This is a genomic window from Eubacterium ramulus (assembly GCF_003122485.1).
GTDB classification, from domain to species: Bacteria; Bacillota; Clostridia; order Lachnospirales; family Lachnospiraceae; genus Eubacterium_I; species Eubacterium_I ramulus_A.
Window position 1 is genome coordinate 1 of the sequence record NZ_JRFU01000012.1, and the last position, 52,273, is coordinate 52,273.

Consider the following 52,273-nt stretch of genomic DNA (forward strand, 5'->3'; position numbering starts at 1 on the left):
GTGGCTCTCGCCACACCGGACTGGCGGCTCTGCCGCACCGTAATATTCACGGAGCAGAGTGCAGTCATTTAGTTAGTATTCATCAGGAATAGCTATTCCGTGTTCTGTAAGAAGTGCTTGTAAACGGTCAATATATTCTCTTAAGTGCTGGATTTCTATCCAATTATCATGACACAGTTCATCGGCTTCCTCTAATTCGTGGCGGATTATTTCATAATCCATAAACTTGATGCATTTATGGTCTTTGCTGAAGGCACAATAGTCAGTCATGGACAGCTCCTTTCCGGGAAGCGTTAATGCCATGGCGTTCCCTCATGGATACACGGCCATCAATCATCACCTCATAGGAATTATGAATGATCCGGTCGATGATTGCTTCGCAAATAGTGGCATCACATTCATTTCCAATGCGGTTGTACCAGCCTTTTGGTTCAAACTGTGTACAGAAAATCACAGAGCCTTTCACACTACGGGCTTCGATGATCTCAAGAAGTTCCCGTGTCTGTTCCGTAGATATTGGACTTAGCAGGAATTCATCCAGGATTAAAAGATCAATCTTCTGATATGCTTTGATCACCTTTTTCAGCGTGCCGTCCCCATGTGCAACAGCCAGTTCATTCAATAGATCCGGCAGACGTACATAACGTACCTTGATAAAGTTCCTGCAGGCTGCGATCCCGAGCGCACAGGCGATGTATGTTTTGCCATTCCCGGAGGCTCCTTTTAAAATGATATGGTGGTCATCGGATATATATCGGCAGGTGGAGAATTCCAGCATCTGTCCTTTATCCAGATTTCGGTCAGGATGATACTCGATATCTTCCATGCACGCATTGGGATAACGGAATTCAGCATTGCGGATAAGCTTTTGCAGTTTTGTGCTTTTTCGCTTATCCCATTCTTTATCAACCAGCATACCGAAGCGATCTTCAAAGGATAATCCCTGATAGGTCTCAGGATCCCTGCACTGGCATTCAAAAGCATCTGACATTGCAGATAATCGCAGATCATGCAGCTTATCTATGGTTGACTGACGGATCATGAACGGTCACCTCCTTCGTAATAGGAGGCACCTCTGGTAATGCCATACTTGGAACTTTCTTTATTAAAAGCGCTGGAAGCAGCTTTCTCTACTGCCACTTTGTCCTGACCATTTTTCAAAATGGTGCTGATATTTTTCAAACTTGGGCTTGGCGTGTAACTAAGTGCCTTAACACAGGCGTTTTCCAAACGTTCCGTACCATAGCGGTCCGCAAGTTTCATCAACGATGTACAGGATTTGTAACCCTGTTGTTCTACCTTATGCATATATAAAAAATGTTTTACTACAATAAGGGTGGAACAGCCAACATTCTTTCCCCAGTCCAGAAAACTGTCGGTGTTGTATTCCAGAAACTTTCTGTGATTTTCAGGCATATGTTCTGGTACATAAATCGGTTCCGGAGAGTACAGCTTACGCACATGCGATGCAATACGGTTGTTATGGTAAAAAACTTCAATACTGTTTTCAGTGACACGGATATCGACCTTCTTACCGATAAATTCATACGGGACAGAATACTTGCAATCTCCGATTTTTATGAGATAATCGGGTTGTATGGTGGCAGTTGACCAGACAGCCGTTTCATACGGGGAAGCAGGTAATGGCATGAGGAAGTCCTTTTCTTCTTCAATAAATGCAGATAACCTGCTTCCTTTCTTTTTCTGGAAAGGTTTCGCATTGAATTCTTCAAGTTTTTCATGGATGGCTTTATTAAGCTCATCAAAAGTGAAGAACTTCCGGTTTCTTAAGGCTGCAAGGATCCATATTTCAAGAACTTTTACAGTACCTTCCGCATTCGGTTTATCCTTCGGCTTTACCGGCCGGGCAGGAATAATTGCAGTTCCATAGTACTCTGCCATTTCATGGTAGGATCGGTTAAGTATAAGCTCTGTCCGTGTGTTTTTGATCACACCTGTTTTAAGATTATCTGGTACAAGAATACGTGTTACGCCACCAAAGAATGAATAAGCATGGATATGAGCTTCTATCCAGTGGTTGGATTTCATATCCGGGAATGCTTCCGCATATCCATACAAACTGCATGGAAGAACGGCAACAAATATATATGCAGGTATGTCACTGCAACTGGCAGCATCATAAACTTTAAGCGTATCGCCTACCCAGTCTACCTCCATTGTTTCTCCAGGTTTGCGCTTGATTCTGAGAGTTGCCTTCTTTGATGCAGCATAGGCATGATATTTGTCATTGAACTGTGAATGCTGATATGGAATCGTATGCTCAGCTTCACATTTTGCACAGTATTCTGCCCATAAAAGTGAGAGTGTTACACCGGGCTTGGCCAGTTCATTGTAAACATACTCGTAATCAGGGAGTCTTCTTCCCTCATTATTGCCCCTGCCTGGATAAAACAGATGCCCAATATCTCTGTTAGTCAGAGTTTCTGGAATAGGCCATTCCAGAGAATGTGTTTCAGCAAGCTTAAGCACCTCTGAAACTGTGTTGCGTGAACAGCATAAGCTGTTAGCAATGGCTACATTGCTGAACTTCAGACTATGCAGTCTGATGATTTCACGATAATCAGTCATGGTTATCGACCTCCTGTAATGAATTTACACAATTTTATGTGCATAGATTCATTATAGGCGATTGCACTATAGAGCGGAAATACCTGCTCTGAAATATCGGATTTAGGTGCTCTGAATTTCTGGAAAAGATGCACTACTTAAATGGAATATACATCTGGCAAAATCTCATAATGCCGTTTAAAGCTTTCCCCTTCCGGTAACGAATATTTGTTTTCCACAAATCCATCAAATGCGGTAAAAATCAAAAGATTCGCAACTAAATCGATATTAACGAATCTGGAACGTTCTCCAATAATATCCGAATGTATAATAGATACTGTCGATTTTAAAGAAGTGTCATCATCATAGCATACCGGCCTGATTTCTATTGAACGCAAACGCAAATTCGATGACTCTATCATATCTACAATTGAATTTATGTACTGTTGATCCATAATTTAATTCTAACCTCCCAGATGTATGCTAGCATCATTTTAACACATGGCAAAAGAAGTAAATATCTTTTTTAGTTTTATTCTGCAATAATTTAGGAGCTGACAGCTTTTCTATAAATCTTCCAGATAAACATCTATCTCTAATTTCACATTAACATATCATCACTGATAAATGAGAGTTTTTCATTTTTATCAAACTTGCTCATACTTTCTCATTTTTTCGTGTCAATCCAATCATATTATACTGATACTCTGGCACTTTCCAGTGCCAGAGTATTCATTTTTAATCCCTTTTAAAAATATCCCTTGTATATACTTTATCCTGTACATCATCCAAACAGCTATCATATCTATTTGCAATGATTGCCTGACTCTGCTCCTTAAATTTATCCAGATTGTTCACAACCTTGCTTCCGAAGAAAGTGCTTCCATCTTCCAATGTTGGCTCATAAATAATAACTGATGCCCCTTTAGCTTTAATTCTCTTCATAACTCCCTGTATAGAGGACTGGCGGAAATTATCTGAATTTGATTTCATAGTAAGACGATATACACCAATCACAACATCTTTTTCCATAGAAGCATCATAAGTATTTTCATCTCCATAAGCATAATATCCTGCTTTCTGTAATACACGATCTGCTATGAAATCTTTCCTTGTTCTATTAGACTCAACGATTGCAGACATCATGTTCTGCGGAACATCCTCATAATTAGCCAAGAGCTGCTTGGTATCTTTTGGTAAACAATAACCACCATATCCAAATGACGGATTATTATAATGCGAACCGATTCTAGGATCAAGACACACACCGTTAATAATCTGCTGTGTGTTCAGTCCTTTCATTTCTGCATAAGTATCAAGCTCATTAAAATATGAAACTCTAAGAGCCAGATATGTATTAGCAAATAATTTGACTGCCTCTGCTTCTGTAAATCCCATAATCAATGTATCAATATTTTCTTTAATTGCACCTTCCTGTAACAATCCGGCAAACGTGTTCGCAGCTTTTACCAATCTGGCATTTTCAACATCTGTTCCCACAATAATTCTGGACGGATACAGATTATCATATAATGCTTTTGACTCTCGTAAAAATTCCGGACTGAAGATAATATTATCACAGTGAAATTTCTCTCTAATGCTTGCAGTATACCCTACCGGAATTGTAGATTTAATTACCATAATTGCATCTGGATTATATTCAACAACCAGCTTAATGACCGCTTCTACTGCTGATGTATCAAAGAAATTCTTCTTACTGTCATAATTGGTCGGAGCTGCAATTACAACAAAATCTGCATCTTTATACGCTGCTTCTGCATCCAATGTAGCTGTCAGATTCAGTTCTTTTTCCTTCAAATACTTTTCAATATACTCATCCTGGATTGGACTGATTCTTTTATTAATCTTCTCAACTTTCTCTGGAATAATATCTACTGCCATTACCTCATGATTTTGAGATAATAATGTGGCAATAGAAAGTCCTACATATCCTGTTCCTGCTACTGCTATTTTCATTATATTTCCCCCATTTACTGATAATTTTCTTTGGTTTGTAACTTATTTAAAAAATACATATTAACTTGATTGATTGGCGTTTCAGCGTCATGATAATAACCATCATTTAGCACATACAATACATCATCAACAATCGTAATCCCTTCAATTGCATATGAATCTTTCAATACATATAATGGTTTAACTTTACTTGTTTTTAAGTCAACTGTATAAATATAGCTATCTCCATGATAGTCTACACCTGCTGAAAAATATATCAAATCATTTTTTTCGTCTAAAAACAATTGATCTTGTCCTTTTATATGTATTTTAATTGTTTTTTGTACTACGCCATCATATGAACAATTATATAAATAATTATTTGTCAAAATCCAAAGCGTGTTACTCCTACTATCATTTGTAATGCCAGATGGTTCTTTTATATCAAAACTTCCTAATTCATTTCCTTTTTCGTCTATATGGCGAACTTTGTTTTCTCCATAAGAACATAACCAGATAGTTCCATCTGTTGACTTAGTAACTCCTTGTATATCTCTCATATTCTCAAATTTTAAATAACAAGGTATATCTCCTTTAATAGCCGAAAAATCCTTTTCAACTATTTCGACAGAAGCCTGGAAAGTTTTATCATTAGGCTTATATTTACCTGCATTCCCTATAAAAAAACACTCTTCTTCTTTATCCCAATAAAGCCCTGTACATGTAAATCCTACATTAGTTTTTTCTTTGTCCGGCAATTTTAATATTTTATTTGCATATATTTTGTCACATTTCTCTTGTTCAATTTTTACTCTAATACGTGGTAAAATTATATATCCTACTGTAAAAAATATTATGAGAAAAAATAACATAAAAATTAATCGTTTTTTCTTCTTCATACTTTCTTTCCTTTTCTCAGTTCTGGTATCCATTTTTTCCTTGTTGCAACCAACAATACAAACATCATTAAAGCCAACAAATATCTAGCAACTGCATTTTTATATACAGCAACCATAGACAACGCCACAATACTCGTACCTATAAGTATTGTCATTTGCATTTTTGTATTAAAATAATTTTTCATTTGTATCTCATTATCAATACATTCTTTTCTTGCTAATACAAAATATAAAATCATGACTATTAAATAGCTTACTAATGACGTATATCCACCAGCAACATATCCAAAAATCGGAATAAAAATAGCATTTAAAATTATATTACACACTGCTGCAAATACTGACGCAAACAAAATAAATTTCGTCTTTTTATAGTAGAACAAGATATTTACATATTGTTGATATATATACATAACAATAACACTAATTGCTAATGGTGGCATAACCCATATTGCCTCTAAATATTTTTTCCCTCCTAAAATCAAAATTATTTCTGGAGCCATCACAATTTCCGCAATAGCGCAAAAAGCAACTATAATTGTCCCGACTGTTATCAATTTACTTTTATCTTTCGACGAATCCTTTAACTTTAATTCCTTAAACAGCCATGCCTGTAAAGATAAATTCAACGCACCACTTATAACAAAGATGACCATAGCTGCACTATATGACACACTATATAAAGCAGCATCTTCATAACCATCAATTTTTTGTATCATTAAACGATCCGAATGATTTAATAATATCATTGATAAGTAATATGGCATCAATGGCAAATTATATTTCAATGCATCTATTGCATAGTCTTTTTTCCATAATGTGGATGTATCTTTATAATTTGATATAAAAAACGGAATTGCAACCCCTAACTGGATTACTGTCCTTGTAGCTATAACATAAAATATAGGATTATCTAAATTAAGGAAAACAGTTAATGCACCAACGATAGGTCCGATAAGACCATATACAATTATTGCAAATAACATTTTCTTATATTGGTTATCAACTCTTTGTCTTGATGACCACAATCCAAAACTGATAGTTCCTATAAAAGAACATATCATCAGTATACTTAACGGAGTACTTATTCCAGTAATATAATTAATACCCTTGTGAAACATTAAATACATTAATGTCCAAATCACAATCAATACAATACTCAATGATTGCATAGTTGCTGTATATGTTGTCCTATTTTCATCGTCCCTTACTAATCCTGCAACATAACCATTGCTGTATATTCTCAATGTTATAATAATCTCAAATATTTCTAGCCAGGACATAAATATACTATATATTCCATATTCCTCCGTAGCTAAGTAATGCGTCAGTATAATCATTACCAACCAAGGCGCAATTTTTTGTATTATATTTCCCACTGCATACCAAGACGCAGCTTTCATTTCTACTGACATATCTCTATATTTTTTTATGATTTTTTTAAGAAAAAGTTTCATATTTAACTCACTTCTATTGACTGATAAATCTTGCTATTTCCAAAAAAGAAAATAGCAATAAAAATAGTTGATAAATAATGAATCCATATACTCGATCCTGTCATTCCGATGCCTATATAACATAGCAACATAAAATACATAAATTTTTTACACTTTAAAGGTGCAATATACTTTATCGTTCTTGCACGAATCAATGTAATTCCAAGAATAATGATAGTTCCCCATATTCCGAAAAATATCAAAAATTGCAAAACAACATTATGTGCATAATAATATTCACCCGACGTAATATATAGCGGAATTCCAAATCCTCCTGGCAAACCGACTCTACCTCTTATATACTCTACACATGCCGTATAAATATAATCTCTGTTGGTCAAGTATATCTCATTGCTTTTTATTTGATTTATCAACAAAGTAACACTTCGAGATTGCATTCCATATTGTGCTAGTTTTTGGCTTACCCAATATAAAATATCTATTAAATTGTTTAGCAAAATATATGCCGATACTACCAGTCCTACAATAATTATTAGTTTCTTCCATAACTTTATTTTACCTGAATATACATATGCAAATAAAATCATGCACGCTGATATTACTGCAGACATACGTCCACCCAAAACAGCAGTTACAAGAATATTAATGGCAACATTAATATATAACCATTTTCTTTTTTCAATTCCCTGAAGCACCATGTAAGAACCAATAAATACATTTGGTACACATATACTTGTAAATATTGAATAATGCACTAGCCCTTGTTTAAGTAAGACAACTGCAACTAATACCAACGGTAAATTTAATTTAGAAAATTTCCACCATTTTTCAACAAATATTCTTAAATCAAATATATTATTTGAAACACACAAACATGGAACTGCTATGCCAACCAACGCTTGTATACCTTCTATAAATACATAATATCGATAAGGCACTACTATATAATTAATGATTATCGCAGAACAAAAAACAAACAAAAATGTAAGCACACGTTTATTCATGCTCATTGTCGTTCCTATTGCTATTATCGCAAGCATCATATAAATTAGATATTCATATAACGATGAAATTTTAAAAGTGTTTTCTAAAATATTCGCAAAGTATGGAACATAAATATATATCACCAATATAATTGCAAGTATTCTACTTTTCTGTTTTATATTTCTTTGTCCATTTCTCATATCGCACCTTATTTCTTGCGTTTTCTTATAACTTTATTATATATTTCTTTCCAGTCATATAATGCCGTTTTGAAAAATATAAACGGATACTTTCTTTCATAACTATTCTTTTTCTTTTCATCCCATACTTCATTGTTATCAGCTAATTTTTGTGAAAATGCATCTTTAACTTCTTTCGACAACCATTCTCTACCATCTTCACATACTCTGTTACGAATGTCAGCGTATGTTGGTGTTTCTAATTCTGGAACTACTCCCAAGGTTAAAAATGCATGACCATTATAACAATATGGCTGTCTGCAATGTTTTCCCACTGGATTAAAGATTATTGGTTGTTCAGGATTTTTAAATATATTTTGATTACTAAGCTGTCCATAACATGGCTTAGCAGCCCCAGTTCCTAAATCAACGTACAAAGTCCAAGCTCCCGCATAACAAAAATCATCTATTTTTTTCTGAAAAATATCCAATTTGAAATCAAACATTGTAGAATCAAATTTTCTCCAAACAGACTCATACTCTTTTCTTGACATAGATGTCAAAAGATCTTTTTTCTCAGTCAAATCATTTCGTCCTACTGTAATTTGACATGCTGCTCCTAGTTCTGATTTACAAAGATTTATAATTTCATCAATATCATCAATCAATCCATCATAAGGCATTAACTCAACAGTAAACGAACATCCCTTTTCCCACATCTTTTTCACATTTGAAAAGTATCTATCTATCCATCCTTTTTTCTTTAACTCTGCATAGTGGAAAGAGAATTTGAACTCCAAATGCTCTAACAAATTTCTTGGAAACTCAGCAATTTCATCAAATCGACTTGTCAATGTTCCATTTGTTACAACCTCTAAAAAATGTCCTTGTAATAATAATTGGTAAATATATTGAGGCATTTCTTTCGGAATAAGAGTTTCTCCTCCTCCCGTTAGATTTATAATACAAGTGCCTCCTAACCTCTCTTTTGAAAGACATTTGCCAACATGCTCTGGAGTATATAAAAATTTGGCTGCTCCTTTTTCATTTTCTTTCAATGCTGAAATATAACAATATTCACATTTAAGATTACAATTCTTAATTGGTACATTGATAACTAACAATCTTTTAATTTCCATACTTAATCCTTTCGTATTACGTCTGCCATTTTTTCAAAATAGTTTAGCAATTTTTCTCTATCATATTTTTTATGTTTCCATATAGTTGTTCTCTTTAATTTTTCAAGCACTTCACTTAACGAATCAGCTCTTACAATCATATTTGTATCATCAAGCCAATCTGCCACTCCAAAAACTTTACCAGTTTTATTATTTAAAACAATGCATGGAGTCCCATTTAATACAGAAAACAGCATTGCATGTAAACGGTCTGTTATAGTAATTTCCGCATTTTCAAAAGTTTCCCACGACTTTTGTAACTCGCTTATTCGCTTTCTTAAAACAACTGGCGATTTTATAACAGTACTAACTTTTCTAATATTATAATTTTGTTTTATTTTTTCATAAAAATCATCAATATTTTCTTGCTCAGATTCGCAATCCTCTCGAATACATACATTTATCACATTCTCATGTCCAGTACATTTTTCCTTTGTTACTATATTTTTCCCATACAAAACCATATCTGGCACTAAATATACATCTGAGTTTCCTGTAAATTCAAATTTTTGTTTTATAAAATTGTAAGACTTTCTTTCTCTTACAAATATATGTAAATTACTATGTTTTTTTAATATTTCATTTGTTATTCTGTATTCCTTCTCTCCCAGTTCGTCTGAAGTATAATATACTGTTTGTGGAAGAATAATAATCTTATTATTTGGGTAGTTCTGCACAATCTCACGTATAACACATTCATTATGTATCCATAAATTCCCCATCCATCCACCACCCGAAATTACAACTAAATCTTCAGGTGTTACTGCATTTTTTATTATTTTTTTTTGTGTATGATACATAGGCATCAATATTTCAAAATATTCATAGTCCGGGAAAAAATCTTCAAAAAAATATTGTTCTTGGATTGCGATTGCATGATCCCCCAAATTACCATGCATAGGTGTTCCAACCAAAAAAATCTTTTTATTTTTATTTGATTTTAATTTTTTTATTGCCGAACGCCATCCAGGATAAGCTACTGACAGTTTAATTTGTTCTTTTAAAATATTCATTATATCCCTCAAAAAAGTATTTAAAATTATTTTCTTTTTTTAACATCAAATCTCTAAGTAAAACTAATAAACAAATAAATATATTAAAATTCTTTCCATAAATTGCCCCTTTAGCAATAATTTGTTTGTTGCTACTACCATTTTCTTTCTTTTTATGATAAACCGTTACCTCTGGTATATAAAAGATTGTATTTTTTTCATAATTACTTAAAAGGAAATCCACTTCTTCTCCACATACAAATTCGCTCCCCAAACCTAAACGTTCATCAAATTTTTTATTCATCACTAAATCTTTCTTAAATGCAACTTCAATAGACGATTTTGACATGAGCTGTAATTTGTTTCTTACATACTCTTCGTTGGAAGTATAATTTTTATATGGAATATTTTTTTCCGGATCAAAAATCTGTGATAATACAATTTTAGCACATTGTCTTTTTTTAAATGCATTTACAATAATTTCAAATGCATTTGCAGGATACCAACAATCATCATCAGATAATACTACTATCTCGCCTGATGCCTGCTCTAATCCTCTATTTCTAGCTCGTGATAATCCTTTTACACTCATTTCAATTTGCTTTATATCCAAATTACTATATTTACAAATTATATCTTTTACAATTTCATGATTATCCTGCGTTACAAATATAATTTCAAAGTCTTTATATGACTGTTTTTCCAGTGTTTCTAATAATCGTCTAATTGCCCTTTCTCTTGTTCCTAACGTAGGAACTAATACTGATATTTTCATATTTATTTCCTTACTTAATTTTTAGCAATTTAATCACACACCAATATGCTATATGAAAAACACTTCTGGCTATGCTCAGATGTTCTATATCTCTATATAAAATCCAATGATATTTAATTACCTTAAATTTATTACTTGAAATAGAATTTTGTCTTATGCGGTATTTCATAAGTACCGATCTCATACCATAAATGTATTTTTCTTTTTTTAACATTTGAAGCCACAAAGCATCATCGTTTCGTTTTCTAATATTAGGGACTTCAAATTTCCCCATCTTTTCTACGTTGTACATAACCGTAGAATTTCCTACCGGGCAATCTAAAAGCACTCGATTATAATCAGCCTTTGGTACTGTCTTTATAATTTTATTTAACGATTTTCCATTTTCATCAATTTGTTCATACGCTGTACAAGAAAATGCAACATCATACTTTTTCATAAATACTAATTGCTTTTTCAATTTTTCTTCTGGCCAAATATCATCAGAATCTAAAAAAGCCATATATTCCCCATTTGCCAATTCCATTGCTTTTGTTCTTGCAACAGCAGCTCCAGAATTATTTTCTAAACAAAAATATTTTATTCTACTATCTTCTTTTATATATTTATCGACAATTTCTTTTGTATTGTCTGTCGAACAATCATCAACAATAATCATTTCCCATTGCTGATAAGTTTGTTTCTGAACAGATTCAATTGTTTCCCTTATAAACTTCGCACAATTATATGTTGGCGTAATAACTGATACTAATCCTTTTTCCATACACACTCCCTACCTAATCACTGCAAAAACTGTTTTTATCATTGTTCCTATATCATGTATAAAACTAAATTTCCTAATACTTTCAAGATTGTATTTCATCTTCTCCGGAAGAACTTTTTCTACATATACTTTGTCCACATCGTCTGCTTTATCCAATAACTCCGCTTCATCTTTATATTTTATACTCGCCTCAGATGTAACTCCCGCCGGTAATAACAACGTAGCAAACATTTCCGGTGTATACTTCTTTACATAATGTGTACTTTCCGGTCTGGTTCCTACAAGCGTCATATCGCCTAAAATAATATTTATTAACTGCGGCAATTCATCCAAACGATATTTACGAAGTTTTTCGCCTACCCTCGTAACTCTACTGTCATTGGATACGGTAACCTGGGTGCCGATTTTATCTGCATTAGCAACCATTGTTCGGAATTTAAATATCTTGAATTTTCTTCCGTATTGTGTAACACGCTCCTGACGATAAAACACTCCTCCTTTAGAATCTCTTACAATCATAATTGAGATAGTAATTAATACAGGAGAAAATGTTACGAGCATAACAGATGCAGCAAATACATCAAATCCTCTTTTTAAAGCCAAACTAATTTTTTTCTTTTTTAAACTGTCATAATATGGACGAACTTCCTCCGTCTGCATAAATTTTGGTAATTTCTCCCATTCTCGTAACATCTGTATCTCCCATTTCTGCTATTATATTTAAATATATTCTTTCACAATTCTACTAAACTGCTTGATCACATATTCCACTTCTTCATCTGTAAGTTTTGTGTGAAGCGGTAAAGTAATCTCATTTTCAAATCTCTTATATGCATTAGGATAATCTTTAATATCAAATCCCATATTTTTGTATGCAGTCATCATTGGCAACGGCTTATAATGCACATTGCAGGCAACACCCACTTCTGCCATTTTCACAATAATCTCATGCCTCTGCTCCAACGTAATTCCCGGAACTCTTGTTATATACAAATGACCTGATGACTGATGGTTTTCCGTATAGTGATTTAATACCTCTATTCCGATTGGCTTAAATGCTGAATCATATTTCCCTATAATTTCTTTTCGACGTTCAAGCAAGCCTTTATATCTCTTCATCTGTGCCAGTCCGATTCCAGCTACAACATCAGTCATATTACATTTAAACCAAGGTCCAATGATGTCATACTCCCATGCTCCAAGCTGCGTTTTCGCAAGTGCATCTTTTGACTGACCATGAAGTGATAATAACTGATACTGATGATAAATTTCTTCGTTATCAATTCCCTCAATATCTTTCCAAACAGCAGCACCACCTTCTGCAGTTGTAAAATTCTTAACTGCATGGAAACTGAAATTTGAAAAATCTGCAATACTTCCAACTGGTTTCTCTTTCCAGGTTGCACCAAAAGCATGTGCTGCATCCGCCATAACAATCACTCTGCCGATGCTTTCCTGTATTTTATTTACCGGATGGAATAAGCCTTTCTTACGTTCTACAATAGAAAAAATCCTATCATAATCACATGGTACTCCACCGAGATCTACCGGAATAATTACTTTTGTTTTTTCAGTAATCGCATTCTCCAACTGCTCATAATCCATTTCAAGAGAATCTCTCTGCGTATCAATTAAAATAAGTTTTGCCCCTACATGGCATACTACAGACGCACTTGCAGTATATGTATACGCACATGTAATGACTTCATCGCCCTCTTTAATTCCTAATAAACGCAAGGTCATTTCTGCACATGCTGTCTGTGAATTAAGACAAACAGCACGATTTACTCCACATAAATCTGCAACCTCTCGCTCTAATTCTTTTGTCTTAGGCCCAGTTGTAATCCATCCGGATCTTAATGCTTCTGAAACCTGTTCAATTTCTTTTTCTGTTATATCTGGCGGTGAAAATGGAATCTTCATAATATCGTTTCCTCCTTTTATCTGACTGATTATTTTAGGAAAAACCTGGCTCAACACCCGTCCTTCCTACATCTTCTTTTACCCAATCTGCATTCAGATCATTTTTGACTATTTCATTCTTTTTTAAATAAAAAACAATTTTGCTATCCCTTGCCTCAATAGCACTAACAATCATTTCAGCATCCAATAGATTCTCTGGGAATTGCATCAATATTTGCATATTCCTGTTCGCCCTCTTCTGTTGTCAAAATAATGGAACCTTTGATTTTGTCTAATATTGATTTTGTTTCGTAATGCATATGCGTCCTTCCCGTATTTTTATAAAAAAACAATCTTGTTATATTTTATATAGCTACTGCTTCTTCCCTTTCAGGATCGCTCTTTTTTTGATGTACAACAAATTCAGCAACTCGATTAACTTCTTCCGGCTTTTTAAATGTTGGTACAGCTTTTCTTAATACTTCTCTTGCCTGTGAATCATCTCCTGTTTCACAAACTTCTCTAAGCATATTCAAACGAGTATTAATTTCTTCCGGACTTAATGCTGAATCACGCTCAATAAATATCATGCTGTTACTTGTTTTATCTAATTCTTCTGTTTTAACCAACAATTCTTCATACAACTTTTCCCCCGGTCTTAATCCGGTTTCCACAATTTCAATTCCCTGTACACCAGACAATCGAATCATATTCTCTGCCAAATCCATTATTTTTACAGGCTGTCCCATATCCAATACGAAAAGCTCTCCATTATTTGCCATAGCTCCACTTTGAAGTACAAGCTGTGATGCTTCTGGAATTGTCATAAAATATCGAATAATACGTTTATCTGTAACTGTAACTGGTCCACCATTTGCGATCTGACGTTTAAATAACGGAATAACTGATCCAGCACTTCCAAGTACATTTCCAAAACGTGTTGCACTATATTTTACAGTTCCATGCGTACTTGCGCTCTGCACGATCATTTCACACATGCGCTTTGTCGCACCCATAACATTGGTGGGATTTACAGCTTTATCTGTAGATACCATCATGAAACGTTCTGCATGATATTCTTCACAAAGTTCAACCAGATTTCTTGTACCGAACACGTTATTATAAATAGCCTCAACACAGTTATGTTCCATCAACGGAACGTGCTTATGAGCTGCCGCATTGATAATAATTTGTGGATGATATCGATCAAAGACTTTTTCCAATGCTTTTCTATGTGTAATTGAACAAATTTCTATTTGAAGATCCAAAGCATTTCCATAAGCGATCTTCAATTCCTGCTGAACATCATAAGCTCCATTCTCATAAATATCTAAGATAATGATTTTCTTCGGTTCCATCTTTGCAAGCTGTCTGCACAATTCAGAACCAATAGAGCCTCCTCCACCAGTAATTAACACTACTTTATCTTTGTAATAAGCATTCGTTCTCTCATCCGAAACAACCAAAGGTTCTCTAAATAACAATTCTTCAATATCAAACTCTCGAAGATGCCGTTTTCCTCCTGCTGTACGCATTGTCGGATAATCATAGACCTTCAACTTATAGCCAAATTTCTTATAATATTCATAAAGTAATTTTTTCTTTTGAGCATCCATTGTCGGAATTGCAAAAACAATTTCCTGTATTTCTAACTCTCTCAATTTTTCAAAAGTCGCTTCATTTTCTGATAAAACAGGAATTCCATGAATTACTCGTCCCACTTTTTCACTGTTAATATCAATAAAACTTCTTGGTATATATGTAGTTTCGGAATTACTTAATAATTCTTCTGCTAACCCAACACCAATTCGTCCTGCACCAATAATTGCAATCTTTATTTTTTGTACATCATTCTGACTTTCTGCATCTAAACCAGAAAATAAATGCAATAATATAGAAAGGATTTGCCCTCCTTTCGTTTCCTGATTTGCACATTTATATGCATAGCGATACATCATGCGAAGTGCTAATGCTCCAAGTAAATTCAAGCTTGCTAACGAAAGCATTCTTGCAAAAGTAATTTTTTGAACTGGAAGAATCAACTCCAGACACAGATAAATGCAAAATGCAATCACATCTGTAAAGAACAATCTGACATAACATTGGATTCCACCATATCGCCAAATCTGACTGTAGATTTTTCCAATAAAGCGTCCTCCGAAAATACATACAAAAGACAGGCATACCTGCTGAAGTATCCCTGTCGGTGATAATTTGTCCATGCCGCCATAAAGAACTAATAAGATTATGGAAACAATCGCAAAAATTAAGACATCATACACAGCTAACATCCACCGTATATTTGTCTTCTTTTCCTTTTTCAACTCATTCTCATTTGTACTACTCATTACTACTCTCCCTATTTTTCTTCATGTACAATTTCAACTTTTTGTTTTTATCTCCAACCCCATACAAAGTTCCATCTCCCCTTTTGCATAAGGCAGACTGATCCGCGCCAGCCGTTTATGTCGATCTATTTTTCTGATCCGTGACTCATAACCAACCAATGGTCCCTGTGTCACATATGTTTTTCCCTCTGCGATATACCCGGTGGACATTTTCATATGATGAGATTCATCAGACAAACGGCGCAGTAATTCTTCTTCCTGCGTATCTACAGGCGTGACAATACCGCCGGTTGCCAGTATTTTGGATGCCAGCTCATTTCGATTCATTTCTTTCTCAAGTTGTTCACCATTGCTGCTTTCTATGAAGAAATAATCCGGAAAGGAAAGAGAACGTTCCAGATGCCATTCACCCTGATAACGTTTCATTCGGTCGTATGTAAAAGTAAAGACACAAGCCGCTGCCTGTTCAGATAATGTTTTTTTACAAAGCTCCATCAGATTTTGCATGTTCTGATGCGGGCAATACACTACATACCAGATAATGATCCCTCCTTTTTTCGTAGAATACATAAATCTACGAAATAAAGTATATGCCCAATAACTAAAAAATGCAAGGAATAAAACATATCTCAGCATAATGCTCAAAAAGTCGACAATCTCTGTAATGCTTATTGTAACATTTTGTTTTGTTTATTTTCTTACATATGAGTAATTATATTTCCTTATTGTATATATTCTTTTCTATACATACAGCATTTCATGCTATAGTTTAGCAAAAAGGAGAAATCATTTATGAAAAAATCAGAAAAATTCTTTTCGACATTGCTAGAGGAATGGTTAGAGCAGACAAAGGAACCGGTAAAGCATTCAACATATTGCAAATATGAACAGATTACACGTTTACATCTCAAACCGTATTTTAAAAGCATCGACTGTGCCTTAATTTCACAGGAAATCATCCGGGCTTTTTACGAATCATTAAACCAGGATCCATCTAATGAAAAAAAACTGTCTACCACATCGCTTCGCTGTGTGTATATGATTTTGAATCGTACGCTCGGCTATGGATATGAACATGGTTATTTACAACTACGTCTGAAATTGTCTCCAAAATTATCACGCGACCGTCATCTGGTTCGCGTTTTTTCCAAGGAAAATCAATCTTTACTGGAACAGTATTTATTTGATCATCCGTCTCTGTATGCCTGCGCAATCTTACTGGCCTTGTATTCTGGAATCCGTATTGGTGAGTTGTGTGCCCTGAGATATGATGATCTGAATCTCGCCGATGGCTATTTAAAAATCGTCCGAACGGTGCAAAGATCCGTTGTTATTTCCCAACAAAAAGCAAATCATAAAAAGACGGAATTAGTGATATCAGAGCCCAAAAGCAAAAATGCATACCGATTGATTCCACTTCCAAATTTCATAATTGTTTTTTTAAAAGAGCATTTGCTTTTTTCTGAATCACATCCGTATCTCTTTTCAAAATCTGGAATTACGCCATTAGATCCACGAACGCTACAATATTTTTATAAAAATACTCTGGAGAAGATACAAGTGCCATATTTAAATTTTCATTGCCTGCGGCATACTTTCGCAACCCGATGCATTACTTTGGGATGGGATATTCGAACTCTCAGTGAAATTTTGGGACATGCGGATATCAAGATCACAATGGAATATTATTTCCATTCTTCTATGGAGTACAAGAAAATACAGATGCAGAAATTCAAGCCGTTGATTCAGTGTGCAGGATAAAAAGTTATATATCAGATCAAACAGGGTGGTCAGTAACGTTTTCAGGCGTTACTGATTTTTTTTTGTGTGATAATTTCGCAGATTTATGTATTCTATGAAATTATTTTTACCAGATACTCATGGCATTATTCACAAAAATGAGCCATTTTGGCTTCTACGTTCCTTGGATTTTCCCTCTTTTTTCTTTCAAACCAGTAAATACAAGGCTTTCCATAGTTTTCCCAAATAGTGCAACTTGCTTCCAAGATAGATGCAAAAACTTTACAAGAATGGCTGTCCTCAAAACGGTAAACCAATACTCTTATCTTCGACAAAAATAATCCCCGTAGAGAAATGCTTTTACAAGCAATTTCCTACAGGGATATTTTTATTAATCAAAATAATTAATCTGCATTGCAGCACGTACATCCTTCAATGTAGCAGCTGCCTTCTTCTCAGCAACTTCTGTACCTTTTTTCAGGATATCATATACATCCGGAATACGCTGCTCCCACATTTTACGTCTCTCACGGATCGGTGCCAGTTCTTCCTGAAGTACGTTATTCAGGAATTTCTTTACTTTTACATCGCCAAGACCACCGCGGGTATAGTGTGCTTTCAGCTCGTCCAGATTCTGATAATCCGGCAGGTACTCTGCGAAATGTTCCGGTTTACTGAATGCATCCAGATAAATAAATACCGGATTTCCATCAACACGTCCCGGATCTTCTACTCTCAGATGGTTCGGATCTGTGAACATGGACATTACTTTTTTCTTAATCTCATCCGGTTCATCGGACAGATAAATGCAGTTTCCAAGAGATTTACTCATTTTTGCCTTACCATCGATACCCGGCAGACGTAAACAGGCCTGATTGGTCGGAAGTACGATCTCCGGCTCTGTCAGTGTCTCACCATATACGCTGTTGAATTTATGAACGATTTCTTTACACTGTTCGATCATCGGCATCTGATCCTCGCCAGCCGGAACGGTTGTGGCACGGAAAGCAGTAATGTCTGCTGCCTGACTGATCGGATAACAGAAGAAGCCAACCGGAATACTGGATTCAAAGTTTTTCTGCTGAATCTCAGCTTTTACAGTAGGGTTTCTCTGAACTCTGGATACGGTAACCAGATTCATGTAATAGAATGTCAGCTCGGTCAGTTCCGGTACCATAGACTGGATAAAGATCGTTGCTTTCTCCGGATCAATACCACATGCCAGATAATCCAGTGCAACCTGGATGATGTTCTGACGAACTTTCTCCGGATGCTCTGCGTTATCTGTCAGAGCCTGTGCATCTGCTATCATAATATAAACTTCGTCGTACAGTCCAGAATTCTGTAGACGAACTCTTTCTTTTAATGATCCCACGTAATGTCCGACATGAAGACGGCCTGTCGGGCGATCACCTGTCAAAATAATTTTACTCATGTTTCTGCTACTCCTTTACATACCTAGTATTATATGCCACCAGAGCTTTATCGTCAACCAAAGGAGACGTTTATTTCTCCAGTAAATGCCGATATTTTGCCTTCCTTTCCCCGGCTATCCTTTTTGTACCAATATCCATCTTTTTTATATTTTATCTGGGTTCCCTCACTGGTTCCTTCCTGCATTACGATATATTGACTTTCAATATTCTCACAAAACATATTAATCCCTCACTAACACATCTTTGCTTGTCAACTGTTCTCCCGGAAATCGGAACCATATATAATCGTTATAACTTACTCCATGTGTTTTTCGAACTATTTCATATGGATTGTATTCTTTTAATCCCAGATTTTCCAAAATCTCATTGATATCCGCACGTCCCTTTTCCCAACAACGCATTTCAAAAATCTTTCCAAGCTGATATCGCGTCATTTTTTTCTCTGCAAAAAGCTGTTTTCCCGGATTTTCCGTATATTTTGATACTGTAACATTCTTTCCTCTTACATATACACGTGCTGTAATATCATCTTTCCAGTATACTTCAAACGAAAAATTATCCAAAATAGAATCCTGCTTTTTCCTTTTTATATAGCATTTTATCATCTGCTCCAGGCTCTCAATATCTAATTTCAAATTTTTCACTTTTTCTGACAAATCAGAAATCTGCATCTGCTTTTTTTCTTCGTCTACAATACTTCCCGGTTTTACCGCTCCCAGATACTTACTGACCACTTTCCCATTTTCACGATGTTGGGAATAATAGTATAAATCCCCATTGATTTTTTTTATTATAATGTTACTTTTCCTCTCTTGCAGCTGCTCTAGTTTTTTTTGATATTCTGTCAAACGTGCTTCTGCTTCTCTTTTTTGATGAATCAAATCTGTGTATATCATGTTTATATCTTTCATAATCTATCACCCTTTTTATTTTAACATACATATTTATATTTTAAAATATATGTTGGTTATTTTTTCTGTTTTTTATTAAGGAATTGAAACACATCTCTCAAACTGTATGTTACCTTTTCCATTCCTCATATGTTATAATATAGGTGGGTAATTACATCAGATAGAAGATAAAATAATTCCATCTGATATGGTCTCTGGAGAGGGACACGAAACAATACTACTACACCATGGGAAGAAGGTATTTATATGAAGAAAACGATCATTACCATCAGTCGTGAATTTGGCAGCGGCGGTCATTTCATTGGGGAAGAAGTGGCAAAACGCATGAATATTCCTTACTATGACAAGGATATTATTTTCCAGATTGCAGAAAAAACCGGCTATTCAGAGTCTTTCATCCAGGAACAATCCGAATATGCTCCATCGAAGAATCTGTTTGCCTATGCGTTTGTAGGACGCGACCGCACCGGAAGTTCTCTGTCTGATCAGGTTTATGTCGCTCAGACACAGGTAATCAGAGATCTGGCACAGAAAGGTTCCTGTGTAATCATAGGACGTTGTGCAGATTATATTCTGAAAGACGATCCGGATGCATATCATATTTTCATATGTGGAAACGAATCGGAAAAAATCGCACGTACACAGAAGCTTTTCGACTTAAGTGAAAAAGAAGCTCGCAATATGAATCAGGATATGGATAAAAAGAGACGGCTGCATTATGAATACTATACAGACCGTAAATGGGGTGATTTCAAAAACCATTGTATGATCCTCAATACCAGCGTACTCGGATTGGAACGCTGCATTCAGTATATTGTAGAATTGATCGAAGTAGCTGAATAATAATATCTACATAGCTCAAAAGGATATTCGCAATTCGTTTACGCTGTTTGCTCATAGCAAAATAGCTGCTATGCAGCTTATCAGAAGGACATATATCCCCTTCTAAATATAAGAAAGCCCCCTGCTTATTGCTTCACGCAATGATAGCAGGAGACTTTCTTAATTTTGCTAATCCCTGGACTCAATTACCAACAAGATGCCTTCTTCACAGGAAATGGTAGCTGTTTCCGCTTTCAGCTCATTGCTGACTCCGCGGGCAATTCCACTGACCAGTGTAAAATTTTCCACTTCATAAGCAAATCCTTTTAAAGTGATTCCTCTGACTTCCGGAGTAAACGGAAGCAATGATACATATTTTCCAAACTGGTCTGTTTTTTTTAATTCTGCGAATTTATCCACCATGCGGATCCGGTTGTGAGCATCCACGATCTGGCAGGAAACCTTTCTATCCAATGCCAGTTTCAGCATCTGGATATTTCCCATCACATGATCCAGACGTGTTCCGGTGGCACCGATCATAGTAATCGCATCCGCCCCCGCATCAATCGCACGAAGCAACGCAAGTTCCGTGTCCGTCTCATCCTTATGTGTCGGAAACCGCTCCATCCGTTCCAGACAAACCTTCTGGAAATATTCATAAGATTCCCCATCTACAGAATCAAAATCACCCAAAATCAGATTCGGCATAATTCCCGCTTCATGACAGAACTTCATCCCTGCATCTGCACAAACAACATAATCCCAAGTTCTTTCTTTTATATATTTAATCGCAAATTCAGTCTGAATCGTTCCTCCTGTTATAATCAGGCAACGCATAATTCTTCACCTACTTATGTTCTACTTCTCCATAATATCAAGAAATCCCCGTACATTCTCCTGAATATCTCCTTTGAACACGGCAGTTCCCGCTACAATAATATTCGCTCCCGCATCCAGAACTTCCTGCACATTTTTCAGAGAAACACCACCATCTACCTCGATATCTGCCTGGCAGTTTTTCTCTTTCATCATCTGCTTGAGATCACGGATCTTCTGTGTTGTATACGGAATGTATTTCTGTCCGCCAAATCCCGGGTTTACACTCATCAAAAGTACCATATCACATTCCGGAAGAATGTAATCCAGTACGGAAAGCGGTGTTGCCGGATTTAATGCAACGCCTGCAAGCACGCCGCGGTCTTTGATCGCATGAATGGTGCGATCCAGATGCTTACATGCCTCCGCATGTACCGTGATCAGATCTGCGCCTGCATCTACAAATTCATCGATATAGCGCACCGGCTCATCAATCATGAGATGTACGTCAAAAATACGGTCGGTACATTTCCGGATGGATTTGATAACCGGAAGTCCGAAAGAAATACTTGGTACAAAGCTGCCATCCATTACATCAATGTGTACGTACTGTGCACCTGCTTCATCCAGCATTTTTACCTGTTCTCCTAAGATAGAGAAATCAGAAGCAAGCAGTGAAGGTGATAAACAATTCATTTTTTTCATACTCCTTATTTTTATCATATTAGCATTTTGTTCTATGCCTGAAATCGTATAAAATGATCAAAATACAATAACTACTAATATTTTCTTTTGTCTTTCAGTTCGTTGTAAATCTGAACGTAGTTATTGTACCGGCTCTGGCTGATTTTCCTTTCTGCCAGTGCCTCTTTGACGCCGCAATCCGGCTCACCGATATGGCTGCATCCGGTAAAACGGCAATTTTGTTCATACTCCATAAATTCCGGGAATAAGGTTCCCAGTGTTTCTTTTTCAAAAAAATCAGATGCCAGTGAACTGAAACCCGGGGTATCAAAAATATAGGTTTCTTCATCCAGCATGATCAACTGGGAATGTCTGGTGGTATGCTTTCCACGCTGAATCTTCTCACTGATGGCTCCGGTCTCCATCTGAACATCCGGTGCCAGCAGATTGATCAGGGTGGATTTACCAACACCTGACGGACCTGCAACAGTTGTTGTCTTTCCCTGCAATGCTTCCCGTAAAGGTGCAATGCCATCTTCTTCTTTCGCACTCAGGAAATACAGCGGATAACCACTGGTCTCATATGCCTCCCGAAGCTCCTGAATCTCAGTCTCCGATGCCAGATCTTCTTTATTAAAACAGATCAGTGTCGGAACTTCCTGCTGCTCCATCATCAGTAAAAATCGATCCAGCAGATTCAGATTCGGTTTGGGTGAAGTTCCCGCAAAGATCACCAATGCCTGATCGACATTTGCCACTGCCGGCCGGATCAGCGCATTTTTCCGCGGAAGGATCTCTACCACATTTCCCGTCTTTTCATCTTCATTGATAATGTCTATCTGTACATTGTCCCCCACCAGCGGTTTCAGTTTCTGCTGGCGGAAGGCTCCTTTTGCCTTACATTCATAGATACCGGATCCTGCTACTGATACGTAGTAGAATCCGGCAATTCCTTTTACAATCTTTCCCTGCTTCATAACCCGTTACTCTTTGTTAAAGTTTACATCCTGGCTCTGTTCCTGGCTTTGCTCTGTGCCGTTGGAATCGGTGTAGTGCCATGTGATCACAATAGTTCCCTTCGGAACATCGATGTCGTGTGCCTCTACCGTATACGGGAAGGAGGTGATACCGCTCCAGGAATGGATCAGATCGCTGCTTTCTGCTTTATACAGCGAGATATCAGCGGATGTAACCGTTACATTTGTCGGTGCTTTTACCGGAGATTTAATATAGTAGGAAATCTTCTCCGGACCACTGCTGACTACGATGGTAATCGAAGCACCTTTTTCTGCATACTGTCCACCGGAAATACTCTGACTGATGACATTGCCCTCAGCAACAGTATCACTGTGTTCTGTAGTTGTTGTGACATCAAAATCAAAAAGTGCTGCTTTCGCGTCCGCCTCGGATTTGCCTCTTACATCTGTAACTTTAATGGATTCTGTTCCCTGGCTGACGTAAATAGTTACTTTTGTGCCTTCTTTTACAGTCTTACCGGCTTTCGGATCCTGACGGATCACCTGACCGGACGGCACATCATTGCTGAATTCAAATTCTCTGGAAACTGTCAGATTTTTGTCCTCCAGTGTTGCCATGGCTGCTTCTGCCGTTTTTCCGGTAACATCCGGGACATCTACATCTTTGGCATTTTCTTCTTCACTTCCGGCAGAAACAGTAACTTTAATCATTGTTCCGGTCTTTACGGTCTCGCCTTTTGCTACATCCTGATCAATGATCTGTCCTTTTTCATAGGAATCAGAAATCTCGGTTCCTGCTTCAGTAACATTTAAGCCCAGTTTTTTCAGCTCTGTTTTTGCTTCGTCCAGTGTTTTTCCTTTCAGGTCGATCATAACAACAGACTCCTCGACATCTTCGGATACAAGGGTGTCATTTTTACTGTTATTTTTCTTTGATCCGAAATGGAACACATCAAAAAAGCTTCCTAAAATATATACCACAATGATTACGATAATGATTGCAACGACAATTCGCATGATTCCAACAATTTTTTCCATCTTGGAATTGAGGAAACGTCCTTCTTCCGCGTCATCATCGTCCTTATCATACTCACTCATATCATCATCGTACTCGCTCATGTCGTCTTCTTCTGGTTCCGGCTCATCCTGTTTCACCGCCTCGGTCTTTTTCTTGATCTCATTGACCTCATCGTCGGTGAGAACACGGGTTTTGTCCTGACTGAACGGAACCAGTGTCACGAAATCCTCATTCGGATTTAACAGTGCTTTTCTGAGATCGATCAGAAGACTCTCCATGGAGTCATAGCGGCGATCCGGACTTTTCTGCGTACATTTCTGGATAATTTTTTCCAGACTGATTGGCAGATTCGGTGCGTATTTGCTTGGCGGATCCATCTCATCCTGCAGATGCTGGATCGCTACTGCAACGGTGCTGTCTCCGTCGAACGGAACACGGCCGGTCACCATCTCGTACATAACGATACCAAGAGAATAGATATCGCTTCGGTTGCTGACATAGCCATTACGCGCCTGCTCCGGAGATGCATAGTGTACCGATCCCATTACATCAGAATGAATGGTATTTTCTGATACCGCTCTTGCGATACCAAAATCGGTTACTTTTACTTTTCCATCTGTGGAAATGATGATATTCTGCGGTTTGATATCCCGATGCACGATATTTTTTGCATGGGCTGCCTGAATACCACGTCCCACCTGGATGGCGATGCTCAGCGCTTCCTTATAAGTCAGCTGACCTTTTTTCTCAATATAAGTCTTTAAGGTAATTCCTTCTACATATTCCATTACAATGTAATGAATGCCGTTTTCACTTCCGACATCATAAATATTTACGATGTTTGGATGCTCTAATACCGCAGCGGACTGTGCCTCTGTGCGGAATTTGCTTACAAAATTTGTATCTTCGCTGAATTCTGACTTCAGCACTTTAATTGCTACATATCTGCCCAGAGCATGGTCCTTCGCCTTGTATACATCGGACATGCCTCCGGTTCCGACCTGACCTACGATCTCGTAGCGGTTCGCAATAAATGTTCCATTATTTAACATTCTGTCACCTCATCTGAATTAGGTTCTATTATAGTAACAGTGATATTGTCTCTTCCACCGTTTTGATTTGCAAGTTCAACAAGCCGTTCGGTTTTGTCCGCCAGGCTTCCGGTTCCATGCAGCACTTCAAGGATGACACTGTCTTCTACCATATTGGTGAGTCCATCCGAACAAAGTACAATGTATTCTCCTGCATGGACCTGTCGTTCAAAAATATCTATCTTCACATCTTCTGATGTGCCAATGGCACGTGTAATGATGTTCTTATTCGGGTGATTTCTGGCACTTTCCTCGTCCATTTTGCCAAGGCGCACCATCTCCTGAACCAGCGAATGGTCTTCCGTGATCTGTTCGATCGTATCTCCGATGATATACAGGCGACTGTCTCCCACGTTTGCCACAATCAGCGTATCCTGATCGATCACGGCAGCAACAATGGTCGTTCCCATTCCTTTCATCTGCTGATGCTCATCTGCATATTCCTTCAGTCTGCGGTTTGCTCTCTGAATACTCTGGGAAAGGATTGCCACCGGGCGCTTCTCCTGATTCTCTCTGATGGCCGCAACAACAGCTTCCACCGCAAAGCGGGATGCAAATTCTCCTGCTTTATGTCCGCCCATTCCATCTGCTACCAGAAAGAGATTGGGCAGATTTCCCACAGCTTCCTCTGAGGAATAGAGATAGTCCTGATTCATTTCTCTCGTTGTTCCAATATCTGTAAGAGAACTTATCTTCATCTTCTAAGAGTCCTGCCTTTCTGAATACCGTTTGCGTAGCTGTCCACATGCGCCATCTATATCACGGCCCATTTCTCTTCTAATAGTAACATTTATTCTGCATTTTTCAAGTTTATTTTTAAATTCCTGCACGGCTTTTCCGTCAGGTTGCACAAAATCACGCTCTTTAATCGGGTTTACAGGTATCAAATTGACGTGACAATTGATGCCTCTGATCAGTTCGGACAGTTGTTTTGCATCTTCCTCACTGTCGTTGACACCTGCCACCAGACTGTACTCAAAAGTGACACGTCTGCCTGTTTCCTCAAAATAATCCCGCAACGCCTCCACCACTTCATGGATCTCATAAGCTTTTGCCACCGGCATCAGTTCCAGACGTTTTTCCTGACTGGAAGCATGCAGGGACAATGCCAGTGTGATCTGAAGGTCTTCTTTTGCCAGATCCCGAATCCGTGGCACCAGACCACAGGTGGATACCGTAATATTTCTTTGGCTGATATGTAATCCGTTTTCGTCGGTCAGCATCCGAATAAACGTCAGCAGGTTGTCATAATTATCCAGCGGTTCGCCGGTTCCCATGACAACGACATTGGAAACACGCTCTCCGGTGTCTGCACTGATCCGGTAAATCTGCTCCAACATCTCTGCCGGTGTCAGGTTACGCACCAGTCCATCTAAGGTTGACGCACAGAAACGGCAGCCCATACGGCACCCAACCTGAGAGGAAATACACACGGAATTGCCGTGTTTGTAGCGCATCAGCACGCTCTCTACCATATTGTGGTCTTCCAGCTCAAACAGATATTTTCTGGTTCCATCGATGGCAGACTCCTGCATGGTCACCTGTTTTAATACCGTAAAAGTGCTGTTTTCCGAAATCTGTTCTCTCAGTTTTGCTGGAAGATTGCTCATCTGCTCCACAGAATCTGCCAGTTTTACGTGCATCCACTGATATAACTGTTTCGCACGGAATTTCTTTTCCCCGTGTTCTAATACCCACTGTTCCAGCTGGTCCATAGGCAATGATTTCAAATCTGTTTTTTCCATATTATACTCCGTTCAAGAATGTCTTCTGACATTCTTGCTGCGATCAGATGTGCGATTTCGCCTCTCATCTGATATTATTTACGATGCATTTTTGCCATAAAGAATCCATCGCATCCCTCATAAGGGAAGCACTGACGCATCTGCTCCAGTTCAAACTCTGTATGCGTCTCTAAAAATTTATGTACATTTTCTTCGTTTTCTTCTTTTGTCATCGTACAGGTACTGTATAACAACGTACCGTCCGGTTTGACATAACGGCAGACAACCTGCAGGATTTCCTGTTGTAACGCTGCCAGCTCCTGAATTTTTTCCTCAGAAGCGTTATATTTGATATCGGTTTTCGTTCCGATCACACCAAGTCCGGAACATGGCAGATCCGCGATAACCACATCGGCTTTTTCTTCCGCGGATGCATCAAATTCAGTGGCATCCCACACTTTTGCCGTCATATTCGATAACTGACAGCGTTCAATGTTATCCTCGATCATCGCGACTTTATATTCTGTCAGATCTCTGGACTCCACATGACCCGTTTCACCGATCATGCGGGCTGCGTACACACTCTTGCCACCCGGTGCCGCACAGACATCGATCACGGTATCTCCCGGCTTTGGTGCTGCCATTTCCACGGCAAGCATGGACGCGGTATCCTGTACATAGAGCAGACCGTTTTCAAATTCTTCGATTTCATCCAGAGCTTCGTATCCGGACAGGAATAATGCCCGTTTGATCTCCGGGTTTTGTGTGACGGTAATTCCCTGCGCCTGCAAAGATGCCGTAATTTCTTCCATAGAAATGCGGTCCGTATCTACCTGTACCGAAGTCGGATGCGGCTGTAAAAATGCTTCCAGACTCTTTTCACAGGCTTCTTTTCCGTATTGTCGGATAAAACGGGCAACGATCCATTCCGGAACGGAATAGCGCACGGACAGATATTTTTCCGGCTCTTTGTCAGCATCCGGCAGTTTGATCTGGTCCAGATTCCGGGCAATGTTTCGCATTACGCCGTTGACAAATCCCTTCAGGCCGGAAAATCCACGTTTTACCGTAAGTTTCACCGCCTCATTACAGGCAGCGGAATCCGGTACGGAATCCATGTATTTTAACTGATACACACCGCTTCGCAGGATGGCTGCGATCACCGGCTTCATCTTTTTTACTTTTGTTTTGGAAAACTGGTTGATGATGGCATCCAGTTCGATCATGCGCTCTAAGGTTCCCTGTGATAAGCGGGTGATGAAGGCACGATCCTGTTTTGGCAGATAACGGTATTTATCCAGCACATCGCGGATGGCGATATGGGAAAATTCACCGTCTCTGGTCACAGCTAACAGGATATCCACCACCAGATTTCTCGTATTAACATTGTCATTTCTGTTATTCGTCATCTCTGCGTCGTCCTCCAAATAAGATGATCAGCCGCAGAAGCTGCAGGATCATAGATGCTGCACTTGCCACATAAGTCATAGCTGCCGCGGTCAGGACTTTTCTCGTATCCCGCAGTTCATTTCCGCCTAAAATACCGGTGCGTTCCAGCTGCTGCATGGCACGATGAGAAGCATTAAACTCTACCGGCAGTGTAATGAGCTGAAACAGTACCGCCAGGGAGAACATGATGATTCCTGCCTGAATCAGTACGGAACTCATGGAACCGCGGATAAACAGACCAATAATGATCAGTGGCCATGCCAGATTGGAACCGATATTTGCCACCGGCACAAAAGCGCCACGAACACGCAGCGGAACATATCCGTTTGCATGCTGGATCGCATGCCCGCACTCATGGGCTGCCACGCCCACTGCTGCAACGGAAGTTGAATTGTATACACTGTCTGACAGACTTAACGTCTTATTCATCGGATTGTAATGATCCGTCAGGTTTCCGGAAATATGCTGTACCTGCACGTCATGGATGCCCGCATCCCGTAAAATTCGCTCGGCTGCCATGGCACCGGTCATTCCCGACATGCTGCGCACCCGCTGATAACGGTTAAAGGTACTGTTCATTCGTGCCGATGCGATCAGACAGATAATTGCTCCGATAACGACAAGAATATAAGTATAGTCCATCCAGTAAAATCCATAATATCTATAAGGCATAGTAGTCACTTCTTTCTGCTTAATTTTCAGTTCCCAGTTTCATTCCGTCGCTCAAGGCATTTCCACGCAAAAATGCATCTGCGGTCATTCGTTTTTTACCCTCTAACTGTACTTCTTCCAGCATCAGGATACCGTCTCCGGTCTGCACACCGACTTCGTGTTTTGTCACAACTGCCAGTTCTCCCGGTGCATGTTCCGAAGTTTCGTCTTTTACAGATGCTGCCCAGATTTTCAAAGTCTTTCCATGGAGATAAGTATATGCACTCGGCCACGGATTTAAACCTCGGATCAGACATTCAATCTCTTTTGCCGGTTTTGTCCAGTCAATGATGCCAAACTGCTTTTTGATCAGGGTTGTTTTTGTCGCTGCCTCATGATCCTGTTTTGTATAAGTAGCTGTTCCATTTTCAATAGCTGTCAAAGTACGGACACACAGATCTGCACCAACTTCGCTCAGACGGTCAAACAGGCTTCCGCCGGTTTCTTTTTCGTCCAGAACAACTTCTTCTTTCATGATCATGTCACCGGTATCCAGTCCCTCATCCATGCGCATGGTTGTCACACCGGATACTTTATCTCCGTTGATGACTGCCCACTGGATCGGCGCTGCACCTCTGTATTTTGGCAGCAGAGACGCATGTACGTTCACGCAGCCGTATTTTGGCATTTCCAGGATTTCTTTTGGCAAAATCTGACCAAACGCTACTACTACGATGATATCTGCGTTGTATTTTCTTAAATATTCCACACATTCCGGCTCCCGGACACGGCGCGGCTGATATACTTCGATGCCAAGCTCAACGGCAGCTTCTTTTACCGGTGGAAACTGCATTGCCTTGCCTCTGCCCTTGGGCTTGTCCGGCTGTGTAACTGCCAGGACTACTTCATGTCCTGCTTCGATTAACGCTTTTAATGTACCCACAGAAAAATCCGGGGTTCCCATAAAGATTACTCGCATCTTCTGATTCCTCCTGACCTGTAAAGATTACTCTTCGTCGATTTCTTCCCAGTCTTCCTCATCTTCCGGATCCGCATACTGTACGTCGTGGAGTTCGCCCTCTACTTTTTCCACATACATATGTCCATCCAGATGATCCAGCTCATGGCAGATTGCACGCGCAAGAAGTCCTTCACCCTCGATCTCGTACGGTTCCAAATTTTCATCGTATGCTTTTGCTTTTACATAGTTCGGGCGTGTCACCTGACCGGCTCTGCCCGGAAGGCTTAAGCATCCCTCGTCACCGGTCTGGCTACCGGCGGTCTCAAGGATCTCCGGGTTGATCATAACGATCGGTCCCTCTCCTACATCGATTACTACGATTCTTCGCAGTACGCCGACCTGCGGTGCTGCAAGACCCACGCCGCATGCGTCATACATAGTCTCCAGCATATCGTCGATCAGCTCTGAAATACGCGGGGTTACTTTTTTCACCTCACGACATACTTTTGTCAAAACTTCATCGCCCATAATTCTGATTGTTCTAAGTGCCATTTTTGTCTCCTCGTTTCCTCTTTTTTCAGTTTCAGATTTTCCCGGTTTTCTCACCGGTTTTCGTATTCTGTCCACTGTATTTTTCTGTTTGCCTTTTCATTTTTCCATTTGTTAAAATCCATTCATCGGATCAAAATCAAACTGAATATTTACATTGCGAAATGCCGGATCGATACGAATATATTCTTCCAGCATATTTTTGATGCTGACCAGCTTCTGATAATCCGCAGCTTTGGCATACAGCATTTTCCGATAAATATCATTGACTTTGGAAACTGCCGCATCTGCCGGACCAATAACCTGCAGACTGCTTTTTTCGTTATCTGACTGAGTCAGCATCTTATATTTTAACACATCCTGTGCCTGTTTGACCAGCATTTCCTGTGCACCTGCCGCATGAATCACCAGCATATGCCATTTTGGCGGATAATGCATCATCTCTCTTAAGAATATTTCCTGTTCAAAAAATGCTTCGTAATCCTGTTCGGCAGCTGTCACAACGCTGTAATGCTCCGGCTGATACGTCTGGATCACGACCTCGCCCTGTCGGTGTCCGCGCCCGGCTCTGCCCGCTGCCTGTGTCAGCAGCTGAAACGTCCGCTCTGCCGCACGGTAATCGCTGATATGAAGGGACAGATCTGCTGCCAGCACGCCAACCAGCGTAACATTTGGAAAATCATGTCCTTTCACGATCATCTGGGTTCCGATCAGAATATCTGCCTCGCCGTTTGCAAATGCAGATAAAATTTCTTCATAACCGCCTTTTTTACGGGTGGTGTCCAGATCCATGCGAAGTACCCGCGCCGTTGGAAACTGCCGTTTCACCATTTCTTCGATCTTCTGGGTTCCTGCCTTGAAACCTCCAATATAAGGAGAACCGCAGGACGGGCACTCTTTCACCATCGGCTGCTCATATCCACAGTAATGGCAGACTAACTTTCCGTTGTTGTGCAGGTTCAGCGACACATCACAATGCGGGCATTTAATGACTTCTCCACAGGAACGGCAGGAGACAAAACCTGCCACACCGCGGCGGTTGATAAAAAGCATGATCTGTTCTTTTTTCTCCAAACGGTCTGTGATCAGCTCCCGCAGTTTGTCACTGAAAATGGAACGGTTTCCATTTCTTAATTCTTCCCGCAGATCCACCGTGTATACACTCGGCAGCGGACGGGCACTGACACGTTCTTTCATCTCGAACAAACGATACTGCCCCTGCTTTGCCCGGTCATAACTCTCTACCGAAGGAGTGGCAGAACCAAGCACTACCCTGGCACCGCACATCTGCGCCCGCGCGATTGCCGTCTCTCTGGCATGATACCGCGGCACGGTCTCACTTTTGTATGCCGCTTCGTGTTCCTCATCAATGATGATAACACCCAAATTTGGAAAAGGTGTGAACAGCGCAGACCGCGGACCGATCATCACGTCCAAAAGCCCGCTTTTTGCCCGTTCAAACTGATCGGAGCGCTCTCCCGCGGACATGCGGGAGTTCAAAATTGATACCCGGTCACCGAAATGGTTGTAAAAACGAAGTACGGTCTGAAAAGTCAGCGCAATCTCCGGAATCAGGACGATTGCCTGCTTTCCGGACTTTACCACCTGCTCAATGATTTCCATATATACTTCTGTCTTTCCGCTGCCGGTGACTCCATGGATCAGGCACGGGCGTTCATCGCTCCGCTGCCAGCCTGATAAAATTTCATCCGCAACGCGTCGCTGCGTCAGATTCAGGGAAACAATGTTTCCCTGCTTTTTCATCTGATCCAGCGGATTGCGCCAGTTTCGGATGTGTTCCACACGGATCAGCTCCCTCTCCTGCATGGCACGGATCACAGAAGCTGTAATATTCAGCTTCTGTGTCACCGTCTCATAGGGGAGTGGAGACTGTTTCAGCAGCGCTTCCATCAGCCGCGCACGCGCGGTCTGATGCTTGCGCTGCAATTCGCCAAGCTGCGCTTTTGCTGTTGCGGCATCTGGCTTCAGCCAGATCATCCGCTTTTCCTTCTCCGTTGTCTTCTGTTTTACCGGAATCACTGTTTTCAATGCCTGATTCATCGTCCCGCCGAAATTTTCCCGCATCCAGGCGGCAAGCGCGATCAGCTGCCCTTCGATCGGAATCCCTTCCCGCACGACCCGCAGGACAGATTTCATCCGGCTTACGTCAAATTCCGGCTGATCTGTCACTTCCACCACATAGCCGCGCATATGTCGGTTTCCATTTCCAAAGGGAACCTCCACCGGTGTGCCCGGATGAATCTGATCTGCCAGCATTTCCGGAATCAGATACTGAAACGTACGGTCCAGTTTTTCCAGGGAAATGTCGATAATAATGTTTGCATACAATGTTTTTTTATCCATAGTGCTCCTTTTTACTCTTCTCTGCTGACTGTTATCTTACCAAACCTTACACTTCATCGCAAGTTTCCGATCATCCATCGGATATTTTTCCCCGTTGATCTCCTGATAGGTCTCATGACCCTTTCCGGCAATCACCACGATATCTCCGGGTTTTGCATGGGAAATGCCATAGGCGATTGCCTGCCCCCGATCCGGAATCCTGCCGTATTTTCCTTTTGCCGCTTCCAGCCCAAGACAGATCTCATCCGCAATTTTTTCCGGATCTTCCTCTCTGGGATTATCCGTGGTCACCACCACCAGATCTGCCAGCCGCCCTGCCACTTCGCCCATTTGAAATCTGCGTTCTGCCGCCCGGTTTCCGCCACAACCGAAAATACAAATAATCCGCCCCGGGTGATAATCCCGCAGCGTCCTCAGCAACGCATCCAGTGCCATGGCATTGTGCGCATAATCCACGATGACGATAAAACGTGGCGATACCGGAAGCATTTCGATGCGTCCCGGCACCTGCAGGGTATGCAGTGCTTTTTCAATTGCTTCCTCCGGTATCTGATACTGTTCCGCCACAGAAATCGCTGCCAGCGAATTGTATATAGAAAACTTGCCCGGAGCATTTACCACCACATTCCAGCTGTTTTCCGAAGCAGCTTCCATTTCTCCCTGATTTTTTCCGATCCGATATCTGTTCAGATGATACTGCACACCCAGACGGTCGCTTCCTCGCAAAAGCTGTACCCGGTCTGCACAGTAATCTGCCTGTCTGGAAAATCCATAGGTAAGTACCTTCTCACAGCTGCTGCCGCGCCACATTTCCTGCCAGTATGGATCATCCTGATTAAAAATTCCAATTCGGCACTGACAGAACAACCGATGCTTACATGCCATATACTCCGCAAAATCTGCATGTTCGCCTGCTCCGATATGGTCTTCCCGCAGATTGGTAAAAACGGCTGCGTCAAACATGATTCCGTTCACCCGATGTAACTTCAACGCCTGAGAAGAAACTTCCATCACCACGTACTGACAGCCATGATCCACCATTTTTCGCAATATTTCATACAATTCATACGATTCCGGTGTGGTGTTGCGGATCTTCTGCTGCCAGGTGTCATAGCAGACTTCAATGGTTCCGATCAGACCGCTCTTCTGACCAGCTGCGGTGAACATTTTCCAGATCATCCAGGCAGTGGAAGTCTTGCCTTTTGTTCCCGTAACACCGATGATTTTTAAATTTTCCTGTGGATTATCAAACCATTGACGTGAAATAGAAGCCAACGCAGCTCTGGTATCCTTAGTTTCCAACACACAGATTTTTCGCAGGTTATTAACTTTTCTTAAATTATTAATTTGATTTATCTGTTCTTCATCTATCACATCTTTCTCCGTCAGGATCGCCGCCGCTCCCCGTTCCACCGCCTCCCGGATAAACGCATGCCCATCCTGCCTGCTTCCCTGAATGCAGACAAACAATGCTCCCGGCTCTACTTTTCTGCTGTCATATGCCACCTGCGTCACTTCCCGGGGCAGCTCTCCCCGGATACATCGCCATTTAAGCCCCTGCAACAATTTTTCCGTCTGCCGCATACCAGCCTCAACCCCTGATTTACCGTTGTATTTAAGATATGAAACTTCGCTCTGTTCTGTGTCTCAGGCAACTTACTTCCGCAGTCATCGTCTCCACGTTTCTGTCATTTTTCCATACTCTGAACAATGTCTGAATTTTCGCACAAAAGCACTGACTGAATGGTCAAATTTCTACATCAGGAATGCCAACTACCTATTGAATTTTGCAACTTCATAGTATATGATATTTAAGATAAACAATGCAGTTGTCCCATCACAATGTATCCGGATAACTCCTGATGCACGCAGGATCGTCATCAACGGATTTTCCGGATTGCAGAAGGCTTCCCGAAGAACATCTTCCAAGAAGCTTTCTCATATGTAATAGGTAAACTGTGAAACTATATACAATCAAGGAGGAGACCTATGAGACATTTAATGAGCCCGTTAGATTTATCCGTGGAAGAAACAGATAAATTGCTCAATCTCGCGAACGATATTGAAAAGAATCCGGAAAAATATGCACATGCATGTGCCGGCAAGAAGCTTGCTACCTGCTTCTATGAGCCAAGTACCAGAACCCGACTCAGTTTTGAAGCGGCTATGTTAAATCTTGGCGGATCCGTGCTTGGTTTTTCCAGTGCTGACAGTTCTTCCGCTGCCAAAGGAGAAAGTGTTTCCGATACTATCCGTGTCATCTCCAGTTATGCTGATATCTGTGCAATGCGTCACCCGAAGGAAGGTGCTCCGTTAGTTGCCTCCGAAAAATCCACAATTCCTGTCATTAATGCAGGTGATGGCGGACATCAGCATCCGACACAGACACTTACCGATCTTCTTACTATTCACAGTCTCAAAGGTCATCTCGACAATCTGACCATTGGTTTATGTGGTGACCTGAAATTTGGACGTACTGTTCACTCACTGATTCATGCTCTGATTCGTTACCCTAATGTAAAATTTGTGCTGATCTCTCCGGAAGAACTGCGTGTTCCAAGCTATATTCGTGAAGATGTACTTGCCCAGAACAATGTTCCTTTCAAAGAGGTGGTTCGTCTGGAAGAAGCTCTGCCGGAACTGGATATCCTTTACATGACTCGTGTACAGAAAGAGCGTTTCTTCAATGAGGAAGATTACATCCGCATGAAAGATTTCTACATTTTAGACAAAACAAAAATGGAACTGGCTCCGGAAGATATGCTGGTACTCCATCCGCTGCCACGTGTCAATGAGATTTCTACCGAAGTAGATGATGATCCGAGAGCAGTATATTTCAAACAGGCTCAGTACGGCGTTTACGTTCGTATGGCCCTGATTCTTACATTATTAGGAGTGGAGGTATAAGCAATGTTAAACGTAGGTGCAATCAAAGAAGGTTTTGTATTAGACCATATCAAAGCAGGCATGAGCCTTTCCATCTATCATGATCTGAAGCTGGATGAGCTGGATTGCTGTGTTGCTATCATCAAAAATGCAAAAAGCAACAAAATGGGCAAAAAAGATATCCTGAAAGTAGAATGCAACATCGACAACTTAGACCTGGATATTCTTGGTTTTATCGATCACAACATCACAGTAAACATCATCAAAGATGAGCGCATTGTGGAAAAACGTGCATTAAAACTTCCGACATCCGTTACCAATGTCATCAAATGCAAAAACCCGCGTTGTATCACTTCCATCGAGCAGGAACTGGATCAGATCTTCCTTCTGACCGATCCGGAGCACGAAGTATACCGCTGCAAATACTGTGAAGCTAAATACAAAAAATAATATCCACGCTGTGAAAATTCTGTAAAAAGATGTTTTTCAAATAGTGTGTGTAAACAGTGAAATAATTATTAAGAACGGACTGCATACCTTGCTATGTAGTCCGCTTTTTTATATAATAAATCCATATGAGTATTAAGTTTTTTACTCATTATTTCAAGGAAAAAATCATTTTCATGAGGAGGGTTTTTACATGATTATTCCAAAGTATTTTGAAGACAATCATACCTTTGGTGTCAACGATGAGCCGATGCGTGCTTATTACATTCCGACATCTACCGCGCAGAATCCGGACTGGAAGTGCCGTCAGGAAACTGATCGTTTCTTCTTATTAAACGGCGACTGGAGCTTCCGGTATTTTGACAGCATTTATGATTGTCAGGAAGCTTTTTACGAGGAGGGTTATGATACCCGTCATTTCGACACACTTCCGGTTCCATCAAACTGGCAGGATCACGGCTATGATATTCATCAGTATACAAATACGCGCTATCCGTTCCCGTTTGATCCGCCCTATGTACCGCACGAAAACCCATGCGGCGCATACGTTCGCAAATTTACATATAAAAAACCGGAAGGAACCGCTACTTACCATCTGAATTTTGAAGGTGTAGACTCCTGCTACTATGTATGGTTAAACGGCACCTTTATCGGATATCATCAGGTTTCCCACTCCACCGGTGAATTTGACATCACCGACGCACTTCGGGAAGGTGAAAACACCCTTGCGGTTCTTGTTTTGAAATGGTGTGACGGCAGCTATCTGGAGGATCAGGACAAATTCCGCAACTCCGGTATTTTCCGTGATGTCTATGTGCTTGCAAGACCGGAAAACTATGTCCGTGATTTCTTTATCAAAATGCAGTTAAAAGACAATTATACTGCTGCAGACGTAACAATTCCGCTGACGTTTGCAAAAGAATCCATTCCGGTTTCTTACAAACTGACCACTGCCTGCGGCTGCGTTGTTGCAGAAGGTGTTTCTGAAGGAGACAGCATTACATTTTCTGCTTCCGATCTCACCCTGTGGAATGCAGAACATCCGTATCTGTATACACTGACTCTTTCCACCGATGGTGAAACGATTCGCCAACGCATCGGTTTCCGTGAAATCAGCATCAAAGATTCCATTGTATACCTGAATGGTCAGAAAGTTCGTTTCCGCGGATCCAACCGTCATGACAGTGATCCTTATGTAGGTTCTGCTGTTACGTTGGAACATATCCGCAAAGATATGAGTCTGATGAAACAGCACAATTTCAATGCTATCCGCACCAGCCATTATCCGAATGCACCGGAGTTTTATGAGTTGTGTGACGAATACGGTTTCTATGTCATCGACGAATCCGACATAGAGATCCACGGTGTTGTAAACCTGTACAACCTGAATATCTGGAAAGAAGGAAAGAAAAACCCGTTCCCACCGTTTTTATCTGACAACGAAGACTGGACCGACAGCGTTGTCGACCGTGTTCAGAAAAATGTCATGCGTGACAAGAACCGTACCAGCGTTGTCATCTGGTCTATGGGAAATGAGGCCGGCTATGGATGCACTTTTGAGGATGCCCTTGCATGGACAAAATCCTACGATCCGACCAGACTGACACATTATGAGAGCTCCATGCACCATCCGCGCAATCCGAAACGTGGAAAAACAGATTTCTCCAATATTGATCTGCGCAGCCGCATGTACGCTGCAATCCCGGAAATGCATGCCTATCTGGACAATAACCCGGACAAACCATTTATTCAGTGCGAGTTTATTCATGCTATGGGAAATGGACCTGGAGATATTGAGGACTACTATCAGTTAGAGGAACAGTATGACACCTTCGTTGGTGGCTTCGTCTGGGAGTGGTGTGATCACGGTATTTATATGGGCACCACCAATGATGGTCGTAAAAAATTCTACTACGGCGGTGACTCCGGCGAATATCCGCATGATGGTAACTTCTGTATGGATGGACTTGTTTACCCTGACCGCAGACCGAGCACCGGTTTGAAAGAATATAAAAATGTACATCGTCCGGTTCGTGTCCATCTGGTGGATGCTGCTTCCGGCACTTACATTTTGCAAAACAATCTGGATTTCACCAACTTAAAAGATGAGCTGTATCTGACTTATGAAATCCTGCAAAATGGTGTAGCTGTTGCTTCCGGTGAGATTAGAGATACGGGCATTCTTGATGTATCTCCAAGAAGCAAAAAGACAGTTCAGTTACCGATCAAACCATTAACGGACGGTGCTTGCTCTGTTATCATCCGTTCTCATCAGCTGCATGAGAAACCGTTTACACCAGCTGATTTCAAACTTGGTTTTGACCAGATCCTGCTGAATGAAAACTGCACAGATACTTTAACTGCCCTGTTGGATGCAGAAAAAGCTGCCGCAGACACAAGTTCCAACGGCTCTTGCGATACAAACGATACTGTTTCTGCTATCAGCTATACAGAAAATGATCGTGCTATCACAATCAACGGTACTAATTTCGTCTATGTATACAATAAACTCACCGGAATGTTTGACAGCATGATCTACAAAAATCACAGCTTCTTAAAACGTCCGATGGAGATGAATATCTGGCGTGCTCCGACAGACAATGACCGCGTGGTTAAGACACTGTGGTACGAAGCAGGTTATGACAAAATGACACAGCGTGCTTATGACACAACGGTTGAAACACTGTCCGATAGTTCCCTGAAACTACACACAACCTCTTCCATGGCTCCGATTTACCGTCAACGTTTCCTGGAAATTGATGCAGAATGGATCATCACACCGGATGGAATTATCAAATCCAATATGGAAATTGAACGGGACGCTATCATGCATGGCATGTACAGTGAATATTTCAATGATGTGACCGAAAATGAGAATCCGTTCCAGCCAAATGAGGCATTTCTGCCGAGACTTGGTGTTCGTCTGTTCCTGTCAAACCAGATGGATCAGGCTGAGTATTACGGATATGGACCTTATGAGAGTTATATCGACAAACGCCGTGCAAGTTATCTTGGTAAATTTGATGCAAGGGTTTGTGATCTGCATGAGGATTATATGCGTCCGCAGGAAAACGGAAGCCACTATCATTGCGAATATGTCAGCGTTGCTGATGATAACAGAAAACTGACTGTATATAATGAGAAGCCGATTTCCTTTAATCTGTCCGAGTATACAGAAGAAGAACTGACCACGAAAGGTCATAATTATGAACTGGAAAAATCCGGATACACTGTATTCTGTATCGATTACAGACAGAGTGGTATCGGTTCCGGAAGCTGTGGTCCTCAGCTGGCAAAAGAATATCGTCTGGACGATACTCATTATACGTTCTCTTTCCACTTGAAACCGGAAATTTTATAATTTCTTATCAAACACAAAAACATAAGACACATTCGATGCCGTAGAATGTGTCTTATGTTTTCTTTCTTATTACTTCGCACTTATAGAAGTGAGAGCCCATTACACATCTATCTTACCAGGCTCCGCTATAGCCCAGTGTCACACTGCTGTTTTTTGCTCCCTGTTCCATACTTTCCTGTAATGATTTTCCCTGTAAGATACCATATAAAAAGCCTGCAATGAAGCTGTCACCGGCTCCCATCGTATCCACGACATCGCATGGGATAATCCCAAACTCCGTATAACTTGTGCCGTCATAAGCAATGCTTCCTTTTGTACCTCTGGTGACGATGACTGTCTTTGCTCCCTTTTCCTGCATTTCTTCCATGAAGTTTCGCATCCATTCTTCATCTTCTCCATCATAGGCAAAAAATGCATAATCCACAAATGGAATCGCGATATCAATCACCGGGCTTTCATATTTCGTTGCAAAGTCAAAAGCAATCCTGGTGCCACAAGCCTTGATTTTCTCAAGATCATTCTCTATCATCCCCCAGATTCCGGATACGACCAGATCATGGCTTCCAAGAAATTCAATATCTTCTTCACTCAGCTTGAAATCTGCCATAACGCCTTCCTCATAATCTCCGAGAATACGCTCTCCGTCTATAATTTCCACGTGTGTCACAGCCGTACTGCCAGGCATCACTTTCAAATGAGAAATATCCACCCCTTTTTTTGCAATTGACTCCTTCATTAATTTCCCATATGCATCGTCTCCAACGACACCGGTATAAGACGCTTCCCCGCCAAGCCGAACCGCATAAACGGCAACATTCACCGGATTTCCTCCCGGAAATGCCCCACCTGTCTGATCATAAGCATCCACGCAATTGTCTCCTACAGCTGCAATTTTAATCTTTTTCTCCATTTTCAGCATTCCTCGCATCACTTCATCATTGTTTATCTTTCAGTACGCAGAATCATCTTTTCTTCCAAATTCATTAATAATCAAACTGACGATAATATCTTCTGATTTCCATTGGATGGCAATTGATCTGCTCCAAATGTGCATCAATACGCTGTGTTACAGCATGGGTCACAAGATGAGACAGATTTCCACGGAATTCCTCGCTGATTCCTTTCAACTCATAGTCTTTGGAATCAATTACTGTGTAATTTGCACAAACACGCGGCAGGAATTTTACTACTCGTTCACTCAGAGAACGCTGTGCATCTTCACCTACAAATACAGTGACCGGTGTATCGCGGTCTACAATTTCCAGCATTCCATGGAAAAATTCTGCACTGTGGATAGATTTTGTACGGATCCAATGCTGCTCTTCCCAGTAGCACATTGCATAAGAATATGTTGAACCATACTGATTACCTGCTCCTACAAAATAATGGATACTGTCATTGCAATGTTTCTTTGCAAATGCCTCTCCAAATGCATCCGCTGCTTTCTCAACTTCTACCAGATCTACAGCCAGATTTTCATCCAGTTCTTTGTAATAACGATCATATTCCGGGAATTCACCTGCATTGTACATAAAACGGTCTGCAACCATAAAAAACTTCAGCTGTTCATTGCCCGGATATGCAATTTCATAATCTACGATCTGCGCCAGTTCTGTAGTATCCACATCAATAAATCCAAGCACCTTTGCTCCCGCTGCAGAAGCTTTTTTGACACCTTCCACCATCTCGATGGTACTTCCGGTTACGGATGAAACCACAACAATCGTATCTGCTCCAACTTTTTTATTTCCAGTTGTCAGATATTCTGCTGCATTTTCCACGAAAAAGTCAAGTCCTGATTTTTCTTTCATATGAACTTCTGCCTGTAAGCAGGAAGCATAAGTGCCTCCTATGCCAAGCCAGCAGATATTTTTAAATCCATCTTTACAGATCTGGTCTACAATTTCTTCAATTTTCCCGCGCAATGCAAGTGCACCTTTTACACTGTCAATCTGTTTCTGCTCATCAAATTTCAACATGTTATTTTGATATCCTCCTTTAATTCCTTTTCCTTTTTTGCAACCACTTATGTAAATTACTATACCACAGTTTCTTAAATAGTCAACATCTTTTTTAAAAATGTTATTCTACGCATTTAATAACTATATGTTTTTCGCGATTATATCTTGTGTTTTATTCATTATCATTCATTTTTTGGCATATTTGCATAACCGGCTGATTTAGACCACTAGTGCATTTTTTTATACCAATCATATTTGACGAACAGATTGCATCTGTTATATGATAGAAATAAGCAACTATTCGGTAGCATGAATGTAAAAGATGTTCTATAATAATCTTTTCATATAGTTATTTTTAAAATTGGAAGTAAAAGGAGCGTATTTTTAGAATTTATGAGAAAGAATTTACTTACAATGGATGTCATTCTTGCAAAAGAGATCATATATATGTTGAAAAATGAGGGCTATCGCCCCGGAGACCGGCTTCCTTCTGAGCGATTTCTTGCGGAGCATTTTCATGTGCAGCGGCCTACTATCCGGAATGCTCTGGCACAACTTGTGCGTGAGCATTACCTTTTTTCCCAGGAAAGACTTGGATATTTTGTTGCTCCTGAGAGAATCAAAATATCTACTCACACCTGTACCGGTAATTTTGATCCCGGAGAAAAACGTCCGAATATTCGCTGGCAGCCCTATTCTTTTGAAGAGATTTTGGTAGATAAACGTCTTTCCGGCAAAATGCTGATCCCGGAACAAACACCAGTTTATAAAATCCTTTTCATTTATTATGAAAACGACACCCCGCTGTGCCTGGATTATTCTTATACTCCAATCGATATCTATCCTGGTCTGACTGCTGAAATTCTGGGTTCACGCCCAATTTTGAATGTATTGCAGACAGATCTTCAGATACCGATTTTGAAATCCAATCAGCGTGTGACACTCATTTACACAAATGAGGAAGAATCCAGTCTGCTCCAAACTGCACCGGGTAGTCCCATGATGAAATACAAAGGTCTGGTATACGACGAAACCGGCAGACTGATTCATTTTTTTGAAGACATTATGAAAATAGATGATTTTGCATTTATCAGAAATGCGGAAATGGAGGAATCATGGAACAATTAAATCATGTAGCAGCACAGGTGCGCGATATTATTGTAAGCAGGATTGAAAGCCATGAATATCTTCCCGGAGAAATGATCCCTAGCGAACGAGTCCTTGCAGAAATGTATGGTGTAAGCCGACCTACCATCCGCACAGCCATCGATGAACTTGTAAATGAGCATTATCTCGTGCGTCGACAGGGAAAAGGTACCTTTGTCAGGAAACCGGAATATAACAAAGTCGCTTTCGGTGTATTAAATGAATCCGAAAATGCCAGTTTCACTTCCCTTGTCCGCAATTTTGGAATCGAGATATCCAACAAATTACTGTGCACCGGCACCATCCAGGGGCGTTATTATTATGCTGATAAACTTGGTCTTGCATTTGAAGAACCAATTTATGGAATCCACCGTATCCGCCAGGGTAACAAAGAGCCACTGGCTATTGAGTACACTTACGTTCCACTGAAATTTTTCCCGGATATCGATAATTATAACTTTGAACAGATTTCTCTGTATGACTACATGTCCACCAGAGATCACCTGCCCGTTGTTTTCCAGGAATCTCTGACCATGGTAGAAGCCGGGGATAAAATCCGTTCCTATCTGCATCTGGAAGATGAAATGATCGTCAATCACCTGGAACTGATTGGCTATGACCATCACGGTAACCTTGTAGAATATACAGAAAGTTATTCCCGCCCAGACAAACTGGAAGTACGTTTTGTATCAAATAACACAAAATAGAAACGCTGTCCGTAAAAAAATAAGTCGAGCGCACATGAAATTTGTGCGTTCGACTTATTTTTGTTAAAATTTTCTGAGTCCAATACTTCCGTCATCTTCGGTGTTTTCAATGGCACGGATTTCTACATAGTAACCGGCATTTGCATTGATCTCCACGTAGACACGGTCTCCGACTTTATGACCAAGAATGGCTTTTCCGATTGGGGATTCCGTAGAAATCCAGCCTTTCAGGGAGTTTCCGCGCACGGTTGTCACCAGTGTATACACTTCTTCTTCGTCATCATCTTCAAAATATAAAGTAACTTTATTATTGATTCCAACTTCATCGGATTTTGACTCATCGGATACAACTACCGCTGTTTTGATCATGCGCTCCAGATAACGGATACGGCTTTCGTTGGCATTTTTATCTTTTTTTGCTGCGTGGTACTCAAAATTTTCACTGAGATCGCCATGCGCTCTTGCCTCTTTTACAGCTTCCAATGCTTCTTTACGAACTACCAGTTTCCGATATTCGATTTCCTCTTTCATTCGTTCAATGTCTTTTTCTGTCACTTCATCATGCATAATCTCGATACCTTCTTTCCAAAAGTGAAGCGGGCACTCACGTTCTGCTCTCGCTACTTCTCTCTGACACAGTTACTTTACAGCCTGCATTCAACTTGAATCTATCGCCTATTTCGGTGGATTACATCGTAAAGAATCCGAACTGTGCCATTGAATAAGTGATCAGGATGATCACCAACATTACCGGTGCAATGTATTTTATCATCACATTGTACAGTTTTTCACGATTCATTTTTTCACCATTTCGTTTTACTTCATCTGTAACAGTCTTTGCTCCTGCCGCCCATCCGATCAGAATACAGGTGCACAGTGCTACGATCGGCATTAATACACTATTGCTGATATAATCAAAGAAAGTCAAAAAGTCCATCCCAAGAATCTTGATATGTGCCCATGCACCATTGCCCAGAGAGGATGGAATTCCCATTATAATACTGATAATGATGCAGACCGCAACGCTTTTCTTACGGCTGATACCGAATCGATCCATAAAGGAAGATACGATAGCTTCCATAATCGAAATGGAGCTGGTCAACGCAGCTAAGAATACAAGCACAAAGAACAAAATTCCGATGATCGTGCCACCTCTCATTTGCTCAAACACTTTCGGAAGCGTCACAAACATCAATCCTGCTCCGCTTGCTTTTGTTCCTGCTTCACCGCTGAATACATAAACTGCCGGAACGACCATAAATCCTGCCAGCAGAGCAACGACTGTATCAAAAATCTCAATCTGATTTACAGATTTTGTCAGGCTTGTCTCGTTTTTTGTATAAGAGCCATAAGTAACCATGATTCCCATAGCCAGACTCATAGAATAAAACATCTGTCCCATGGCTGCACACACTGTTTTCAGTGAAAACTTCGTAAAATCAGGCAGGAGATAGTACTTAATACCGGCACTTGCTCCCGGTAATGTAAAAATATAAATGGAAATAATCACAGAAATAATCAGCAATAACGGCATCAGGAATTTACTGATTTTTTCAATTCCTTTATTGACGCCAAGCAGGATAACTGCTGCAGTCAGTCCCAGATAAACAGCGAAATAAATCATCGGTGAGATCGAATTTCCGACAAAATTTCCAAAAAAACTATCTGCTGCTGCATCCAGTCCATGACCGGACACAAATGTCACCATATATTTAACAACCCAACCGCCGATCACACAATAATACGGCAGAATGATCACCGGAACGATCGGTGCCAGCACGCCTAAAAATCCAAATTTTTTATTGATGGCTTTATATGCAGTACCCGGACTCTGCTTTGTCTTGCGTCCGATTGCAATCTCGGTAGTCATCAATGTGAAACCGAAGGTCAGTGCCAGAATGATATATACCAGAATAAAAATTCCTCCGCCATACTGCGCGGCAAGGTAAGGAAAACGCCACAGATTACCAAGTCCCACTGCGCTTCCTGCTGCTGCAAGCACAAAACCGATTCCGCCAGAGAAACTACTGCGCTCCTTTTTGTTATGTTCCATATTAAATCCTCTTTCTAATCATTATTTTCTACAATTTTTTTCGTCTAATTGACGTATCCATCATTATATCATTGACATCCATATATTTCAACAAATACACTTGTAAAACACATCAAAATATTTTCTTGATTCTTTCAACTTTTCATGCTTCTGTATAAAAATGAGAGTTTTTTCACATTCTCCTCTTTATCCTACCGTTCTTTTATTATTCTTCATTCGAAAAATGCTCGAAAAATCTGAGCTTCCGAAATTCAGAAACCACTTGGTTCATATAAAGAATATTTGTGCAATCACAAGAACTGTAATTGCGCGACTTTAAGATAACATACTTTTATTTGTTTAATCAACAATTACAAAAGTTCATTTTGAAGAAAAACCTTCTGACTTATTTGCTCGACGAATGAAATAAAGGGGCTCGGCTTATTTTTTCTTAGCGAGCGATTGTTAGCCGATAAGACAAAATAAGCTGAGCCCCTTTCCATAGTCTACAATTGTATCACAAAAGAAACTTTTTTTATAATTTACAGTTTCACCACAAAAACTTTTTAAACCGGATAAGCCCCATTTTCATGATCAGCAGCTTCCGGATCTACCTTTGTCTGCTGTGCCTCACGATATTTGAAGAAATCCAGTGCCTGCTGTGGGAACAGTGCATAAGACAATACATCCTCATCCTGCTGTTTCCAGCGTGACATTTCTTTCTCAATCTTAGCAAGCTCCGGCTCAATCAGATCTGCCGGGCGGCATGTGATGGCTTTATCTTTATCCGGACCAAGTACTTTTTCTACGACTTCCGGATTGAACGGTTTAACCGTCTGACCGTACTCACCAAGTAAAATGCTCTTGGTCTCTTTGGTAGCGACTTTGTAACGCTCTCCCATCAGAACGTTTAATACAGCCTGTGTACCTACGATCTGGCTGGACGGTGTTACCAGAGGCGGCTCACCAAGGTCTTTTCTTACACGCGGAATCTCTTTTAATACTTCCTCGTATTTATCCTCTGCGTTCTGCTCTTTCAGCTGAGAAATCATGTTGGAAAGCATTCCGCCCGGAACCTGATAACGAAGCGTATTGATATTTACACCAAGTACCTTCGGATTTAACAGTCCGCTTGCCATTGCCTCCTCACGGATCTTAGCAAAGTATTCATTGATCTCTGCCAGAATATCCTGATTCAGACCGGTATCATACGGTGTGCCTTTGAAAGTCTCTACCATAACCTCTGTAGCCGGCTGGGATGTGCCCAGTGCCAGTGGTGAAATTGCAGTATCAATGATATCGCATCCAGCTTCTACGGCTTTTAAGCAGCTCATGGAAGCCACACCACTTGTATAGTGTGTATGAAGTTCGATCGGAAGGCTTACATTTTCTTTTAATGCTTTTACCAGACGCTCTGCCTCATACGGAATCAGCAGACCTGCCATATCTTTGATACAGATGGAATCTGCACCCATATCCTCGATACGTTTTGCAGTATCTACCCAATAATCCAGCGTATATGCCTCACCTAAGGTATAGGAAAGCGCAATCTGGGAATGACCTTTTTCCTTTTTGCAGGCATCTACGGCTGTCTTTAAGTTTCTCAGATCATTTAAACAGTCAAAAATACGAATGATATCGATTCCGTTTGCAATAGATTTCTGTACAAAATATTCTACTACATCGTCTGCATAATGACGATAACCTAAAATATTCTGTCCACGGAACAGCATCTGCAGTTTTGTATTTTTGAAACCATCACGGAATTTTCTGAGACGCTCCCACGGATCTTCTTTCAGGAAACGAAGGGATGCATCGAAAGTTGCACCGCCCCAGCATTCTACTGCATGATAGCCGACTTTATCCATCTTATCGATGATCGGAAGCATCTGTTCTGTGGTCAGTCTGGTGGCCATCAGAGACTGATGCGCATCACGCAGGACAGTTTCTGTTATTTTCAATGGTTTTTTCTCCATGATAAATTATCTCCTTTTTTATAATCATTACCTTTGTTTACGGATTGTTCCGCTGTTTCAGCTCCCACAATCCTCCCTCCATTCGAAAATCGCATGACTCTGTCCTGCTTTTTTTATCATTGGAGGGGCGTGTCGCTAATCCTGTAAAGCATTTACATGCAAGCATGACATGCTTTTAGGATTTCGACACTGTAAACAAAGTTATACACCGAATATTGCCATAAATACACCGGCTGCGATAGCAGTTCCGATAACTCCGGCAACGTTTGGTCCCATGGCGTGCATCAGCAGGAAGTTAGTCGGATCTTCTTCTGCACCGACTTTCTGGGATACACGGGCTGCCATCGGAACGGCGGATACACCTGCGGAACCGATCAGCGGGTTGATCTTACCTTTTGTTACAACGCACAGGATCTTACCAAAGATAACTCCGGCTGCGGTACCGAATGCAAATGCTACCAGACCAAGTACTACGATCTGAAGTGTTGTCACTTTCAGGAATGCTTCTGCACTTGTGGATGCACCAACAGATGTACCAAGCAGAATAACTACGATGTACATCAGGGCGTTGGATGCTGTCTCTGACAGCTGTTTTACTACACCACTCTCACGGAACAGGTTACCAAGCATCAGCATACCTACCAATGGAGCTGTGGTCGGAAGTACCAGACACACAATGATGGTAACAATGATTGGGAAAAGGATTGCTTCCAGTTTGGAAACTTCACGAAGCTGTCCCATACGGATGGAACGCTCTTTTTTGGTTGTTAAAAGTTTCATGATCGGCGGCTGGATGATCGGAACTAATGACATATAGGAATACGCCGCCACGGCGATCGGTCCCATCAAGTCATTTTGATGTAATTTTCCGGCCAGGAAGATGGAAGTCGGTCCATCTGCACCACCGATGATGGATACTGCTGCAGCTGCTGCATCGGAAAAACCGAATACGATAGCCAGCAGATACGCGGCAAAAATACCGAACTGTGCGGCTGCTCCCAAGAGAAAACTGATCGGGTTTGCGATCAGCGGACGGAAATCCGTCAGTGCGCCGACACCAAGGAAAATCAGGGACGGAAGGATGGACCACTCATCCAGTTTGAAGAAGTAGTGCAACAGACCTCCGACACCGTTGCTTGCATTTTCCGGAGAAATCATGATATCCGGATAAATATTTACCAGAAGCATACCAAACGCGATCGGCACCAGCAGTAACGGTTCATATCCCTTTTTAATTGCTAAATATAAGAACACACAGGCAACGGCGATCATCAGATAGTTTCCCCAGGTCAGATTGAAGAACGCGGTCTGATGCACGAGATTGCCTAATGTCTCTGCTATATTACCTGACATGTCTACCTCCTGTCTTATGCGTTCATGGTAGCAAGTACTGCTCCTGATTCTACTGTCTCACCTTTTGTTACATCCACGCTGGCAACTGTGCCGTCCTGTGGTGCAACAACCGGTGTTTCCATTTTCATGATCTCAAGTACAACGACAGGATCACCTTTCTTTACAGCTGCACCCGGTGCTGCTACAACGTCAACAACTTTACCTGCTGCGCCTGCTGTGATGGAAATGCTTCCTGCTGCGCCTGCGGCTGCTGCCGGTTTTGCTGCCGGAGCCGGTGCCGGTGCTGCTGCTCTTGGAGCCGGTGCTGCTGCCGGAGCGCCATTTGTATTTTCTTCTACGGTTACATCATATACGTTTCCGTTTACGGTAATTGTATAACTTTTCATTTTTCTATTCTCCTTAAACAAAATGGTGTGATTAGCGTCTCTTGATCGTACGGACTCTGAAACTGTCTACCGGTACATTCTCACTTGCTGCGATCGCGGCTGCGATAACAGCAACCAGCTCCAGATCGTCTGTTTCCTGTACCGGAGCTGCTGCAACAGGTGCTGCCTTTGGTGCCTCTGCTTCCGGTTCTGCTTTTTTTGCAAATTTTTTCTGGATCACAGGAATGATCTTGAAACAGTAAATGATCAGCGCAATTGCGATCAGCATAACGAATACCGTTCCCATACCAAGGACTGTATTCTGTAATGCATTTGCCAGTCGGGCTTTTCTGTCTGCTGCCTGCGCAAATACGGTCATCCCCGGAAGCTGTAAAGCCAGAAGTCCGAGACTGCCTGCCGCAATCCCTTTGATATTCTTTCTCATCTTCACTATCTTCCTTTCTTTTACAACATGGAAAATGCCATGATCAGATGTTTTCTTGTCTGTGCCGGAGCGATGACTGCATCCACACTGCCTCTTGCTGCTGCGGAAGTTACGGCATTCTGTTTTCCTTCATAAGCAGCTGCCTGTTTTTCAGTTGCTTTCTCTCCTTCAGCTGCAAATAAGATATTTGCTACTTTTTCAGCTTCCATCATACCTACTTTAGCGTCATCCCATGCAAATACCATATCGGCATCACTGATGCTTCTTGCGCCCATAGCCACATAAGCACTGCCGTAAGTATCGCCCATGATCAGGTTTACTTTACTGTTGAAACCGCCGTCGTGATAAGATTTTACCAGTTTTGCGATTGCCTGTGGAAGACCTTTTTCTGTCTGCTCTACTGCCGCAAATCCATCTGCTGCTGTCACAGTCAGAAGCGGAATCTCGCAATCGTTACAGAATGCGACGAAAGCTGCTGCTTTCTCACATCCGTCTACCGTAAGACCGTCAGCCAGATCTGCAGTTTTCTCACCTTTTTCATCATAAAGTGCATCGGCATTTGCCACTGCACCAACTAAAATTCCATTTAATGTAAGGAATCCTGTCACCATCTCCGGTGCGTAATCCGGGCGGATCTCCAGGAATTTATCGTCTGCACACTCAGCTAACAATGCACGTGCATCTTTTATTGCACATGTCTTATCGGAAATGTAACGGTTCAGATCATCCTCTCCGCAGCGTCCGTACTCCTCATCAATGAGCATGACTACCAGCTCACGGATTTTTGCCAGAACCTCATCTTCACTCTCCAGTACTTCTGCCTGTCCGGAAACTGCTGCCTGATATTTTGCAGAATCAAACTCGCGGGAAAGCTTTTTATTATCCTGAATTGTATGCGGTGCATTCACATACATCTGTGCTTCTTTTGTCATAAATGCAAAATCACTCATGGCCGGGATCAGTGTCATGCCACCTGCACAGTTACCCATTACCGCGCTGATTTGAAGTACACTGTCCGCATACTCAGCCTGTTTTGCAAGCACTGTGCCAAAGCTGTCCAGTGCATCTACAGACTCCTGCAGACGGAAGCCGCCGCAGTCTAACAGTCCGATCACCGGAGCTGCTGCCTTGTCAGCCATATCATATAATTTTGCGATCTTCTTTGCGTGCATCTCGCCCATTGTTCCGTTCAGCACATCACGGTTCTGACTGTATACATACACCGGATTGCCCTCGATCTGTCCGTAACCTGTGATGACACCATCGGATGGTGCGGACTGGTCATTTACGGTAAAATCTGTCATGCGAGCGGAAACTAATGCGCCAACCTCTACGAAACTACCCTCATCTAACAGACGGTTGATTCGCTCTAACGCTAAACATTCTGCCATATTGCCTCATACCTCCTTGAGATTGTTATTTTATTAACATACCAGAATCATTCTACTTCATTTTGAACAAAAATTCAAGAAAAATGTTCCTGTTTGCCTATCATTTTTGTGCCTTTCCTTGGCAAATTCACTTGTATTCTATGCAAAGTATACAAAATACCAATCAATGCCTTTTTTATCGCCTCTGATTTCAATCATCTTTTTATCCTCCTTATTTTTTACTCAAATTTCCAGGTAGAATGTGTATCACAGACTACGTTCAGCTCTTTGTCGATCACAATGTGACCACGACGGTGTGACCAGCATCCCACGTTTACAGCAACACCAATGGTAGACGGATGACGTGCCGTATTTTCAATATTTACACCCATGACAGAATATTTTCCGCCCATACCCTGCGGTCCAAGACCGATTGCATTGATTCCGTCCTCCAACAATCTCTCCATTTTTGCTGCATTTGCATTAATCCAGAACCCCGGTCACATTTAATCCGATCGCTACGATGGTAGCGGTAAGCCCCAGTGGAATTTTTTCTAATATAAAGCTGTCAATCGCAAATATCAGAAACAAAAACTGCTGCCGCAAATCAGCTTTTTGTGACGCAACCGGCCATTTCCCTGGCAATTCGGGAACTGGAAGCCGAATTTGGCATCACGCTGTTTACCAGATTTAACAACCGACTCACTCTGACAGAAGATGGCGCACTTTTTTATAAGAAAGCAGACTACATTCTGCAGTATTGCAAAGACATGCAGTTTGAATTGAACGGCAGCCGGATTCAGCAAAATCCAATCCATGTCGGCATTCCACCGGTGCTCAGCAGTTTTTTCTTTCCTGGACTCATTGATGCCTATCGTTCCAAATATCCGGATGCCCTCGTCTCACTGGAGGAGTATGGTTCTGTACGCGCCTGTGATCTGGTTCAGGAGGATAAACTGGATCTGGCTCTCGTCATCATGGAATTCAAGAATGCTCCGGCATTCTTGTTGCGAGGTGCGCGTCATGCAAT

The 52,273-nt window shown here is 40.7% G+C and carries 50 protein-coding genes; 8 read left to right on the forward strand and 42 right to left on the reverse strand.

The window, feature by feature from the left end; all coding sequences use genetic code 11:
• Nucleotides 1-72: 72 nt before the first annotated feature.
• The 18 genes from LG34_RS01320 to LG34_RS01400 all read right to left on the reverse strand — a co-directional run bounded on the left by LG34_RS01320 (nucleotide 73) and on the right by LG34_RS01400 (nucleotide 16,571).
• Entirely contained in the window at nucleotides 73-270 is a 198-nt protein-coding gene (locus LG34_RS01320) for a mobility-associated LCxxNW protein (RefSeq protein WP_109214524.1), read from the reverse strand.
• Nucleotides 263-1,042, reverse strand: a complete 780-nt coding sequence (istB, locus tag LG34_RS01325; RefSeq protein ID WP_109214525.1) for an IS21-like element helper ATPase IstB — start codon at nucleotides 1,040-1,042, stop codon at nucleotides 263-265. Before istB ends, LG34_RS01320 begins: the two co-directional genes overlap by 8 nt.
• Entirely contained in the window at nucleotides 1,039-2,589 is a 1,551-nt protein-coding gene (gene istA, locus LG34_RS01330; RefSeq protein ID WP_109214526.1) for an IS21 family transposase, read from the reverse strand. Before istA ends, istB begins: the two co-directional genes overlap by 4 nt.
• Nucleotides 2,590-2,726: 137 nt before the next feature.
• Complete coding sequence (locus LG34_RS01335) at nucleotides 2,727-3,023, reverse strand: hypothetical protein (RefSeq protein ID WP_109214527.1); 297 nt, start codon at nucleotides 3,021-3,023, stop codon at nucleotides 2,727-2,729.
• A 283-nt stretch (nucleotides 3,024-3,306) separates the two neighbouring features.
• Nucleotides 3,307-4,545, reverse strand: a complete 1,239-nt coding sequence (locus LG34_RS01340; protein ID WP_109214528.1) for a nucleotide sugar dehydrogenase — start codon at nucleotides 4,543-4,545, stop codon at nucleotides 3,307-3,309.
• Between the two features lie 14 nt (nucleotides 4,546-4,559).
• The gene (locus LG34_RS01345) at nucleotides 4,560-5,423 is read right to left on the reverse strand and encodes an esterase-like activity of phytase family protein (protein ID WP_242979767.1); all 864 of its coding nucleotides are present in this window, start codon (nucleotides 5,421-5,423) and stop codon (nucleotides 4,560-4,562) included.
• Entirely contained in the window at nucleotides 5,420-6,880 is a 1,461-nt protein-coding gene (locus LG34_RS01350) for a lipopolysaccharide biosynthesis protein (RefSeq protein WP_109214530.1), read from the reverse strand. The genes LG34_RS01345 and LG34_RS01350 overlap by 4 nt, the downstream gene beginning before the upstream one ends.
• Nucleotides 6,881-6,882: 2 nt before the next feature.
• Nucleotides 6,883-8,064, reverse strand: a complete 1,182-nt coding sequence (locus LG34_RS01355) for a hypothetical protein (RefSeq protein WP_109214531.1) — start codon at nucleotides 8,062-8,064, stop codon at nucleotides 6,883-6,885.
• Nucleotides 8,065-8,072: 8 nt separating this feature from the next.
• Nucleotides 8,073-9,182, reverse strand: a complete 1,110-nt coding sequence (locus LG34_RS01360; RefSeq protein WP_109214532.1) for a radical SAM protein — start codon at nucleotides 9,180-9,182, stop codon at nucleotides 8,073-8,075.
• Nucleotides 9,183-9,184: 2 nt separating this feature from the next.
• The gene (locus tag LG34_RS01365) at nucleotides 9,185-10,234 is read right to left on the reverse strand and encodes a polysaccharide pyruvyl transferase family protein (protein WP_109214533.1); all 1,050 of its coding nucleotides are present in this window, start codon (nucleotides 10,232-10,234) and stop codon (nucleotides 9,185-9,187) included.
• On the reverse strand, nucleotides 10,209-10,988 hold the full coding sequence (locus LG34_RS01370) for a glycosyltransferase family 2 protein (protein ID WP_109214534.1): 780 nt from the start codon (nucleotides 10,986-10,988) through the stop codon (nucleotides 10,209-10,211). The genes LG34_RS01365 and LG34_RS01370 overlap by 26 nt, the downstream gene beginning before the upstream one ends.
• Before the next feature lie 10 nt (nucleotides 10,989-10,998).
• Nucleotides 10,999-11,751 (reverse strand): glycosyltransferase family 2 protein, encoded by a 753-nt coding sequence (locus LG34_RS01375; RefSeq protein ID WP_109214535.1) that lies wholly within the window; start codon nucleotides 11,749-11,751, stop codon nucleotides 10,999-11,001.
• Nucleotides 11,752-11,760: 9 nt separating this feature from the next.
• Nucleotides 11,761-12,444, reverse strand: coding sequence for a sugar transferase (locus LG34_RS01380; protein ID WP_109214536.1), 684 nt, complete (start codon nucleotides 12,442-12,444; stop codon nucleotides 11,761-11,763).
• A gap of 27 nt (nucleotides 12,445-12,471) precedes the next feature.
• Nucleotides 12,472-13,674: a DegT/DnrJ/EryC1/StrS family aminotransferase gene (locus LG34_RS01385; RefSeq protein WP_109214537.1), complete on the reverse strand. Its 1,203-nt coding sequence runs from the start codon at nucleotides 13,672-13,674 to the stop codon at nucleotides 12,472-12,474.
• 34 nt (nucleotides 13,675-13,708) lie between these two features.
• Nucleotides 13,709-13,861 carry a hypothetical protein gene (locus LG34_RS16990; protein WP_242979768.1) on the reverse strand — a complete coding sequence of 51 codons (153 nt, stop codon included), beginning with the start codon at nucleotides 13,859-13,861 and terminating at the stop codon, nucleotides 13,709-13,711.
• On the reverse strand, nucleotides 13,851-13,973 hold the full coding sequence (locus LG34_RS17225) for a hypothetical protein (protein ID WP_270368174.1): 123 nt from the start codon (nucleotides 13,971-13,973) through the stop codon (nucleotides 13,851-13,853). Before LG34_RS17225 ends, LG34_RS16990 begins: the two co-directional genes overlap by 11 nt.
• Nucleotides 13,974-14,018: 45 nt before the next feature.
• The gene (locus tag LG34_RS01395; protein ID WP_109214538.1) at nucleotides 14,019-16,001 is read right to left on the reverse strand and encodes a polysaccharide biosynthesis protein; all 1,983 of its coding nucleotides are present in this window, start codon (nucleotides 15,999-16,001) and stop codon (nucleotides 14,019-14,021) included.
• Nucleotides 16,002-16,034: 33 nt separating this feature from the next.
• Complete coding sequence (locus tag LG34_RS01400) at nucleotides 16,035-16,571, reverse strand: transcription termination/antitermination NusG family protein (RefSeq protein WP_146190162.1); 537 nt, start codon at nucleotides 16,569-16,571, stop codon at nucleotides 16,035-16,037.
• A 222-nt stretch (nucleotides 16,572-16,793) separates the two neighbouring features.
• On the opposite strand from LG34_RS01400, the gene LG34_RS01405 reads away from it, so the two are divergent.
• The gene (locus LG34_RS01405) at nucleotides 16,794-17,762 is read left to right on the forward strand and encodes a tyrosine-type recombinase/integrase (protein ID WP_109214540.1); all 969 of its coding nucleotides are present in this window, start codon (nucleotides 16,794-16,796) and stop codon (nucleotides 17,760-17,762) included.
• A gap of 370 nt (nucleotides 17,763-18,132) precedes the next feature.
• Here LG34_RS01405 and trpS read toward each other — a convergent pair whose 3' ends face one another.
• Nucleotides 18,133-19,176, reverse strand: a complete 1,044-nt coding sequence (trpS, locus tag LG34_RS01410; RefSeq protein WP_109214541.1) for a tryptophan--tRNA ligase — start codon at nucleotides 19,174-19,176, stop codon at nucleotides 18,133-18,135.
• Nucleotides 19,177-19,398: 222 nt separating this feature from the next.
• Nucleotides 19,399-19,911, reverse strand: a complete 513-nt coding sequence (locus LG34_RS01415) for a hypothetical protein (RefSeq protein WP_146190163.1) — start codon at nucleotides 19,909-19,911, stop codon at nucleotides 19,399-19,401.
• Between the two features lie 423 nt (nucleotides 19,912-20,334).
• On the opposite strand from LG34_RS01415, the gene LG34_RS01420 reads away from it, so the two are divergent.
• Complete coding sequence (locus tag LG34_RS01420) at nucleotides 20,335-20,931, forward strand: AAA family ATPase (RefSeq protein ID WP_109214543.1); 597 nt, start codon at nucleotides 20,335-20,337, stop codon at nucleotides 20,929-20,931.
• 168 nt (nucleotides 20,932-21,099) lie between these two features.
• Here LG34_RS01420 and LG34_RS01425 read toward each other — a convergent pair whose 3' ends face one another.
• The 12 genes from LG34_RS01425 to LG34_RS01475 form a co-directional block, all read right to left on the reverse strand.
• Nucleotides 21,100-21,747 carry a thiamine diphosphokinase gene (locus LG34_RS01425; protein ID WP_109214544.1) on the reverse strand — a complete coding sequence of 216 codons (648 nt, stop codon included), beginning with the start codon at nucleotides 21,745-21,747 and terminating at the stop codon, nucleotides 21,100-21,102.
• A gap of 21 nt (nucleotides 21,748-21,768) precedes the next feature.
• Complete coding sequence (gene rpe / locus LG34_RS01430) at nucleotides 21,769-22,422, reverse strand: ribulose-phosphate 3-epimerase (RefSeq protein ID WP_118702429.1); 654 nt, start codon at nucleotides 22,420-22,422, stop codon at nucleotides 21,769-21,771.
• An 83-nt stretch (nucleotides 22,423-22,505) separates the two neighbouring features.
• A complete protein-coding gene (gene rsgA / locus LG34_RS16580) occupies nucleotides 22,506-23,387 on the reverse strand; it encodes a ribosome small subunit-dependent GTPase A (RefSeq protein WP_181369247.1) in 882 nt (293 codons plus the stop codon).
• A 6-nt stretch (nucleotides 23,388-23,393) separates the two neighbouring features.
• The gene (gene pknB, locus LG34_RS01435; RefSeq protein ID WP_181369248.1) at nucleotides 23,394-25,457 is read right to left on the reverse strand and encodes a Stk1 family PASTA domain-containing Ser/Thr kinase; all 2,064 of its coding nucleotides are present in this window, start codon (nucleotides 25,455-25,457) and stop codon (nucleotides 23,394-23,396) included.
• Complete coding sequence (locus LG34_RS01440) at nucleotides 25,451-26,194, reverse strand: Stp1/IreP family PP2C-type Ser/Thr phosphatase (protein WP_109214546.1); 744 nt, start codon at nucleotides 26,192-26,194, stop codon at nucleotides 25,451-25,453. The genes pknB and LG34_RS01440 overlap by 7 nt, the downstream gene beginning before the upstream one ends.
• A 3-nt stretch (nucleotides 26,195-26,197) precedes the next feature.
• On the reverse strand, nucleotides 26,198-27,241 hold the full coding sequence (gene rlmN, locus LG34_RS01445) for a 23S rRNA (adenine(2503)-C(2))-methyltransferase RlmN (RefSeq protein ID WP_109214547.1): 1,044 nt from the start codon (nucleotides 27,239-27,241) through the stop codon (nucleotides 26,198-26,200).
• A gap of 74 nt (nucleotides 27,242-27,315) precedes the next feature.
• Complete coding sequence (gene rsmB, locus LG34_RS01450) at nucleotides 27,316-28,629, reverse strand: 16S rRNA (cytosine(967)-C(5))-methyltransferase RsmB (RefSeq protein ID WP_109214548.1); 1,314 nt, start codon at nucleotides 28,627-28,629, stop codon at nucleotides 27,316-27,318.
• Nucleotides 28,619-29,341, reverse strand: a complete 723-nt coding sequence (locus LG34_RS01455; RefSeq protein WP_109214549.1) for a zinc metallopeptidase — start codon at nucleotides 29,339-29,341, stop codon at nucleotides 28,619-28,621. Before LG34_RS01455 ends, rsmB begins: the two co-directional genes overlap by 11 nt.
• A 19-nt stretch (nucleotides 29,342-29,360) precedes the next feature.
• Nucleotides 29,361-30,299, reverse strand: coding sequence for a methionyl-tRNA formyltransferase (gene fmt, locus LG34_RS01460; protein ID WP_109214550.1), 939 nt, complete (start codon nucleotides 30,297-30,299; stop codon nucleotides 29,361-29,363).
• A 27-nt stretch (nucleotides 30,300-30,326) separates the two neighbouring features.
• Nucleotides 30,327-30,833 (reverse strand): peptide deformylase, encoded by a 507-nt coding sequence (def, locus tag LG34_RS01465; RefSeq protein ID WP_109214564.1) that lies wholly within the window; start codon nucleotides 30,831-30,833, stop codon nucleotides 30,327-30,329.
• 111 nt (nucleotides 30,834-30,944) lie between these two features.
• A complete protein-coding gene (gene priA / locus LG34_RS01470) occupies nucleotides 30,945-33,194 on the reverse strand; it encodes a replication restart helicase PriA (RefSeq protein ID WP_242979769.1) in 2,250 nt (749 codons plus the stop codon).
• A 36-nt stretch (nucleotides 33,195-33,230) separates the two neighbouring features.
• Entirely contained in the window at nucleotides 33,231-34,778 is a 1,548-nt protein-coding gene (locus LG34_RS01475) for a UDP-N-acetylmuramoyl-L-alanyl-D-glutamate--2,6-diaminopimelate ligase (protein ID WP_109214551.1), read from the reverse strand.
• A 405-nt stretch (nucleotides 34,779-35,183) separates the two neighbouring features.
• Here LG34_RS01475 and pyrB point away from each other — a divergent pair, with 405 nt between their 5' ends.
• The 3 genes from pyrB (at nucleotide 35,184) to LG34_RS01490 (ending at nucleotide 39,888) form a co-directional block, all read left to right on the forward strand.
• Complete coding sequence (gene pyrB / locus LG34_RS01480) at nucleotides 35,184-36,101, forward strand: aspartate carbamoyltransferase (RefSeq protein ID WP_109214552.1); 918 nt, start codon at nucleotides 35,184-35,186, stop codon at nucleotides 36,099-36,101.
• 3 nt (nucleotides 36,102-36,104) lie between these two features.
• A complete protein-coding gene (locus LG34_RS01485) occupies nucleotides 36,105-36,530 on the forward strand; it encodes an aspartate carbamoyltransferase regulatory subunit (protein WP_109214553.1) in 426 nt (141 codons plus the stop codon).
• A 190-nt stretch (nucleotides 36,531-36,720) separates the two neighbouring features.
• Nucleotides 36,721-39,888 carry a glycoside hydrolase family 2 TIM barrel-domain containing protein gene (locus LG34_RS01490; protein ID WP_109214554.1) on the forward strand — a complete coding sequence of 1,056 codons (3,168 nt, stop codon included), beginning with the start codon at nucleotides 36,721-36,723 and terminating at the stop codon, nucleotides 39,886-39,888.
• 112 nt (nucleotides 39,889-40,000) lie between these two features.
• Here LG34_RS01490 and frlD read toward each other — a convergent pair whose 3' ends face one another.
• A complete protein-coding gene (gene frlD, locus LG34_RS01495; RefSeq protein WP_109214566.1) occupies nucleotides 40,001-40,798 on the reverse strand; it encodes a fructoselysine 6-kinase in 798 nt (265 codons plus the stop codon).
• A gap of 73 nt (nucleotides 40,799-40,871) precedes the next feature.
• Entirely contained in the window at nucleotides 40,872-41,867 is a 996-nt protein-coding gene (locus LG34_RS01500; protein WP_109214555.1) for an SIS domain-containing protein, read from the reverse strand.
• 396 nt (nucleotides 41,868-42,263) lie between these two features.
• Between LG34_RS01500 and LG34_RS01505 the strand changes: the two genes are divergently transcribed.
• Nucleotides 42,264-42,977 (forward strand): GntR family transcriptional regulator, encoded by a 714-nt coding sequence (locus tag LG34_RS01505; protein WP_256385909.1) that lies wholly within the window; start codon nucleotides 42,264-42,266, stop codon nucleotides 42,975-42,977.
• On the forward strand, nucleotides 42,965-43,702 hold the full coding sequence (locus LG34_RS01510; protein WP_109214557.1) for a GntR family transcriptional regulator: 738 nt from the start codon (nucleotides 42,965-42,967) through the stop codon (nucleotides 43,700-43,702). The genes LG34_RS01505 and LG34_RS01510 overlap by 13 nt, the downstream gene beginning before the upstream one ends.
• A 63-nt stretch (nucleotides 43,703-43,765) precedes the next feature.
• Here the strand turns inward: LG34_RS01510 and greA are convergent, their stop codons facing one another.
• The 8 genes from greA to LG34_RS01550 form a co-directional block, all read right to left on the reverse strand.
• Complete coding sequence (gene greA / locus LG34_RS01515) at nucleotides 43,766-44,269, reverse strand: transcription elongation factor GreA (protein WP_021739494.1); 504 nt, start codon at nucleotides 44,267-44,269, stop codon at nucleotides 43,766-43,768.
• 121 nt (nucleotides 44,270-44,390) lie between these two features.
• Nucleotides 44,391-45,755, reverse strand: coding sequence for a sodium-dependent transporter (locus LG34_RS01520; protein WP_109214558.1), 1,365 nt, complete (start codon nucleotides 45,753-45,755; stop codon nucleotides 44,391-44,393).
• A gap of 545 nt (nucleotides 45,756-46,300) precedes the next feature.
• Entirely contained in the window at nucleotides 46,301-47,710 is a 1,410-nt protein-coding gene (locus LG34_RS01525; protein ID WP_109214559.1) for an oxaloacetate decarboxylase subunit alpha, read from the reverse strand.
• A gap of 201 nt (nucleotides 47,711-47,911) precedes the next feature.
• A complete protein-coding gene (locus LG34_RS01530) occupies nucleotides 47,912-49,063 on the reverse strand; it encodes a sodium ion-translocating decarboxylase subunit beta (RefSeq protein WP_109214560.1) in 1,152 nt (383 codons plus the stop codon).
• 14 nt (nucleotides 49,064-49,077) lie between these two features.
• Entirely contained in the window at nucleotides 49,078-49,449 is a 372-nt protein-coding gene (locus tag LG34_RS01535) for a biotin/lipoyl-containing protein (protein WP_109214561.1), read from the reverse strand.
• 31 nt (nucleotides 49,450-49,480) lie between these two features.
• On the reverse strand, nucleotides 49,481-49,873 hold the full coding sequence (locus LG34_RS01540) for an OadG family protein (protein ID WP_109214562.1): 393 nt from the start codon (nucleotides 49,871-49,873) through the stop codon (nucleotides 49,481-49,483).
• Nucleotides 49,874-49,893: 20 nt separating this feature from the next.
• Nucleotides 49,894-51,264, reverse strand: coding sequence for a carboxyl transferase domain-containing protein (locus LG34_RS01545; protein ID WP_109214563.1), 1,371 nt, complete (start codon nucleotides 51,262-51,264; stop codon nucleotides 49,894-49,896).
• Between the two features lie 218 nt (nucleotides 51,265-51,482).
• The gene (locus LG34_RS01550; RefSeq protein WP_333491080.1) at nucleotides 51,483-51,731 is read right to left on the reverse strand and encodes a fumarate hydratase; all 249 of its coding nucleotides are present in this window, start codon (nucleotides 51,729-51,731) and stop codon (nucleotides 51,483-51,485) included.
• A 129-nt stretch (nucleotides 51,732-51,860) separates the two neighbouring features.
• On the opposite strand from LG34_RS01550, the gene LG34_RS01555 reads away from it, so the two are divergent.
• Nucleotides 51,861-52,273 (forward strand): LysR family transcriptional regulator (locus tag LG34_RS01555; RefSeq protein WP_146190164.1); only part of this gene is annotated, 413 nt, incomplete at its 3' end.

Coding starts and splice junctions, on each gene's coding strand:
- LG34_RS01510 (WP_109214557.1), top strand. CDS start 42,965: ATGGAACAATTAAATCATGTAGCAGCACAGGTGCGCGATATTATTGTA.
- rsgA (WP_181369247.1), bottom strand. CDS start 23,387: ATGAAGCAGGGAAAGATTGTAAAAGGAATTGCCGGATTCTACTACGTA.
- LG34_RS01485 (WP_109214553.1), top strand. CDS start 36,105: ATGTTAAACGTAGGTGCAATCAAAGAAGGTTTTGTATTAGACCATATC.
- LG34_RS01400 (WP_146190162.1), bottom strand. CDS start 16,571: ATGTATTCTACGAAAAAAGGAGGGATCATTATCTGGTATGTAGTGTAT.
- LG34_RS01425 (WP_109214544.1), bottom strand. CDS start 21,747: ATGCGTTGCCTGATTATAACAGGAGGAACGATTCAGACTGAATTTGCG.
- LG34_RS01340 (WP_109214528.1), bottom strand. CDS start 4,545: ATGAAAATAGCAGTAGCAGGAACAGGATATGTAGGACTTTCTATTGCC.
- LG34_RS01405 (WP_109214540.1), top strand. CDS start 16,794: ATGAAAAAATCAGAAAAATTCTTTTCGACATTGCTAGAGGAATGGTTA.
- LG34_RS01545 (WP_109214563.1), bottom strand. CDS start 51,264: ATGGCAGAATGTTTAGCGTTAGAGCGAATCAACCGTCTGTTAGATGAG.
- LG34_RS01490 (WP_109214554.1), top strand. CDS start 36,721: ATGATTATTCCAAAGTATTTTGAAGACAATCATACCTTTGGTGTCAAC.
- priA (WP_242979769.1), bottom strand. CDS start 33,194: ATGGATAAAAAAACATTGTATGCAAACATTATTATCGACATTTCCCTG.
- LG34_RS01350 (WP_109214530.1), bottom strand. CDS start 6,880: ATGAAACTTTTTCTTAAAAAAATCATAAAAAAATATAGAGATATGTCA.
- LG34_RS01520 (WP_109214558.1), bottom strand. CDS start 45,755: ATGGAACATAACAAAAAGGAGCGCAGTAGTTTCTCTGGCGGAATCGGT.
- frlD (WP_109214566.1), bottom strand. CDS start 40,798: ATGGAGAAAAAGATTAAAATTGCAGCTGTAGGAGACAATTGCGTGGAT.
- LG34_RS01440 (WP_109214546.1), bottom strand. CDS start 26,194: ATGAAGATAAGTTCTCTTACAGATATTGGAACAACGAGAGAAATGAAT.
- LG34_RS01540 (WP_109214562.1), bottom strand. CDS start 49,873: ATGAGAAAGAATATCAAAGGGATTGCGGCAGGCAGTCTCGGACTTCTG.
- istB (WP_109214525.1), bottom strand. CDS start 1,042: ATGATCCGTCAGTCAACCATAGATAAGCTGCATGATCTGCGATTATCT.
- LG34_RS01385 (WP_109214537.1), bottom strand. CDS start 13,674: ATGAAGATTCCATTTTCACCGCCAGATATAACAGAAAAAGAAATTGAA.
- rpe (WP_118702429.1), bottom strand. CDS start 22,422: ATGAATTGTTTATCACCTTCACTGCTTGCTTCTGATTTCTCTATCTTA.
- LG34_RS01375 (WP_109214535.1), bottom strand. CDS start 11,751: ATGGAAAAAGGATTAGTATCAGTTATTACGCCAACATATAATTGTGCG.
- LG34_RS01525 (WP_109214559.1), bottom strand. CDS start 47,710: ATGGAGAAAAAACCATTGAAAATAACAGAAACTGTCCTGCGTGATGCG.
- LG34_RS01505 (WP_256385909.1), top strand. CDS start 42,264: ATGGATGTCATTCTTGCAAAAGAGATCATATATATGTTGAAAAATGAG.
- LG34_RS17225 (WP_270368174.1), bottom strand. CDS start 13,973: ATGCATTACGAAACAAAATCAATATTAGACAAAATCAAAGGTTCCATT.
- greA (WP_021739494.1), bottom strand. CDS start 44,269: ATGCATGATGAAGTGACAGAAAAAGACATTGAACGAATGAAAGAGGAA.
- LG34_RS01380 (WP_109214536.1), bottom strand. CDS start 12,444: ATGTTACGAGAATGGGAGAAATTACCAAAATTTATGCAGACGGAGGAA.
- LG34_RS01335 (WP_109214527.1), bottom strand. CDS start 3,023: ATGGATCAACAGTACATAAATTCAATTGTAGATATGATAGAGTCATCG.
- LG34_RS01500 (WP_109214555.1), bottom strand. CDS start 41,867: ATGTTGAAATTTGATGAGCAGAAACAGATTGACAGTGTAAAAGGTGCA.
- LG34_RS01395 (WP_109214538.1), bottom strand. CDS start 16,001: ATGAGTAGTACAAATGAGAATGAGTTGAAAAAGGAAAAGAAGACAAAT.
- trpS (WP_109214541.1), bottom strand. CDS start 19,176: ATGAGTAAAATTATTTTGACAGGTGATCGCCCGACAGGCCGTCTTCAT.
- LG34_RS01370 (WP_109214534.1), bottom strand. CDS start 10,988: ATGAAAATATCAGTATTAGTTCCTACGTTAGGAACAAGAGAAAGGGCA.
- LG34_RS01360 (WP_109214532.1), bottom strand. CDS start 9,182: ATGGAAATTAAAAGATTGTTAGTTATCAATGTACCAATTAAGAATTGT.
- istA (WP_109214526.1), bottom strand. CDS start 2,589: ATGACTGATTATCGTGAAATCATCAGACTGCATAGTCTGAAGTTCAGC.
- rsmB (WP_109214548.1), bottom strand. CDS start 28,629: ATGACGAATAACAGAAATGACAATGTTAATACGAGAAATCTGGTGGTG.
- LG34_RS01420 (WP_109214543.1), top strand. CDS start 20,335: ATGAAGAAAACGATCATTACCATCAGTCGTGAATTTGGCAGCGGCGGT.
- LG34_RS01355 (WP_109214531.1), bottom strand. CDS start 8,064: ATGAGAAATGGACAAAGAAATATAAAACAGAAAAGTAGAATACTTGCA.
- def (WP_109214564.1), bottom strand. CDS start 30,833: ATGGCACTTAGAACAATCAGAATTATGGGCGATGAAGTTTTGACAAAA.
- pknB (WP_181369248.1), bottom strand. CDS start 25,457: ATGTTAAATAATGGAACATTTATTGCGAACCGCTACGAGATCGTAGGT.
- fmt (WP_109214550.1), bottom strand. CDS start 30,299: ATGCGAGTAATCTTTATGGGAACCCCGGATTTTTCTGTGGGTACATTA.
- LG34_RS01475 (WP_109214551.1), bottom strand. CDS start 34,778: ATGCGGCAGACGGAAAAATTGTTGCAGGGGCTTAAATGGCGATGTATC.
- pyrB (WP_109214552.1), top strand. CDS start 35,184: ATGAGACATTTAATGAGCCCGTTAGATTTATCCGTGGAAGAAACAGAT.
- LG34_RS01320 (WP_109214524.1), bottom strand. CDS start 270: ATGACTGACTATTGTGCCTTCAGCAAAGACCATAAATGCATCAAGTTT.
- LG34_RS01365 (WP_109214533.1), bottom strand. CDS start 10,234: ATGAATATTTTAAAAGAACAAATTAAACTGTCAGTAGCTTATCCTGGA.
- LG34_RS01535 (WP_109214561.1), bottom strand. CDS start 49,449: ATGAAAAGTTATACAATTACCGTAAACGGAAACGTATATGATGTAACC.
- LG34_RS01455 (WP_109214549.1), bottom strand. CDS start 29,341: ATGCCTTATAGATATTATGGATTTTACTGGATGGACTATACTTATATT.
- LG34_RS01530 (WP_109214560.1), bottom strand. CDS start 49,063: ATGTCAGGTAATATAGCAGAGACATTAGGCAATCTCGTGCATCAGACC.
- LG34_RS01345 (WP_242979767.1), bottom strand. CDS start 5,423: ATGAAGAAGAAAAAACGATTAATTTTTATGTTATTTTTTCTCATAATA.
- rlmN (WP_109214547.1), bottom strand. CDS start 27,241: ATGGAAAAAACAGATTTGAAATCATTGCCTATGGACCAGCTGGAACAG.